This window comes from Ruegeria sp. O4 (assembly GCF_056535125.1).
Map to the genome: position 1 here is coordinate 173,015 of NZ_JBQERO010000004.1, position 44,204 is coordinate 217,218.

The 44,204-nt window shown below is 57.9% G+C and carries 51 protein-coding genes and 1 pseudogene (1 of these 52 cut by a window edge); 30 read left to right on the plus strand and 22 right to left on the minus strand.

Annotation, left to right across the window (positions count from 1 at the left end; all coding sequences use genetic code 11):
- Positions 1-837 carry the 5' portion of a nicotinate phosphoribosyltransferase gene (pncB, locus tag ACR0J7_RS07990; protein WP_480484546.1) on the minus strand. Its footprint begins 456 nt before the window's first position, so only the first 837 of its 1,293 coding nucleotides appear in the window; it begins with the start codon at positions 835-837; its stop codon lies off the left edge, out of view.
- Between the two features lie 164 nt (positions 838-1,001).
- Between pncB and ACR0J7_RS07995 the strand changes: the two genes are divergently transcribed.
- Positions 1,002-1,535, plus strand: coding sequence for a hypothetical protein (locus ACR0J7_RS07995; RefSeq protein WP_480559275.1), 534 nt, complete (start codon positions 1,002-1,004; stop codon positions 1,533-1,535).
- On the opposite strand, the gene pncA is transcribed toward ACR0J7_RS07995, so the two are convergent.
- Positions 1,532-2,125 carry a bifunctional nicotinamidase/pyrazinamidase gene (gene pncA, locus ACR0J7_RS08000; protein WP_480559277.1) on the minus strand — a complete coding sequence of 198 codons (594 nt, stop codon included), beginning with the start codon at positions 2,123-2,125 and terminating at the stop codon, positions 1,532-1,534. The genes ACR0J7_RS07995 and pncA overlap by 4 nt on opposite strands.
- 97 nt (positions 2,126-2,222) lie before the next feature.
- Between pncA and trhO the strand changes: the two genes are divergently transcribed.
- Together trhO and ACR0J7_RS08010 are read left to right on the plus strand one after the other, a co-directional pair.
- Entirely contained in the window at positions 2,223-3,128 is a 906-nt protein-coding gene (gene trhO, locus ACR0J7_RS08005) for an oxygen-dependent tRNA uridine(34) hydroxylase TrhO (RefSeq protein WP_480913808.1), read from the plus strand.
- Positions 3,129-3,193: 65 nt separating this feature from the next.
- Entirely contained in the window at positions 3,194-3,706 is a 513-nt protein-coding gene (locus ACR0J7_RS08010; protein ID WP_480487029.1) for a potassium channel family protein, read from the plus strand.
- Between the two features lie 3 nt (positions 3,707-3,709).
- Here the strand turns inward: ACR0J7_RS08010 and ACR0J7_RS08015 are convergent, their stop codons facing one another.
- Positions 3,710-4,039 carry a hypothetical protein gene (locus ACR0J7_RS08015; RefSeq protein WP_480487031.1) on the minus strand — a complete coding sequence of 110 codons (330 nt, stop codon included), beginning with the start codon at positions 4,037-4,039 and terminating at the stop codon, positions 3,710-3,712.
- A gap of 187 nt (positions 4,040-4,226) precedes the next feature.
- Here ACR0J7_RS08015 and betB point away from each other — a divergent pair, with 187 nt between their 5' ends.
- Positions 4,227-5,681, plus strand: coding sequence for a betaine-aldehyde dehydrogenase (betB, locus tag ACR0J7_RS08020; protein ID WP_480913810.1), 1,455 nt, complete (start codon positions 4,227-4,229; stop codon positions 5,679-5,681).
- 119 nt (positions 5,682-5,800) lie between these two features.
- Positions 5,801-7,168 (plus strand): MmgE/PrpD family protein, encoded by a 1,368-nt coding sequence (locus tag ACR0J7_RS08025; protein WP_480913812.1) that lies wholly within the window; start codon positions 5,801-5,803, stop codon positions 7,166-7,168.
- A gap of 58 nt (positions 7,169-7,226) precedes the next feature.
- Here ACR0J7_RS08025 and ACR0J7_RS08030 read toward each other — a convergent pair whose 3' ends face one another.
- Genes ACR0J7_RS08030 through ACR0J7_RS08050 form a run of 5 tightly spaced genes read right to left on the minus strand, consistent with a single transcriptional unit; the run spans position 7,227 to position 11,858 of the window.
- Positions 7,227-9,374, minus strand: coding sequence for a hypothetical protein (locus ACR0J7_RS08030; RefSeq protein WP_480538301.1), 2,148 nt, complete (start codon positions 9,372-9,374; stop codon positions 7,227-7,229).
- Positions 9,371-10,240: a flagellar motor stator protein MotA gene (gene motA / locus ACR0J7_RS08035; RefSeq protein WP_480484555.1), complete on the minus strand. Its 870-nt coding sequence runs from the start codon at positions 10,238-10,240 to the stop codon at positions 9,371-9,373. The genes ACR0J7_RS08030 and motA overlap by 4 nt, the downstream gene beginning before the upstream one ends.
- A gap of 47 nt (positions 10,241-10,287) precedes the next feature.
- Entirely contained in the window at positions 10,288-10,872 is a 585-nt protein-coding gene (locus ACR0J7_RS08040; protein ID WP_480484556.1) for a MotE family protein, read from the minus strand.
- Positions 10,869-11,351 carry a hypothetical protein gene (locus ACR0J7_RS08045; RefSeq protein ID WP_480538299.1) on the minus strand — a complete coding sequence of 161 codons (483 nt, stop codon included), beginning with the start codon at positions 11,349-11,351 and terminating at the stop codon, positions 10,869-10,871. The genes ACR0J7_RS08040 and ACR0J7_RS08045 overlap by 4 nt, the downstream gene beginning before the upstream one ends.
- A 9-nt stretch (positions 11,352-11,360) precedes the next feature.
- Positions 11,361-11,858: a flagellar basal body-associated FliL family protein gene (locus ACR0J7_RS08050; protein ID WP_480870884.1), complete on the minus strand. Its 498-nt coding sequence runs from the start codon at positions 11,856-11,858 to the stop codon at positions 11,361-11,363.
- A 118-nt stretch (positions 11,859-11,976) separates the two neighbouring features.
- Between ACR0J7_RS08050 and fliF the strand changes: the two genes are divergently transcribed.
- The 4 genes from fliF to fliP are packed head-to-tail and all read left to right on the plus strand — an operon-like array spanning position 11,977 to position 15,167.
- Positions 11,977-13,560, plus strand: coding sequence for a flagellar basal-body MS-ring/collar protein FliF (fliF, locus tag ACR0J7_RS08055; protein WP_480913815.1), 1,584 nt, complete (start codon positions 11,977-11,979; stop codon positions 13,558-13,560).
- Positions 13,560-14,156, plus strand: coding sequence for a FliH/SctL family protein (locus tag ACR0J7_RS08060; protein ID WP_480913817.1), 597 nt, complete (start codon positions 13,560-13,562; stop codon positions 14,154-14,156). The genes fliF and ACR0J7_RS08060 overlap by 1 nt, the downstream gene beginning before the upstream one ends.
- On the plus strand, positions 14,149-14,436 hold the full coding sequence (locus ACR0J7_RS08065; protein WP_209598452.1) for a FliM/FliN family flagellar motor switch protein: 288 nt from the start codon (positions 14,149-14,151) through the stop codon (positions 14,434-14,436). The genes ACR0J7_RS08060 and ACR0J7_RS08065 overlap by 8 nt, the downstream gene beginning before the upstream one ends.
- Positions 14,436-15,167, plus strand: a complete 732-nt coding sequence (fliP, locus tag ACR0J7_RS08070) for a flagellar type III secretion system pore protein FliP (RefSeq protein WP_480913819.1) — start codon at positions 14,436-14,438, stop codon at positions 15,165-15,167. The genes ACR0J7_RS08065 and fliP overlap by 1 nt, the downstream gene beginning before the upstream one ends.
- A 102-nt stretch (positions 15,168-15,269) precedes the next feature.
- Here the strand turns inward: fliP and ACR0J7_RS08075 are convergent, their stop codons facing one another.
- Both ACR0J7_RS08075 and ACR0J7_RS08080 read right to left on the minus strand, forming a co-directional pair.
- Positions 15,270-15,869 (minus strand): MlaC/ttg2D family ABC transporter substrate-binding protein, encoded by a 600-nt coding sequence (locus ACR0J7_RS08075; protein WP_480913821.1) that lies wholly within the window; start codon positions 15,867-15,869, stop codon positions 15,270-15,272.
- Complete coding sequence (locus tag ACR0J7_RS08080) at positions 15,859-16,629, minus strand: MlaA family lipoprotein (protein WP_209505277.1); 771 nt, start codon at positions 16,627-16,629, stop codon at positions 15,859-15,861. Before ACR0J7_RS08080 ends, ACR0J7_RS08075 begins: the two co-directional genes overlap by 11 nt.
- Before the next feature lie 350 nt (positions 16,630-16,979).
- On the opposite strand from ACR0J7_RS08080, the gene ACR0J7_RS08085 reads away from it, so the two are divergent.
- Genes ACR0J7_RS08085 through ACR0J7_RS08100 form a run of 4 tightly spaced genes read left to right on the plus strand, consistent with a single transcriptional unit; the run spans position 16,980 to position 19,722 of the window.
- Positions 16,980-17,435, plus strand: coding sequence for a RidA family protein (locus ACR0J7_RS08085; protein ID WP_480898573.1), 456 nt, complete (start codon positions 16,980-16,982; stop codon positions 17,433-17,435).
- Positions 17,432-18,199, plus strand: a complete 768-nt coding sequence (locus tag ACR0J7_RS08090) for a glycerophosphodiester phosphodiesterase family protein (RefSeq protein ID WP_480898571.1) — start codon at positions 17,432-17,434, stop codon at positions 18,197-18,199. Before ACR0J7_RS08085 ends, ACR0J7_RS08090 begins: the two co-directional genes overlap by 4 nt.
- Before the next feature lie 45 nt (positions 18,200-18,244).
- Positions 18,245-19,432, plus strand: coding sequence for a GNAT family N-acetyltransferase (locus ACR0J7_RS08095; protein ID WP_480909871.1), 1,188 nt, complete (start codon positions 18,245-18,247; stop codon positions 19,430-19,432).
- Complete coding sequence (locus tag ACR0J7_RS08100) at positions 19,429-19,722, plus strand: 4a-hydroxytetrahydrobiopterin dehydratase (RefSeq protein WP_209505128.1); 294 nt, start codon at positions 19,429-19,431, stop codon at positions 19,720-19,722. The genes ACR0J7_RS08095 and ACR0J7_RS08100 overlap by 4 nt, the downstream gene beginning before the upstream one ends.
- Here the strand turns inward: ACR0J7_RS08100 and ACR0J7_RS08105 are convergent.
- From ACR0J7_RS08105 to ACR0J7_RS08120, 4 genes are all read right to left on the minus strand, one after another.
- Positions 19,719-20,030 (minus strand): hypothetical protein, encoded by a 312-nt coding sequence (locus ACR0J7_RS08105; RefSeq protein WP_480538291.1) that lies wholly within the window; start codon positions 20,028-20,030, stop codon positions 19,719-19,721. The genes ACR0J7_RS08100 and ACR0J7_RS08105 overlap by 4 nt on opposite strands.
- A 15-nt stretch (positions 20,031-20,045) precedes the next feature.
- Positions 20,046-20,393: an EF-hand domain-containing protein gene (locus ACR0J7_RS08110; protein ID WP_267364627.1), complete on the minus strand. Its 348-nt coding sequence runs from the start codon at positions 20,391-20,393 to the stop codon at positions 20,046-20,048.
- Between the two features lie 10 nt (positions 20,394-20,403).
- A complete protein-coding gene (locus ACR0J7_RS08115; RefSeq protein ID WP_480773090.1) occupies positions 20,404-20,649 on the minus strand; it encodes a glycine zipper 2TM domain-containing protein in 246 nt (81 codons plus the stop codon).
- Between the two features lie 103 nt (positions 20,650-20,752).
- Positions 20,753-21,238: a peroxiredoxin gene (locus ACR0J7_RS08120; RefSeq protein WP_209598443.1), complete on the minus strand. Its 486-nt coding sequence runs from the start codon at positions 21,236-21,238 to the stop codon at positions 20,753-20,755.
- 99 nt (positions 21,239-21,337) lie between these two features.
- Here ACR0J7_RS08120 and ACR0J7_RS08125 point away from each other — a divergent pair, with 99 nt between their 5' ends.
- From ACR0J7_RS08125 to ACR0J7_RS08140, 4 genes are read left to right on the plus strand one after another with little or no spacing between them, the layout of a single operon-like run.
- A complete protein-coding gene (locus ACR0J7_RS08125; protein WP_480773091.1) occupies positions 21,338-22,549 on the plus strand; it encodes an NAD(P)/FAD-dependent oxidoreductase in 1,212 nt (403 codons plus the stop codon).
- Positions 22,546-23,106, plus strand: a complete 561-nt coding sequence (gene rsmD / locus ACR0J7_RS08130; RefSeq protein ID WP_480773092.1) for a 16S rRNA (guanine(966)-N(2))-methyltransferase RsmD — start codon at positions 22,546-22,548, stop codon at positions 23,104-23,106. Before ACR0J7_RS08125 ends, rsmD begins: the two co-directional genes overlap by 4 nt.
- Positions 23,099-23,734, plus strand: a complete 636-nt coding sequence (locus ACR0J7_RS08135) for an HAD family hydrolase (RefSeq protein ID WP_480773115.1) — start codon at positions 23,099-23,101, stop codon at positions 23,732-23,734. Before rsmD ends, ACR0J7_RS08135 begins: the two co-directional genes overlap by 8 nt.
- Positions 23,735-23,759: 25 nt before the next feature.
- Positions 23,760-23,939, plus strand: a complete 180-nt coding sequence (locus ACR0J7_RS08140; RefSeq protein ID WP_267364635.1) for a hypothetical protein — start codon at positions 23,760-23,762, stop codon at positions 23,937-23,939.
- On the opposite strand, the gene map is transcribed toward ACR0J7_RS08140, so the two are convergent.
- Positions 23,927-24,739, minus strand: coding sequence for a type I methionyl aminopeptidase (map, locus tag ACR0J7_RS08145; protein WP_480773093.1), 813 nt, complete (start codon positions 24,737-24,739; stop codon positions 23,927-23,929). The two genes, ACR0J7_RS08140 and map, sit on opposite strands and share 13 nt — an antisense overlap.
- 274 nt (positions 24,740-25,013) lie before the next feature.
- Here map and ACR0J7_RS08150 point away from each other — a divergent pair, with 274 nt between their 5' ends.
- Positions 25,014-25,931, plus strand: a complete 918-nt coding sequence (locus ACR0J7_RS08150; RefSeq protein WP_480898557.1) for a homocysteine S-methyltransferase family protein — start codon at positions 25,014-25,016, stop codon at positions 25,929-25,931.
- Positions 25,932-25,986: 55 nt separating this feature from the next.
- On the opposite strand, the gene sfsA is transcribed toward ACR0J7_RS08150, so the two are convergent.
- Positions 25,987-26,718 carry a DNA/RNA nuclease SfsA gene (sfsA, locus tag ACR0J7_RS08155; protein WP_480898556.1) on the minus strand — a complete coding sequence of 244 codons (732 nt, stop codon included), beginning with the start codon at positions 26,716-26,718 and terminating at the stop codon, positions 25,987-25,989.
- 50 nt (positions 26,719-26,768) lie between these two features.
- Between sfsA and ACR0J7_RS08160 the strand changes: the two genes are divergently transcribed.
- From ACR0J7_RS08160 to ACR0J7_RS08175, 4 genes are read left to right on the plus strand one after another with little or no spacing between them, the layout of a single operon-like run.
- Positions 26,769-27,491 (plus strand): competence/damage-inducible protein A, encoded by a 723-nt coding sequence (locus ACR0J7_RS08160; RefSeq protein WP_480487056.1) that lies wholly within the window; start codon positions 26,769-26,771, stop codon positions 27,489-27,491.
- On the plus strand, positions 27,488-28,198 hold the full coding sequence (locus tag ACR0J7_RS08165) for a GNAT family N-acetyltransferase (protein ID WP_480898553.1): 711 nt from the start codon (positions 27,488-27,490) through the stop codon (positions 28,196-28,198). Before ACR0J7_RS08160 ends, ACR0J7_RS08165 begins: the two co-directional genes overlap by 4 nt.
- Positions 28,199-28,213: 15 nt before the next feature.
- Complete coding sequence (locus ACR0J7_RS08170; protein ID WP_480913824.1) at positions 28,214-28,786, plus strand: peroxidase-related enzyme; 573 nt, start codon at positions 28,214-28,216, stop codon at positions 28,784-28,786.
- Positions 28,783-29,685, plus strand: a complete 903-nt coding sequence (locus tag ACR0J7_RS08175) for an OmpA family protein (RefSeq protein ID WP_480547228.1) — start codon at positions 28,783-28,785, stop codon at positions 29,683-29,685. Before ACR0J7_RS08170 ends, ACR0J7_RS08175 begins: the two co-directional genes overlap by 4 nt.
- Here ACR0J7_RS08175 and ACR0J7_RS08180 read toward each other — a convergent pair.
- Positions 29,678-30,640, minus strand: coding sequence for a sodium-dependent bicarbonate transport family permease (locus ACR0J7_RS08180; RefSeq protein WP_480506523.1), 963 nt, complete (start codon positions 30,638-30,640; stop codon positions 29,678-29,680). The genes ACR0J7_RS08175 and ACR0J7_RS08180 overlap by 8 nt on opposite strands.
- Before the next feature lie 98 nt (positions 30,641-30,738).
- Here ACR0J7_RS08180 and ACR0J7_RS08185 point away from each other — a divergent pair, with 98 nt between their 5' ends.
- On the plus strand, positions 30,739-31,656 hold the full coding sequence (locus tag ACR0J7_RS08185; RefSeq protein WP_480913827.1) for a LysR family transcriptional regulator: 918 nt from the start codon (positions 30,739-30,741) through the stop codon (positions 31,654-31,656).
- Positions 31,657-31,708: 52 nt separating this feature from the next.
- On the opposite strand, the gene ACR0J7_RS08190 is transcribed toward ACR0J7_RS08185, so the two are convergent.
- Positions 31,709-32,614: a LysR family transcriptional regulator gene (locus tag ACR0J7_RS08190; RefSeq protein ID WP_209505110.1), complete on the minus strand. Its 906-nt coding sequence runs from the start codon at positions 32,612-32,614 to the stop codon at positions 31,709-31,711.
- A 423-nt stretch (positions 32,615-33,037) separates the two neighbouring features.
- On the opposite strand from ACR0J7_RS08190, the gene ACR0J7_RS08195 reads away from it, so the two are divergent.
- Positions 33,038-33,646 carry a LysE family translocator gene (locus tag ACR0J7_RS08195; RefSeq protein WP_480913829.1) on the plus strand — a complete coding sequence of 203 codons (609 nt, stop codon included), beginning with the start codon at positions 33,038-33,040 and terminating at the stop codon, positions 33,644-33,646.
- A 20-nt stretch (positions 33,647-33,666) separates the two neighbouring features.
- Here ACR0J7_RS08195 and ACR0J7_RS08200 read toward each other — a convergent pair whose 3' ends face one another.
- Complete coding sequence (locus ACR0J7_RS08200; RefSeq protein ID WP_480913831.1) at positions 33,667-35,694, minus strand: FAD-dependent oxidoreductase; 2,028 nt, start codon at positions 35,692-35,694, stop codon at positions 33,667-33,669.
- Between the two features lie 137 nt (positions 35,695-35,831).
- Between ACR0J7_RS08200 and ACR0J7_RS08205 the strand changes: the two genes are divergently transcribed.
- Complete coding sequence (locus ACR0J7_RS08205) at positions 35,832-36,317, plus strand: RNA pyrophosphohydrolase (protein ID WP_480913833.1); 486 nt, start codon at positions 35,832-35,834, stop codon at positions 36,315-36,317.
- Positions 36,318-37,305: 988 nt separating this feature from the next.
- Here ACR0J7_RS08205 and ACR0J7_RS08210 read toward each other — a convergent pair.
- Entirely contained in the window at positions 37,306-37,653 is a 348-nt protein-coding gene (locus tag ACR0J7_RS08210) for a cupredoxin domain-containing protein (protein WP_480487070.1), read from the minus strand.
- Positions 37,653-38,174 (minus strand): DUF4142 domain-containing protein, encoded by a 522-nt coding sequence (locus ACR0J7_RS08215; protein ID WP_480556396.1) that lies wholly within the window; start codon positions 38,172-38,174, stop codon positions 37,653-37,655. The genes ACR0J7_RS08210 and ACR0J7_RS08215 overlap by 1 nt, the downstream gene beginning before the upstream one ends.
- 136 nt (positions 38,175-38,310) lie before the next feature.
- Between ACR0J7_RS08215 and ACR0J7_RS08220 the strand changes: the two genes are divergently transcribed.
- The 3 genes from ACR0J7_RS08220 (at position 38,311) to ACR0J7_RS08230 (ending at position 41,456) form a co-directional block, all read left to right on the plus strand.
- Positions 38,311-39,264: an AraC family transcriptional regulator gene (locus ACR0J7_RS08220; protein WP_480495906.1), complete on the plus strand. Its 954-nt coding sequence runs from the start codon at positions 38,311-38,313 to the stop codon at positions 39,262-39,264.
- 105 nt (positions 39,265-39,369) lie between these two features.
- Positions 39,370-39,570, plus strand: a complete 201-nt coding sequence (locus ACR0J7_RS08225) for a hypothetical protein (protein WP_480773101.1) — start codon at positions 39,370-39,372, stop codon at positions 39,568-39,570.
- A 476-nt stretch (positions 39,571-40,046) separates the two neighbouring features.
- Complete coding sequence (locus ACR0J7_RS08230) at positions 40,047-41,456, plus strand: DUF6538 domain-containing protein (protein ID WP_480913835.1); 1,410 nt, start codon at positions 40,047-40,049, stop codon at positions 41,454-41,456.
- Between the two features lie 178 nt (positions 41,457-41,634).
- Here the strand turns inward: ACR0J7_RS08230 and ACR0J7_RS08235 are convergent, their stop codons facing one another.
- Positions 41,635-42,720, minus strand: a complete 1,086-nt coding sequence (locus tag ACR0J7_RS08235; protein ID WP_480913837.1) for a hypothetical protein — start codon at positions 42,718-42,720, stop codon at positions 41,635-41,637.
- 657 nt (positions 42,721-43,377) lie between these two features.
- Between ACR0J7_RS08235 and ACR0J7_RS08240 the strand changes: the two genes are divergently transcribed.
- Both ACR0J7_RS08240 and ACR0J7_RS08245 read left to right on the plus strand, forming a co-directional pair.
- Positions 43,378-43,752: an RNA 2'-phosphotransferase gene (locus ACR0J7_RS08240; RefSeq protein ID WP_480913839.1), complete on the plus strand. Its 375-nt coding sequence runs from the start codon at positions 43,378-43,380 to the stop codon at positions 43,750-43,752.
- 7 nt (positions 43,753-43,759) lie between these two features.
- Positions 43,760-43,921: pseudogene (locus tag ACR0J7_RS08245) on the plus strand (RNA 2'-phosphotransferase); the annotation flags it as partial.
- Positions 43,922-44,204: the final 283 nt, after the last annotated feature.

The window sequence follows — 44,204 nt, forward strand, 5'->3', positions numbered from 1 at the left end:
CAGAATGATGCGCAGATTGCCGTCATGTTCGTCATGCCAATCGCTGAGAACGTCATAAGGGGCCTGTGCCAGTTCGGCATCGGTGTCGGCCAGCGCGGAATAGACCATCGGCAGCTCATGCGCGTTGGTGCCGATGGCCTCAACCTCACGCCGCATCGCGATCAGGCAGTTTGAGGTTCCGGTAAACGCGGGGCCAAGCCCTTCGATCATCGCCTGCACGCACCAATCCTGCCACAGGAAGGAATGCCGTCGCCGCGTGCCGAAATCGGCAATCCCCAGACCGTTGATCGTGCTCAGCTTTTCGATCTTTTCCCACACGCGGGTCATCGCGCGGGCATATAGCACCTGTAGCGCAAACCGGCGCATGTCGTTCAGCACAGCACGCGAGCGCAGTTCCATCAGCACCGCCAGCGCCGGAATTTCCCACAACATGACTTCGTGCCATTTGCCTTCAAAGGTCAGTTCATACTGATCGCCTTTGCGTTCAAGGTGGTAGGGCGGCAGGCGCATATTCTCGAACCATTCCATGAAATCGGAACGGAACATCTGGCGTTTTCCATAGAACATGTTGCCCCGCAGCCAGGTGCTTTCCCCCCGGCTGAGACTAAGCGAACGGATATGATCCAGCTGTTCCCGCAGCTCGCCTTCATCGATCAAACGGGCCAAAGGCACGTGATTCGACCGGTTGATCAGGGAAAACACCACATTTGTTTGGGGCTTGTTTCGAAACACTGACTGGCACATCAGCAGTTTGTAGAAGTCTGTGTCGATTAAAGACCGGACAATCGGGTCAATCTTCCATTTATGATTGTAGACGCGGGTCGCGATGTCGACCATGGGGAACTCCTGCGATTTCCGTAGTTAGATCAATCGACAACGGGAATGGCAAGAGTCGCTGATTTGGTGACAATGCCAGCATGACGTCACAATACGGGCATATTGTGCATTGTTTTCGCCGGTTAGTGAGAGAAGGGGATGGAAAGACGAAACTGAGTTTGTGAATGGGTCTCGAGTACGATTTTGATATTGTTAATGTAGCACTGAACGAAATTGACCCGGAGAAGCTGGGGTCAGACTCTGATGTGGAACGCCAGGTGTGTGCGGTGTTTCGCGACATCAGAACAGCAGATGCGCTACGGGGAACATCGCCGAAAATCCGCAAGATTTTCCTGGATGCCGGGTTCAGCCTCGAGTCGCGGAACAGCGGCATCGTGCCCGGTGTGTTTCCGGCCGAAGATCAGGTGGACCGGGTCAGGATTCTGCGTTCTCTGTTTGAGAACATAAAATCGCGCGGCGTTCAGGGGGAGTATTGCGGCGAATTCAACCTGTGGGATTTTCTGCATTACATTCGGATGGCGCAGCCCATGGCCGGGATCGTGCGTACGCGTCAGGTGCGCAAACAGCCGCCACAGCAACAGCAACCCGTTTCGGACCGTCGGCGTTCTATTTCGGGGCGTATCGGGCTGGCGTTTGGGCTGGCCGTTGTTTTGTTTGTGACGATCAAACTGCTGGCAGCTGCCGGGGCGACACCTTAGGCCAGCGTAACACCGGCGTCGCGCATGGCCTGCTCGGCGGCAGCCAGTGATCCGTCCATGTCAATCGCGCGGCAGGCATCCATCCGGACTGTGACATCAATGCCCAACCGGGCAGCGTCTACAGCCGAATAGTGAACGCAGAAATCGGTCGCCAATCCAACCAGTGTCAAACGGGTGATGCCTCGGGTCTCAAGATAGCCTTTCAGGCCTGTTGGCGTCTGATGGTCATTTTCGAAGAACGCGGAATAACTGTCGATGCCACTGCGAAACCCCTTGCGCAGGATCAAATCGCCATCGGTGCGCAACTCGGGGTGAAACGCAGCACCGTTTGAGCCCTGAACGCAATGGTCCGGCCACAGCACCTGCGGGCCATAAGGCATGTCGATCAGCTCGAACGGGTTTTTGCCTTTGTGCGAGCTGGCAAAGGAAGAATGCCCCGCCGGATGCCAGTCCTGCGTCAGGATCACGGCGTCGAACTCCTCCATCATGGTATTGATAGACGCGACGATTTCGTCTCCTCCGGCCACCGCCAAGGCACCGCCGGGGCAGAAATCGTTCTGGACATCGATGACAAGCAGGGCATGGGTCATGGCGGCCTCCGTATAACTGCCTTATCGGTAGGGGGCCGGGGCCGGGGCGTCAATGCAATCCCTTGCGACTCCGGGTTTGCGGGGGTAGATCGCGCATATGTACACGATCGCTGCCCTCTATCACTTTACCCGATTCCCAGACCCCGTCACACTGCGCGAACCGTTGCTTGACCTGTGCCGCGCGCAGTCTGTCACCGGGACGTTGTTGCTGGCGCAGGAAGGTGTCAACGGCACCATCGCAGGTCCACGCGCCGGAATCGATGCGGTATTGGCACATATCCGAGCCTTGCCCGGTTGCTCGGATCTGGAGTGGAAAGAGGCGACCTCGGACCATCCGCCTTTCGGCAAGATGAAGGTGCGGCTGAAGAAAGAGATCGTGACCATGGGTCAGCCGGATGTCGATCCGCGCGCCCGTGTCGGCAACTATGTCGATCCGCAGGACTGGAATGATCTGATCCGTTCGGACGATGTCGTGGTGATCGATACCCGCAATGACTACGAAGTGGCGATCGGCACGTTTGAAGGCGCAATAGACCCTGAAACAGCCAGCTTCCGCGAATTTCCTGCCTGGTGGGAGGCGAACAAGGACCGCTTTCACAACAAACGCGTTGCCATGTTCTGCACCGGCGGCATCCGGTGCGAGAAGTCCACCAATTATTTGCTGGGGCAGGGGGTAGATGATGTCTATCACCTCAAAGGTGGCATCCTGCGTTATCTTGAAGAGATGCCATCCGAAGACAGCTCGTGGCAGGGTGAATGTTTTGTGTTCGACAACCGTGTCTCGGTAGGGCACGGCCTTGTTGAAGGACCGCACAAGCTGTGCCATGGCTGCCGTCGCCCGATCCTGCCCGAGGATATGAAACGCCCCGAATATGAACATGGCGTGTCCTGTCACCAATGCATCGACGAAACCTCCGAGGCCGACAAGATGCGCTTTCGTGAACGGCAAAAACAGATAGTGCTTGCGCGCAAGCGGGGCGAGCCGCATTTGCGTCAGGACTGAAAGCGGGTTGCAGGCCCTTGCTTTAGGTCGGATGATCACCCTCAGACTAGGCTGAGAGAGCGTTCATGCATCGCAAACCCACAACTTTGGAAGAATGGAAATCGACCCTGATTGCGGCATTGGGGCTGGTTCTGACAAGCTTTCTTGCCTGGTTCGGGTTGTCGCGCCTGAACGAAACCGCTGCGGGTGACATGATCGGAACAATCGCGTCGGTTGGCCTGCTGATCTGGCTGGTGTCGCAATCCTGGTACTACATGACACAGGTGAAATCGCCGCGACGGCTTTTGTTCCTGATGGGCGTGTCATTCATCCAGGTCGTCCCGTTCCTGTTCGCCGCCGTCTACGGGGCTTTTGGGTACAACGACAACTGTGTGGTCGGGGCGCAGGGTCCGGGGGATGTCCTGTATTTCTCATATGTCACCTTCACCACGGTCGGGTATGGCGACATGTCCCCGACCGGCCTGTGTCGCGGGCTTGCAGTGTCCGAGGCTGTGACCGGTTACATTCTGCTGGGTATGTTTGTTGCGGCTGCGGTTGCGCTTTATACCCGCAATCATGCGCCAGAAGACCCTAAGTAAGGGTTATCTGTTGTGATCAATCCAGCGGGACATCATTTTCTTGTCCCGAAAACACTCGGACGGGATCGGGCGGTGCTTGCTGCGTGAGATCCGTTCGGCGAATGCCACCTGCTTGCCCGTCGGGTAATCGTCGAATTGCGAGGTGCCGCGCGGTTTGTGGGCCGAAATCCAGTCGGACAACAACCGCCTGTCGCGCTGCGCCTCGACCGGGATCTCAAGCGCTGATTTCTCGGCAATGGCGCGCGCATATCGCATCTGCCGGTCTGTTACCGGAAGCAGATGGTAGTCGTTGTTTGGCCCGTTCAGTGCCACGTGGCGCATGTGCTGGGTCATCGGTTTGTCCTCTGACTATGTGGAACATATATAGAACATTAACCAAAAATTTCAAGGTTTGTGAGCGATGGCAGGCGTTATCTTGCCGCTTGGATGATTTTATTGACTGGCCAGTCAATAACCTTTAGGGCCGATTCCAGACGACCAAATGCCCCGTCCAGACGGGTGTTAAAGAAAAGGACACGGTATGAAGTTTCAGCCCAAGGCCAGCCATTTCATTGACGGCACCTATGTCGAGGATAACGAAGGCGCGGCCATTGACGTGATCTACCCCGCCACCGGCGAGCTGATTGCCCGCCTGCATTCGGCGACACCGGCGATTGTGGAAAAGGCTCTGAACAGTGCGAAAACGGCTCAGGCAGCCTGGGCCGCACTGACCGGAACGGAACGCGGTCGCATTCTGCGCCGCGCGGCCGACATCATGCGCGACCGCAACTACGACCTGTCGGTTCTGGAAACCCATGACACCGGCAAACCGCTTCAGGAAACCACGGTGGCAGATGCCACATCAGGTGCGGATGCGCTGGAATATTTCGGCGGGTTGGCCGCCTCTCTGACCGGCGAGCATATTCCGCTGGGCGGTGGCGATTTCGTCTACACCATCCGTCAGGCGCTGGGCGTTTGCGTCGGCATCGGGGCGTGGAACTATCCCACGCAGATTGCCTGCTGGAAAGGTGCCCCGGCGCTGGCCTGCGGCAACGCTATGGTTTTCAAGCCCTCGGAAACGACGCCCCTTTCGGCTTTGAAAGTGGCCGAGATTCTGGTTGAGGCCGGTGCGCCCAAGGGTGTCTACAACGTGATTCAGGGCTATGGCGAGGTAGGCGCCGCGCTGGTCACCGATCCGCGTGTGGCCAAGGTCTCGCTGACCGGATCGGTGCCGACAGGCCGCAAGGTTTATGCCGCGGCGGCTGACGGTATGAAGCACGTGACCATGGAACTGGGCGGCAAATCTCCGATGATCGTCTTTGACGATGCCGACATCGAAAACGCGGTGTCCGGCGCGATCCTTGGCAACTTCTATTCATCGGGCCAGGTCTGTTCCAACGGTACCCGCGTCTTTGTGCAAAAAGGGATCAAGGATGCCTTCCTGAAACGCCTGTCCGAACGTCTGGCCAACGCCAAAATCGGCGATCCGATGGACGAGGACGTCAGCTTTGGTCCGATGGTCAGCGAAAACCAGTTGAACATCGCGCTGAGCTACGTCGACAAAGCCAGGGCCGAGGGCGCAAGGCTGGTCTTTGGCGGCAACCGGATCGAAGGCGGCGGTTTCTACATGCAGCCAACCGTTTTTGCTGATGTGACCGATGACATGACCATCGCGCGCGAGGAAATCTTTGGCCCCGTCATGTCGGTGCTGGATTTCGACACGGAATCCGAGGTCATGGCCCGTGCCAATGACACCGAATTTGGTCTGGCCGCAGGCGTGTTCACCAATGACCTGACCCGCGCGCACCGTGTTGTGGCCGGGTTTGAGGCCGGAACCTGTTATATCAACACCTATAACCTTGCCCCGGTCGAAGCCCCGTTCGGCGGATCGAAAATGTCGGGTGTCGGACGCGAGAATTCGAAGCTGGCGATCAACCATTTTTCGGAAATGAAAACGGTCTACGTTTCCATGAATGACGTCGAAGCCCCTTACTAGGGTCTCTTCTTCGTTCGTTTTCCTCTGTTCCCGACATTTGGCGTCGGGAACAGAGTACAAGCCCGCCCTTACCTGTGGCTGACTTTCCTGTACCGGCCCCGCCCGACAGGAGAGCTCTCATGACGCATAACCCGCAGACAAATACATTTTCCAGGGTTGCCGATTTCACGCTGACCCGTGCGGCCTCGGACATGCCTGAAAGCGCACTAGAGGCTGCGGCGCTGATGATGCTCGACACGATGGGGATCCTGATCGCATCCGGCCCGATGCAGGCAGGCGTGATCGCGCGGGACACGGCGGCATTGCTTTATGCCAGCACGGATCCTGCATATGGCGCACGGATGCTATTCGATGGCCGTACCGTCAGCATGGCGGGTGCCGCCTATGCCGCCGCCACGCAGACCGACAATCTGGATGGTCACGATGGATACAACCCAACCAAGGGCCATATCGGGGTGGTTGTGTTGCCAACGCTGACCGCACTGGCCGAACATTGCCCGAACCTGACCGGACCCGAGGCTTTGGCGGCGGTCGTTACCGGGTACGAGGTGGCCGGGCGCGCGGGCCTATCGCTGCACGCCAGTGTCAGCGATTACCACACATCCGGTGCCTGGAACGCGCTGGGCGTGGTTGCGATGGCGGCGCGCCTGCGCGGATTATCTGTCGACCAGATGCGGCAGGCGATGGGAATTGCCGAATATCACGGGCCACGCAGCCAGATGATGCGCGAGATTGCCAACCCCACAATGCTGCATGACGGGTCGGGTTGGGGCACGATGGTGGGGCTGTCCGCCGCTGTTCTGGCCGAACGCGGCTTTACCGGCGCGCCCGCCATCACAATCGAGGCGGAAGAGGTCACACCCTACTGGGAAGATCTGGGAACCTTTTGGCAGGTCGAACATCAATACGTGAAACCCTATCCGATCTGTCGCTGGGCCCATGCCGCGATTGATGGCGTGCGCGCAGTCATGATCGCGCATGACCTGACCAGCGCGCGGATCGAAACTTTGCATATCAGCAGCTTTCATCAGGCGGCCTGCCTTTTTGCGGGACTGCCCGAAACAACCTCGCAAGCGCAGTATTCCCTGCCATTTGCCGTGGCAGTTCAGGCCGTTTACGGGCGCATCGGCGTTGAACATATCTCAGGGTCTGGCCTGTCTGATCCTGCGGTCGCCAATCTGATGTCCCGCATCACGGTCGCGGAAAGCGAACACCACAGCTCCCGGTTTCCCGAAGGGCGCTGGGCAGACGTCACGATCACGACAACGGATGGCCGTGTTCTGAAATCCGGGGATATTCATGCCCGCGGCGGCCCCGAGGCCCCCATGTCACGGGACGATGTCATCGCCAAGTATACGCAGTTTGCGGCCCCCGTGCTTGGACAAGATCGTGCCGACCGCATCCGTCAAGTGATACTTAGTTGGCCGGACAAAAGCGCGCGGTATGCAGACCTGACACCGCTGATTTTTGATCCACCAGAACCGTGAACCGCGCCCCGACCCGCCTGCAACGATCCGGGCAACTGGACCGGTTGGCTGTGAAACCTCACTCCACCCTGACCGTGTTCAGCATTTCGACGATCCTCTGCCGCGTTGCCAGACTGTCCTCCAGCAGGCTTCCCGCATCCGCCAACGGCTTGCCTGACACGCGAATCGGCGGGGCCAAAAGGGCCTCGGAGGTTTGGTTGAGGCTTGCGTACTTTCCGTCAGAGGGCCCAATCCTTTCCTCCGGTAACCCGGCCAGCCATAGGTATCGGTTTGCTTCTTCCTGTTGCCCGCGGTTCTGCATGAGTTCGGCCACCGCCGCATAGTCCTGCACCTTGTCCAACGCCTGCGCCTGCAGGACGAGCGCCTCGTCCGAGGTATCATTGGCCAGCTCAAGCATGGCCTGTTGCGGGCGGTCCGACAACAACGCCGCACGGGCGCGCAGACGGGCACGCTCTGACCGCCGGGCCCGATCCTCAGGCCTGTTTGCCAGCGCAACGGCCTGATCGGCAAAGCCAAGCACGGCCAGGCGTTCGGCCAGTGTAATCACGGTATCCGTGGATAGCGCCGCCGCCCGACCCGACTGCTGCACCAATGTGACCTGACGCAAAAAGGTAAGGTCGTCTGAGCGTTCTGCCAGCAGTTGCAGGTGACGGTTGAAAGCGCTGTTGCTGTCCGAACCGTCTGGCAAAGACTGGATCACATCGAATGCGCTGTCGAAATCCTGGCTCAGACCCAGGGCAATCGCATGGGTGCGGTTCATCATCGGGCCCAGTTCAGATCGCCGGAACTCGATCGCGTAAGACGCGGCCAGTTCAAGTTCCCTTGAAGACACAGTCTTGCGGTCGGACCACCGCTTTTCCACCAGCCGCGCCAAAGCCAAAGGCGCCTCGGACTTGGCCCCGGCCGAGGTCGCGACTTCGGTCAACAGCGCCTCTTCAAGGGCGCTGTCGCCTTCGGCTTCGGCGACGCCAGCACGGGCCAGCGTGGTGTTCGGGGACGGCTTCTGTTCAACCCGGTCGACCGAACGCATGATTCTTCGCGCGGCCTCCAGTTCCTGCGCGTCTGTCAGGATATCCGAAAGTCGCGCGCCAAGGTGGCGGCGAAGATGCTCTGGCAGCTTTGCAAAGCTGTGTTCGATGGCTTCAAGATGTGCATCAGGTGCCAGCTTTCCCTCAGATAGCACGGCCCAAAGTGCGACGTCGCTGTTGCACCGTTGCTGGCCCCTGAATGGATTTGAAACCTGTGCTGGCCGCTCATCCACCAGCCGTGCAATCCCTTCAACACGTCCAGCCTCATCAGGTGGGGGGGGCAATAACTGCAAAACCTTCAGCGCCTCGGCCCCAAAGCCGTTATAGGCATAGAGCTTTGCCAGCTTCAGCGCGCTTTCCGCGTCAAGACGGTCGAACTCTTTGTATAGGGCGGTGCGCAAGGCGGACACCTGCTCTGGAAACGGGCGCGTCCCGGACCATGTCGTGAACCCGAGTTCAGCCGTTGAGATACAAACCGGGTTGTTATCGATCTGCTGCAAACCAGAGTTCAGAATGTCCTGCAGATCATCCAGAACCGAGGTCACGCGGATGTTCGATGTCAATCCGGGTAACAGCGTCACGGACTCGGACGAGGCAGAACGGCGCGGTCCGACAGGTGCCAAATTCAGGTCCAGCAGCTCACGATCCGCCCCTTGCACCAGACGGGTCGACAACTGATCCCTGATCCCGTGCGTCTTCCCGGTCAGAAGCGGCAGGTCCAGCTGGGAAAGAAGCTTGTGTTCCGCGGGAGAAGCTTTCGGCGCTGCCGGTTTTTTTCGGGTCGGCGGAGGGATTTCCGCAAGCAAGGGCGGCAGAGCTATTGCTGGTGCAATGTCCAAAACGATCATCGAGTTTCGAAACAGGAACGCCGACGCCGTGCAGTCGCACCCGAATTCCAGCTCAAGCGCACTACCGGGTTGCGCCTGCGACAGCGCGGCCAGCCGATCTGATGTCAACCGCCCGAACACCGAACCCGCCCGAAATGTGACATCCTTCAGGTCAATTGCCAGCTTGGCGCCGTTCTTGCGTTGGCTCAGAACCCAGCCCGTATCCGGTGGAACGGTGAAAACCAGCCGGGTGTAGCCGTCATGTTCACCGGACCGCACAGTCACCTCTTCAGAGGTTGCGGCCGTTGCAAGTGTGATCAATGCTGCAACCAGTATCGCGGTTTGCCTCATGCCGCGGCCCGTTTGAGCTCTTTCAACGCATCCTCAAGCTCAGAGAAATCAGGGCGGTTATGCGTTGGTGTGTTCTGGCGTCCGACCTCAATGCACATAGCAGCATTGTGGTTGTGCAAGTTTGCAACCAAAACTTCCTTGATCAACTGATAGAAGTGGTTGTCTTCCTCGACAACGGATTTCAGCTTGGCCGCAAAGGGACCAACCAGACCGTAGGCCAGAAAGACACCCAGAAACGTACCCACAAGGGCGCCGCCGATCAGTTTTCCCAGAACTTCCGGTGGCTGATCAATGGACCCCATTGTCTTGATTACCCCCAGAACGGCGGCGACAATTCCAAGCGCGGGCAGGCCGTCGGCCACGGTTTGCAAGGCGTGGCTCGAATGCAGGGCATGGTGGAAATTCGCTTCCATCCGTTTCTCAAGAACCTCTTCGACCTGATGCGGATCGTCGTAATTCATCGCCGCGGACCGCATCGTGTCGCAAATCAGATCAACCGCTTCCTTGTCGGCCTGAATTCTGGGGTAGGACGAAAACAGGTCCGAGCTGCCGGGGTCTTCGATATGCTGTTCCACCTCTACCGGATTGGCGCGGGCAATGCGGATGAGGGAAAACAGCAGGCACAACAGGTCGCGGTAATCCTCGGGCTTCCATTTCGGGCCTTTAAAGACCTTCCCCATGTCCTTGATCGTGTGTTTCACGCCGCCGATGTCGTTGCTGATCAAAAAGGCACCAACCGCGGCACCACCGATCATCATCATCTCAAACGGAAGCGACTTTAGAATGATGGTCATCTTGCCGCCAGCGGCCAGATAGCCGCCGAAGACCATCACGAAAATGACGACAATTCCAACTATTCCAATCATCTGAGATCTCCGGCTATGTGTGTTGCAACTGCGGGGAACACGGGCGACTATTCCTGAGGGGCCGAGGCGTTTCGGCCCGCCATGACAACGCTGATCGTATAGGCCGCTTCGGGGCTGAGCCCCGCCAGAACCCCGGCTGCCGCATCCGGTGACATGCGTGACAGAAACCCGGCGGCAAAGGTCGGGTCCATGGTTTCGAACAGCGCAGCCGCGTCTTTCGGCTTCATGTTCTGATAGACATCGGTCAGGCGCGTCAGGTCGTTTTCCGCCGCCCTGTCCGCCAGCGCCAGAGTGGTGCGCAACGACTCCTCGGCCTCCTCAAGCGCGGCCATGCGCATCTCGATAGCCTGACCCGCGATTTCCAGAGCGTTTTCCCGCTCGCGCAGCATGTCTTCCTTTTGTTTGACACGCTCTTCCCGGCGCAAAAGCTCTGTCAGCAAAACCTGCATGTCACGGGTGTCGGACGGGACGGGTTCATCGTGTTCCGCCTCAGGTTTGGCTGGTTTGGCAAAGGCGGGTCCGGCTTCCAGTCCGATGCGGATAGCGGCCGAGCCGATCATCAGCAATGAGATCACGGCAAGCACCCCTCCGCGGGGCCGCGCGTTGGGAGTGTTGATCCGCGGGCGGCTCATGCCTGCGCCTCGCCTTGCTTGCGGTCATGCCGGAAGAACATCAGCCCCTCAGGTGCGCGTGCCTGTTCTTGGGGCGCAGCGGCTTCGCTGGCCTGCGGCTCGGGTTTGCCTTCGTGCTTCACGCTCTCCGGAACTTCGGTGATGGTACTTGTCTCTGAAACCTCTGCCTCGGGTTGGGGATCAGCGTCTTTTTCGGGCACGACGTCGTGCATTGACGCCATCATGAGTTCCAGCCGCTGTGCCACCGTTTCGGCGCGCCCCGTCAGCGCCTTAAGCTGGTCGCCTGACTGATCAGAGGCGTTGCGCGCATCATCCAGTGATTTCCGCAACTCTTCCGCCTGGGTCGACAGCACCGCCACCGCGCCGCCGACGCCTTTTTCAAGATCGGCAAAACGCTTGAGACGGCGCGACAGCACAAAACAATACAGACCCGCACCCATGGCGCCGGCGACCAGCAAAATATCCGCAATCAGCTCCAATTTCGCCTCCTAGTTCAGAACAAATTCCATCACCAGCACGTCGCGCACGCGACCTTCGCCAACGACAATCTCGATGCGGCGTAGCAGGTGGCCCCGGATGCGCATCAACGCCAGTGAATCCTCAAGATCCATTAATTCGACGGCCCGCAGATACCCGTTCAGGACATCCATGATTCGCGGTCGCATTTTTTCCACGTCAGTCATGTACGGGGCGTTAACCTCAAGCTGTGCGTGAAACTTCAGATGCCGCGCGCCGCCGGAATTCACCGAAACGATCACCGGCGGCAAATCGAGAAAGGCAACATCCGCCAATGCCTTGGCCGGTTCTTCCTTTTCCAAGTCATGGCTTTCCGCCTTCTCGGCCTTGTTCCCCAGCGGCAGCAGCCCGGACGAGGTCAGGAAATACCCACCGGCGGCACCGGCGATGGCCAGAATCACCCCGACGATCATTCCTTTTTTCCCCTTCTTTTCCGGGGCTTCCGCCTGTTCAGCCGTTGCGTCGGTCATGACGTCCTCATTCCTGTGATCTGTCCTGTCATAACCTCGCAGGGACTAACCGATTGTTAAGGGCAATCGTCCAAACAGAGGATGCGCCGGGCAGAATGTCGGCGAGTCGGAGGTGAGCGTGCAGCAGATCGGAACTGTCTGGGCAAGTTTGGACAGGCGTAAACAAATCGTCGTTGCCGGTGCGGTTGTACTGGTGTTTCTCGGGATCCTCGGAATGTCGCGCCTTGCGACAGCGCCTTCGATGACCCTGCTTTACGCGGGTCTGGAAAGCGGGGCCGCCGGGGATATCGTGCGTGCGCTGGATCAGCGTGGCGTGGCCTACGAGATTCGGGGCGGATCAATTTACGTTTCGGGCGCACAGCGGGACGAGCTGCGGATGACTTTGGCCAGCGAAGGTCTGCCTGCCAACGGCACCAAGGGCTACGAACTGCTTGATTCTCTGAACGGTTTCGGCACCACTTCCCAGATGTTTGATGCCGCCTACTGGCGCGCGAAAGAGGGTGAACTGGCGCGTACAATCGTGGGCAGCCCGCATGTCAGCCAGGCCCGCGTTCATATCGCCAATGGCTCTGCCAATCCGTTTCAGCGCAGCGTCGCACCGACGGCTTCGGTCTATCTGGTGCCCTCGGGGGGCGAGATCACCGGCGATCAGGCCAAGGCTATCCGGTTTCTTGTCGCCTCGGCCGTTAGTGGTCTGTCGCCTGAAAGCGTGACTGTGATCGATTCGAACGGGTCCGTGATTGGCGGGCAGGACACCGCCGTGGCCGCTGACACGGCAGATGACAAGGCGCGGCAGCTGCGGGAACGGGTTCTGCGTCTGGTCGAAGCGCGTGTCGGTACGGGGAATGCGGTTGTCGAGGTCAGCGTCGATACCGTAACCAGGACGGAATCCCTGCGTGAGCGGCGCTTTGACCCCAAAAGCAGAGTGGCGATCAGCACAGATGTCGAGGAACGCTCTGACAGCGTGCGCAACCAGTCAGCTGATGTCACGGTGGCCTCAAACCTGCCCGACGGCGATGGCGCGGGGGGGGAGGAATCGAATTCGACCGGGACCCAGACACGCGAGCGGGTGAATTACGAGGTTTCCGAAACCGAGCTGGAGGTGCACACTGCCCCGGGTGCGATCAAACGCCTGACGGTTGCCGTTCTGGTTAACGGAACGCGGGCGGTGGATGCCTCGGGCGCTGAATCCTTCACGCCGCTGCCACAGACGGAACTCGACGCACTTGAGGAGCTGGTGGCCTCGGCTGTGGGATTTGACGCCGCGCGTGGGGACGTCATCACGCTGAAATCACTGGATTTACCGACGGTCGCGCCGCAAGGCACTCTGGTTTCCTCTTCGTTTTGGCAAAACATCCATCTGGACGCCATGTCACTGATCCAGATGGCCGCACTGGCGCTGGTGTCGCTTGTGCTGGCGTTGTTCGTGATCCGTCCAATCCTGATGAACCCCGCAATGGTCCCGGCGCTGTTGCCGGCTGCGGAGGGAGGGGCACCGGCCCCGTCGGTCCTGACCGGTGAAATTGCAGCCGACGGAACGGCAGAGTTCACGCCGCTGCCCCAACAAGGGGCCGTTCCCGCGCTTGGGGTCAGTGCCACCGGGGATCCGGTTGATCGGTTGCGCGCAATGATTGGCGACAAGCAGGAAGAAACGGTCGAGATCCTTCGCAGCTGGCTCGAAGAAGGTGAGGAGCGCGTGTGATGTCCATCGCTCATCTGCTTGAGGATTTCACCACCCGAACCAGCGCCGGAGCCGTTCTGTACCTGGACGAGGAAACGCTGGAAGAACAACGCCTTGCCGCGTTCGAAAGCGGGTACGGTGCCGGTTGGGAGGATGCCGCGCAGGCGCAGGAACAGAACCGCGACCGTGTTTCGGCCGAACTGGCGGGATCGCTCGAGGATATGTCCTTCACCTGTCACGAGGCGCTTACCCGGATGACATTGTCTCTGGAACCGATGTTCGAAAGCCTGGTTCAGACCGTATTGCCTGACATGGTCGAACGCGGGCTGGCCGCCCGGATCGTCGAACAGCTTTGCGAGATGGCGCGCGTCGAAATCGAACAACCGATGCAAATTATGGTGCCGGAAGGGTGCGCGCAAGCCGTGCAATCCCTGCTGCCGCGGACCCTGCACTCCGCACCGCGTGTCATCGAAGACCCTGGCCTGGCACCTGGACAGGCGCGATTACAGGTCGGCACAAGCCGGCGCGAGATTGATTGCGCGGCCCTGCTGTCGACCATTGCACAGGCATTTGAAGCATACGTCTTTGAGGCAAGAAAGGCTTTGTCCAATGAATGACACCCAGTTCCCGAAAACCGAAAAACCCAATCCTTTCGAAACGGTTCCGATTGAAGTGACCGTTTCGGTTGGCCGCGCCCGCCCGTTGATCCGGGATTTGCTGAACATGGGTGAGAACGCGGTGCTGACCCTGGACAAGCGGATCGAGGACCCGGTCGACCTGTATGTCGGGGATCAGCTGGTGGCACGCGGGGTGCTTGAGGAGATGGATGGCGATCAGGCGGGGCAACTGGCCGTGCGCCTGACCGAGATTGCAGATCTGCAAAACGGAATCGGCTGATGCGCTATGTGATCTGGCTGGGTCTGGCTGTGGTGGTGACCTTGCCGTCAATGGCGGCGGCTCAGGATGTGACCCTGTCGCTGGGCGAAGGCGGTTCGATCTCGGCCCGCACCATCCAGTTGATCCTGTTGATCACGGTGCTCAGCGTTGCTCCGGGTCTGGCGATCATGATCACCTGTTTCCCGTTTCTGATCACCGTGCTGTCGATCCTGCGGCAGGGCGTTGGCCTGCAGCAATCACCGCCGAATATGCTTTTGGTCAGTCTTGCGCTGTTTCTGACCTATTTCATCATGGACCCGGTGTTCACCGAGGCCTGGGCCGCGGGCATACGCCCGATGATGGAAGAAACCATGGCGGTTGAGCCCGCGCTGGAACGCGCGTTAGAGCCGTTTCGCGTCTTCATGGCCAACCGGCTGGATTCCGATACGTTTTACGCAATGGCGGCCCTGCGCCCCGGCGGTGACGCGATCGAACTGTCTGCGCAGGCCCCCTTATCGGTGTTGATGCCCTCTTTCATGCTGTCCGAGATCGCGCGTGCCTTTCAGATCGGGTTCCTGATCTTCCTGCCCTTTCTGATCATCGATCTTGTGGTTGCGGCGGTATTGATGTCGATGGGCATGATGATGGTGCCACCTGCCATCGTGTCACTGCCGTTCAAGCTGGCGTTTTTCGTGATCGCTGACGGGTGGGCTTTGATCGCAGGCGCGCTGGTGCGCAGCTACATGCCCTAGATTTGCCCAAGGGGACCCTCACGAAAAAGGGCCAGACAAGCCTGGCCCTTCAGAATTGCACAGAAAACGCGTTTTCCGGCGCTCATTTGCGCCGGAACCGGCTTAACCCGTCTTTTTCAGGTCCGTGATCAGCTGATTCAGGTTGCCTTTGCGGGCATCGAGCATAGCGCCAATCTCGGTGCGTTCGGTCAGCAACAGATTCACGCCTTCGATGAACATGTTGTAGAACTTGTCGCGGCCGGATTTGTCGGAAACAAGGAACGTCACATCGAACGGGGCTGATCCGCGCAGCTTGACCATTGTGCGAACCTCGAACCCGGCCTTGATTTTGCGGGCATTGCGCACATCGACCTCACCGCCGATGAATTCGCGAAAGCGGCGGCCGTATTTGCGCGAGATATAGCCCTGAAAGGCAGCGGTGAACTGTTTCAGCTGGGTCGGGCTGGCTGCGCGCGCGTCCGCACCCAGCGCATAGCGCGCCATGATCGGCACGTCGGCATACTGCGCGAAGATCTTTTCGAAATCGCGCAGCATCGCTTTTTCGGATTTACCCGACTCGATCACCCGGTTGATGTCGGAAACCACGCTGGTCACAAGCGCCTTGGCGGCGGCCTCGGTCTGGGCAAAGGCAGGTGCGGGCAGCACTGCCAGCGCCAGCCCGGCTGCGATAAAATGACGACGGTTCAACGCGTTATTCAGCATAGGGGTCCTCATAGGGGTCAAGATAGGGGTCCCTCACCGGGTCCGTTCCGGTTTCGGCATAGGGGTCAGAGTACAAGTCCAGATAGGCGTCTTCGTCATCTCTTGCCAGTTCGAAGCGGCGGTTTTGCAGATAGATCAGGCGGGCCTGCGCATAGCTGTCAGCACTTTCGTAAAGAATGGAATCGACAGTATCCGAGAACCGGCCCCGATCGCCCATGCGCCGCACGATCTCGGCGTAGACGCCAAGGTTATCGGCGGGGCGGGTCGGGCTGAAATTGATCGGGTTCGAGAACAGGTTGACCACAACCCCGATCGCATCCCTTTGGGTCGACGGGCCATAGAATGGCAGCTCGATATAAGCGCCTTCGCCAACCCCCCAGACATGCAGGGTCTCACCGAAATCCGTGTCCACCGGTGGCAGGTTCAGCTCATCAGCGGGCGAAGACAGGCCAAAGCCACCCACGGTCATGTTGATCACAAAGCGCAGCAGGGCGTTGCCCATCTGTTTCGGGTTGCCCTGAAGCAGGTAGTCAACAGCCTGACCGGGCAGCGAGATGTTTTCGGCAAAAGTGCTGAAACTGGTGACCATCGGGTCAGGAACGATTTTGACATAGCCTTTCGAGGCCGGCCGGAACAGAAACCGGTCAACACCCAGATTGAACTTGTGAATTCCCCGGTTCGCATTTTCATACGGATCAAACACGTCACTGCGCGAGGCACCCTCGGGCGGCGTCGTTGCGCAAGCGGACACAAGGGCCATGAGCGACAGTAAAACAAGGTGTTTCAGGCGAAATCTGCTCGACACGATCTTTGTCTCTCCTAAATGGCCCGGCACATGCGCCTGCCGGACATTCAATCAATAATCCACCAAAATCCACGTGCCGGGGCGGCACAAGTTGCAGTCACATAGTCGTTTCAGGTCTTAAATGAAACACCTTGCGTGTAACCTGTTCATCACGGTGGGGTAAAGTGACCGTCGATCAACAGTGAATTTTCAGTAAAGATACGCTCAGATCGCAGGAAGGCCGAAATTTGCCGGTTTCCGTCTTTCCCAATTCGTGCTTCCCGGTTAGCGTCCCGCAGAGTTGAATTTAGGGAAGGACCCTCGCAATGAGCATCGCTGCCAAACTGGAAAGCCTCGGTGTAACGCTGGAAGAAGCACCCGCGCCTGCGGCCAACTATGTGCCTTTCGTGCGTGTCGGCAATATCCTGTATGTATCCGGCCAGATCTCGAAGACTGATAAGCTGATCACCGGTAAACTAGGCGACGACTTGGATGTCGAAGCCGGGGCTGCGGCGGCACGTGTCTGCGCGATCAACCTGCTGGCACAGGTCAAGGCGGCTTGCGGCGGCGATATCGAAAAGCTGGTCCGCGTGATCAAACTGACCGGATTCGTGAACTCGACCGCTGAATTCACGGCACAGCCGCAGGTGATCAACGGCGCGTCCGATTTTCTGGTCGAGGTGCTGGGCGATGCCGGTCGCCATTCGCGTTCCGCCGTCAGCGCGGCGTCGCTTCCGCTGGGTGTTGCGGTCGAGATCGAAGGCATTTTCGAAATCGAATGACGCCGCCCCTACCAGATGTGTTTTTGCAGGCCCCGATTGCGCATCGGGCGCTGCATGACATTACCAAGAACCGCCCGGAAAATAGCCGGGCGGCCATTCGTGCCGCGATTGAAGCTGGCTACGGGATCGAGATCGATCTTCAACTGACATCGGACGACCAGGCAATGGTCTTTCACGATTATGACATGACCCGTCTGACCGGGCAGTCGGGGCCCATTCAGCAGGTCACGGCACTGGCTGCCTCTGGCACGCCGCTGTTGTATGGGGAAGAAGGCATTCCGACACTGGATGATGTGCTGGACATTGTCGCGGGCCGGGTGCCGTTGCTGATCGAATTAAAGGATCAGGACGGGGCGATGGGCACGAATGTGGGCGCGCTTGAACGCGACACGGTACGCGCGTTGCAGGGCTACAAAGGCCCGGTGGCCGTGATGTCCTTCAATCCCAACTCGGTCGCTGAACTGGCGCGGCTCGCCCCGCATCTGCCGCGCGGGATCACGACCTGCGCTTATGAACCCAGTGTCGAGCTTTTGCCGCAAAGCGTCTGCGATCACCTGCGCGATATCCCGGATTTCGACCGTGTCGGCGCCAGTTTCATCAGCCACGAAGCCGCGGACCTGTCGCGCCCCCGCGTGGCGGAACTCAAGGCGCGGGGCGTGCCGATCCTGTGTTGGACAATCCGGTCGCCCGAACAAGAGGCAGAAGCCCGCAAGGTTGCCGACAATGTGACCTTCGAAGGCTATTTGGCCGCGCATTCGACTTGAACCCCCTCCGTGCGGTCACAGATAAAGGACAGGCGCGGAGGACATATGGATCAGGCACAGATCGAGATTCAGGTACTGGGCGCTCTGTCGCAGATTCCAGCGGCAGAGTGGGATGCCTGCGCCTGCCCCGAAGCTGCCGATGGCGGGCGGCCGCTTGATCCCTTTACCACGCATCGCTTTTTGCTTGCGCTGGAGGACAGCGGCTCGGTCGGGCGGGGCACCGGCTGGCAGCCGCAATACCTAACCGCCTATCTTGACGGGATGCTGATCGCGGCGGCCCCGATGTATGCCAAATCGCACAGCCAGGGTGAATATATCTTCGATCACAGCTGGGCCCATGCCTATGAAAGCGCGGGCGGGCGGTATTACCCCAAGCTGCAAATCGCGGTGCCGTTCACCCCGGCAACCGGGCGGCGGTTTCTGGTGCGTCCGGGCTATGAACGGATCGGCATGTCGGCGCTGGTTCAGGGGGCGGTGCAGCTTGCAGCTGACAACCGGGTCTCGTCCCTTCACGCGACCTTCTGTACCGAAGACGAAGCCCTTGCTGGCGAACAGATGGGCCTGATGCTGCGCCGATCGCAGCAGTTTCACTGGCTGAACGATAACTATGCGGATTTCGACGACTTCCTGAGCGCGCTGTCGTCGCGCAAGCGCAAAACTATCCGGAAAGAACGCGCGCAGGCCTGTGGTTTTGGCGGTGAGATCCGCACTCTGACCGGTGACCAGCTGCGCCCCGAACACTGGGACGCGTTCTGGCGGTTCTACCAGGACACCGGATCGCGCAAATGGGGCTCACCCTATCTGACGCGGCAGTTCTTTGATATTGCACAGGACACGATGGCAGAAGACATGGCCCTTGTGCTGGCCGAACGGAATGGATTTCCCATTGCGGGTGCGCTGAACTTCATCGGCCGAGAAACCCTTTTTGGGCGCTATTGGGGCTGCATCGAACATCATCCCTGCCTGCATTTCGAACTGTGCTATTATAGGGCAATCGACTTTGCCATTGCCCAAGGTCTGGCCCGGGTCGAGGCAGGCGCACAGGGCGAACACAAGTTGGCGCGAGGGTACCTGCCAACACGCACGCATAGCTTGCATTGGGTGGGCGATCCGGGTTTAGCTGATGCGGTCAAGAAATATCTGGACGCCGAAGGCCACGCAGTGGAAGAAGAGATCGAGATTCTGACGGATTACGGCCCGTTCAGGAAATCGAACCCGGAGGAACAGCAATGACCGAACTCTTGTCGACCGAAACCCGTGGCCCGCTGCTGGATCCGCTGTTCAAAAACGGTTGGACCATGGTTGAAGGCCGCGATGCGATCACCAAGACTTTCATTTTCGACAATTTTGTCCATGCCTTCGGCTGGATGACACAGGTGGCAATCTGGGCCGAGAAGTGGAACCATCACCCCGAATGGTTCAATGTCTACCGCACGGTCGAGGTTGTCTTGTCGACCCATGATGTGGGCGGCCTGTCCTCGCTGGATGCCAAACTGGCCCGCAAGATGGACAGTCTGTGCTAGCGGTCGTTGCGGCCTGACCCTTCACCGCCAGCCAGCGATGCGGCAGTGCCCATCTGCCGGAACTCGGCAGGCGTGACAGTGCCGTCGCTGACGTCAATCGCCCTTGGAATACCCGTGGTCTTGTTTCCGATCTGGCGCACACTGCGCGCGGCCGGGTTGATATCCAGACACTTGGTTTCATAGCAGGTCAGGCCAGACAGGTTGATCTGAATGCGGGCCTGTCCGTCCGGGCCTGTCACCAACGGGGCCTGCGGCACGTCACAGGCCGCAACCAGCGCCAGCGCTGTCAAACCGAGCCATTTGTTCATCTCATGCTCCTGCCATTAATCAAGCTGACCATTCCCGTCCTGATCGGCAGACAGGAAATCCTCACCCATCTGGGTGTCAAATTCAGGTCTTGAGATTACGTTGTCGCCGTTTCGGTCAGCGTTGCGGAACAGTTTGATGTCCATGAACGGTTTGGCCTCGGCCTGACCCAGAGTGCCGTTCCTGTCTTCGTCCATCGTTTGAAAGGCGTAATCCGAGAAAGCATCGAACTCGTCTTTGGACAGGAACCCGTCATTGTTGGCGTCGATGGCCCTCAACTCGTTTTCGTGCAGCTCAGCCACGCTTTCGGCGTGACCCGAACCGGCCAAAGCCACCATGAATATCACCAGGCTTAACTGTTTCATATCGACCTCCTCAGCACGCGAATCTCTGACCTTCGATGCCGCCGGCGGCAGCGCCCGCCGCGGTCAGGATCGTCTTGCCCGATCCGCCACCAAACTGGTTGCCGATGGCGCCCCCGATCAGCGCCCCGCCCAACGTTCCGCCCAGACAGGCGATTTCGTGCTGGCGTGCGGCTTGCTGTTGCGGGGTTGGGGCCGGTCCGCAGGCCGCCAAAAGGGCCGCGCCGGACAGTAATAGGAAGAACGCGTTAAGTTTCATGAAAAAACTCCCCGTATGAATACGCCAAGTATTCGCGCTCTGGGGCGGTGCTTCAAGTTAAATTGGCGGCGAAAGGCCCCGGTCGGACCGGGGCCGATCAAAATCAGATCACATCCAGCAGGCCTTCTCCGGCGGAAATTTCGCAGGCGCCGGGGTTTTCTTCCATATTCAGCACCGTGACTTTGCCATCCTCGACCAGCATTGCATATCGCTTGGATCGCGCAAAAAGCCCCACGGGCGGCGCGTCGAAATCCATGCCGATGGCCTTGGTGAACTCTGCCGCCGCGTCCGATACCATGGTCAGCCCTGCCTCGGTCGCGCCCGTGGATTGCCCCCACGCCTGCATCACAAACGGATCATTGACCGAAAGGCACAGGATCTCGTCCACGCCCTTGGCGTCAAACTGTTTCTTTGTACGGATGAAACTGGGCACATGGGCGGTCGTGCAGGTGCCGGTATAGGCCCCCGGCACGGCAAAGATCACCACTTTGCGGCCTTTGGTCTTGTCTGAAATCCGCACCTCTTCCGGCCCGTTCGCACCCATCTGGATCAGCGTTGCTTCGGGCAGGGTATCTCCTGTTGAAATCATTATTCAGCTCCTGTCGTTTGGATTTGCAGAATTGGGCTTAGCCGCAATATAGGTGGTCTGAACACGGTGACCACTTGAAAACTGCGGGGTAGGCAAAGCATGAGCCATATTGTCGTGATCGGCGCGGGGCAGGCAGGCGCGTCTTTGGTGGCCCGTCTGCGTAAGGACGGGTTTGAGGGTGAAATCACTCTGATCGGGGCCGAGCCGCATCTGCCTTATCAGCGCCCGCCCCTGTCCAAAGCCTATCTGCTGGGCGAGATGGAGCTTGAGCGTCTGTTCCTGCGGCCTGAAAGTTTTTATACGGAAAACAACATCACCCTGCGTCTGGGTCAGCGCGTCACCGGTATCGACCCCAAGGCCAAAACGGTCACGCTGGGGGATGAGGTTATCTCTTACGACGAACTGGCGCTGACCACCGGATCGGACCCGCGCCGCCTGCCTGCCGCGATTGGTGGCGATCTGGACGGTGTGCATGTGGTGCGCGATCTGGCCCATATCGACGAGATGGAGCCCAAAGTGACCGAAGGCGCCCGCGCGCTGATCGTGGGCGGCGGGTATATCGGGCTCGAAGCTGCCGCTGTCTGCGCCAAGCGCGGCGTCAAGGTCACTCTGATTGAAATGGCCGACCGTATCCTGCAACGGGTCGCAGCGCCCGAGACCAGCGATTATTTCCGCGCGTTGCACAGTGCATACGGCGCTGACATCCGCGAGGGTGTCGGGCTGGATCGTCTGATCGGCGAAAACGGCAAGGTCACCGGCGCGGTTCTGACCGACGGCACAAAGTTGGACGTTGATTTTGTAGTGGTTGGCGTCGGCATTGCACCCGCGACCCAGCTGGCCGAGATGGCCGGGCTGGAACTGGATAACGGCATCAGGACCGACGCCCATGGCCGCACGTCCGACCCGTCGATCTGGGCGGCTGGCGATTGCGCCTCTTTTCCGCATGGCGAAGGCCGCATCCGTCTGGAAAGCGTCCCCAACGCCATTGATCAGGCCGAGATCGTGGCCCAGAACATGCTGGGCGCGGCCAAGGATTATGTGGCAACCCCGTGGTTCTGGTCGGATCAATACGACGTCAAGCTTCAGATCGCGGGCCTGAACACCGGATATGACCGCGTGGTGACGCGGCAGGGCGAAGGGCAGACCGTATCCTTCTGGTATTACAACGGTGACAAGCTGATTGCGGTCGACGCGATGAACGATCCGCGCGCCTATATGGTTGGCAAGCGCCTGATCGAGATGGGAAAAACGGCAGACCCGGCCGTCGTGGCTGACCCGGATGCAGACCTTAAACCGCTGCTCAAGGCATGAGGATCATCGCCGGAGAGTTCCGCGGTCGCGCCCTGACCCCCATCGGCAAGGGCGATGCGGGCGCACATCTGCGCCCGACCACCGACCGGGTGCGCGAAAGCCTGTTCAACGTGCTGGTCCATCAGATCGATTTCGACGGCCTGCGCGTGTTGGACCTGTTTGCTGGCACCGGGGCGCTCGGGCTCGAAGCACTGTCACGCGGCGCGGCGCATGTCACCTTCGTCGATGACGGGCGCGTGGCGCAGGGTTTGATCCGCAAGAATATCGACCTGACCCGCAGTGCCGGGCGCACCGACCTGATCCGCCGGGATGCAACCCGGTTGGGCGAAAATCCGGGCGCACCCTACGATCTGATCTTTCTGGACCCGCCCTATGGCAAGGCCATGGGTCAGAAAGCCATTGCCGCGCTGTCCAATGGCTGGATCGCGGATGATGCGCTGCTGGTTTGGGAAGAAAACTCACGGATGCAGGCTCCGGCCGGGTTCACGTTGCACGAAAGCCGCAAATATGGCGACACGTATATTTCATTGATGCGGAACGGTGATCAAAGTGCATGATCTGGTCATTTTCGATTGCGATGGCGTTCTGGTCGACAGCGAGGTGATCTCGAACCAGGTGCTGGCGGACAATCTGGCGGGCTATGGCCTGCACCTGACCTTGCCCGAATGCATGTCCCTGTTTGTGGGCGGAACCATGGTCGGGGTGCGCGACAAGGCGCGTGGAATGGGCGCTGATCTGCCCGAAGACTGGATTGATCAGGTCTATGCCGAAACCTACGACCGCCTGCGCGCCGGTGTGCCTTTGGTGCCGGGTGTCGAGGACCTGCTTGCGGCGCTGGATCAGCGGGGCATCCCCTGTTGCGTGGCCTCAAACGGCAGCCCGGACAAGATGCAGATCACGCTGGGCCAGAATGGGCTTTGGGACCGGTTCAAAGATGTGATGTTCTCGGCCCATGTGCTTGGCACCGGCAAGCCTGATCCAAAGATGTTCCAACTGGCGGCCGAGAATTTTGGCGCACAGGCCCCGGTGGTCATCGAAGACAGCCACAATGGCGTTACAGCCGCAATCCGGGCCAATATGCGCTGTCTGGCCTACGCGCCGCATGGCGGTGGTGACAGGCTGGCCGATCTTGGGGCCGAGGTGATCACGGATATGTCACAGGCGCACCCGCTGTTGGGACTCTGACCCCCAACTGTGCTAGGGTGCAGCCATGGATCATGCTCTGACACCCTTTGTCTGGACAGTCTCCCGCGACGCCGAGGTCATGGCGAAACCTGACCCCAAGCCCCTGCGCGCGCCGGTGTTCATCCACGATGCGGTTACCCCTTGGGGGGCTGAGACGATGCTGCTGAAACTCCTGCGCGAACAGGCCGCCGATCAGGACGAATAGGTCGGGTGAAATTTGCCGCCCGGTGACAGGGTAAAGATATCGACCCCATCCGCCGTTACGCCCACCGAATGCTCGAACTGTGCCGACAGCGACTTGTCGCGGGTCACGGCGGTCCAGTCATCGGCCAGTGTCTTGGTTTCGGGGCGGCCCAGATTGACCATCGGCTCGATGGTAAAGAACATGCCTTCCTCAAGAACCGCGCCTGTGCCGGGGCGGCCATAATGCAGCACATTCGGCGGCGCGTGGAACACGCGGCCCAGACCGTGCCCGCAAAAGTCGCGAACAACACTCATCCGGTGCGCTTCGACATAGGCCTGAATGGCATGGCCGATATCGCCGAACGTGTTGCCCGGTTTGACCATCTCGATGCCCTTGAACAGCGCGTCATGGGTTACCTGGATCAGACGCTCGGCCTTGCGCGGCAGTTTGCCCGCCACATACATGCGCGAGGTGTCACCGAACCAGCCATCCACGATGACGGTCACATCGATGTTCAGGATATCGCCATCCTTCAGCTTCTTGTCACCGGGAATGCCGTGGCAGACCACATGGTTCACACTGATGCAGCTGGCGTGCTCGTACCCCTTGTAGCCGATCGTGGCCGAGGTCGCGCCCGCATCCTCGACCATCTGAGTGATCAGCCCGTCAAGCGCACCCGTGGTCTGACCGGGAAAGACATGCGCGGCGATATCATCCAATATCCGCGCCGCCAGAGCGCCCGCCGCGTGCATCCCGGCAAAATCACCCTGTTCATAGATGCGGATACCGTCCTTGGTCAGGCGGCCACGATGCTCTTTCATCGACGCAAAGCTCCAAATGTTACGCGCGGCACTTCTTTTACGCTGCTTGTGCAGAAAGTACCAGAGGGCGCAGTGTATCAGGCGGCACATGGGGCAGAACCACGAGAGTTCAAGAACTTGAACTGCAGTTAGGTTTCAAATCCGGTTTGACCCATCGACCATTGCGTTGACGCATAACGGTTTGGTGTTTGTTCAGTTTACACAGCAAATTTCACAGACAGCCTCTGCCCTGTTATTGTTGCGATGAACTCCAACAACTAAGGAGCGCACTGAAGTGCCACGACAGCTCCCGCACGAGACAGACAAGAAGTATTTGGTTTTTGCCGGAACTGGCACGGATCTGATCTTTAACCACGGCATAGATTTGCCGGGATTTGCCTCATTTCCATTGCTAGAGAACCCAGAAACCCGTTCTGTCCTTGCAGGTCAGATGCACGCGCTTGTTCAGTTGGCGGGCGAGATGGAGGTGGGTTGCATACTTGATGCACCGACTTGGATGGCCAATGCTGATCGGGCTGCTCCTCTGGGTTACGACGCTGAACAACTGGATGAAATAAACCGGGATGCTGTCGCGTTAATGGAAGACGTGCGTCAGAGCGCTGGTCGAGATGACGTTTTGGTTTCTGCTTGCGTCGGCCCACGCCACGATCCCTATGCGGACGTTCCGGCCATGTCGATCGATGATGCCCGTCAGTATCACAGTGCGCAGCTTGCCGTTTTGAAACAAACCAGTGTCGACTTGGTGACAGCTTATACGTTCAACAGACCTAGCGAAGCAGCGGGCTGCATTCTGGCTGCGCAGGATTTTGGACTACCGATAGTGATGTCATTGGTTGTTGAAACCGACGGGTGTCTGGCTGATGGAACAAAGCTTGTAGACGCGCTGGATCAAATCGATGTCGCCACGGATGCGGCTGCGCAGTTCTTCATGGTCAATTGTGCCCATCCGACCCACTTTTCCGATGCGCTAAATCGCCATCCAAGACTAAGAGGCGTTGTCGCAAACGCATCAAGTTGCTCTCATGCGGAACTGGATGAGGCCGAGGAATTAGACGAAGGTGACCCCCATGTGCTTGGGCAAGAGATTGCGGACGTCGTGCATAACAACCCGTCAATTTCAGTGATAGGAGGGTGCTGCGGTACAGATATGAGGCATTTGAAACTCATGGCACAAGCGGTTGCTGCGTCTTAGACGCGCGCCAAACAGTCTCAATCAGTGCTCCTTAGTCAATCGCGCGCATTTTGGGCTACGTCAGCAGGCCAGGGTCATGCTGGTTGATTACTGGAAAGGTACTGACGTCAACCCAAACCCCATCCGGCGAAATCCGCGTCCCGCAAATCATCCGCTCTACCCCCATCGCCTGTGCCGCCTCAAAGGCCGCTGCATAGACCGGGTCGATATCCGCGGCCAGCGCGAACCGGTTGCAATCGGTGCGTTGCACCAGGTACAGCATGATCGCCCGGTGCCCCTGCGCTGCCGTCTGTGCCAGCTCGCCCAGATGTTTGGTGCCGCGGGCGGTGACGCTGTCGGGGAACTCGGCCAGACCGGGCTGGCGGGACAGCGTCACGCTTTTGACCTCGATATAGGCATCTGGCAGGCCGGGGCCGCTCAGCAGGAAATCGATACGGCTGTTTTGCCCGTATTTCACCTCGGGCCGGACGGTGTCATAAGCGGCCAGCTCGGGGATCTCGCGCGCCTCAAGCGCTGCCCGCAGGGCGCGGTTCGGGACGGAAGTATCGACCCCGGTGAAATGCCCGTTTTCGTGATCCACCAGCCGCCAGCCGAATTTCAGCTTTTTCTTCGGGTCGTCATTGGGCTCAAGCCAGATCAACTGGCCCGGTTCGGCCAGCCCCATCATGGATCCCGGATTGGCGCAATGGGCAGTCACTTCGTGCCCGTCTTCCAAACGGCAATCGGCCAGAAAGCGTTTGTAGCGACGGATCAGGCGGGCGGGGACAAGAGGGGTTCCAAAACGCATGTCTCACGGCCTATACCTGCCCCTGAAGACGATCAAGAGGAGTCCGCGCCATGGCCAATCCAACCGCAGCAATGCTGGTGATCGGGGATGAAATCCTGTCGGGCCGCACCCGCGATGCAAACATGCATTATCTGGCGCAGGAGCTGGCAAAACACGGCATCGATCTGAAAGAGGTCCGCATCGTCAGCGATGACGCCCCCGCCATCGAAGCGGCGGTCAAAGCGCTGTCTGACAGCCACGACACCGTCTTTACCAGCGGCGGCATCGGCCCGACCCATGACGATATTACCGCCGATTGCATTGCGCGCGCCTTTGACACCCCGATTGACATTCGCGACGACGCGTGCGCGCTGTTGCAGGCGCATTACGACAAATCCGGGCTGGAACTGAACGCTGCCCGCCTGCGCATGGCGCGTATCCCGGATGGCGCGACATTGATCGACAATCCGGTCTCGACGGCGCCGGGTTTCACCCTGAAGAACGTGCATGTGATGGCCGGGGTACCGCTGGTGTTTCAGGCCATGGTCGCCAGCGTCCTGCCCACACTGACCGGTGGCAGCCCCTTGTTGTCGCAAACCCTGCGCGTGGACCGGGGCGAAGGCGATATCGCCGCAAACCTGTCCGCGCTGGCCGAGGATTTCAGCGATCTGTCCATCGGTTGCTATCCGTTTCAGATCAACGGGGCCTTCGGGGCCAACGTGGTGGTGCGCGGCACCGATGGCAGTCGGATTGACGCGGCCATGACCCGTCTGGCGAAAGAGCTTGCGCTTTGAGCGGCGACTGGGCGGACATCGTCGACGGCACATGGCCTGCCGCGCGGTATCGCAGGCTGGGGCCGTTTCAGCTGCGCGAAGGGCAGGGCGGCGGCTCGCGTGTTTCTGCAGCCAATGCGCTGGCCCCGGCCAGTGATGCAGATATCGACGCGGCCGAGGCCGCGATGCAGGCCATGGGGCAGAAATCCATCTTCTGCCTGCGCCCGGGGGATGAGGCGCTGGATGCAAAGCTGGCGCAACGGGGATATGACATCCTTGATCCGGTCAACATCTATACGTGCCCCGTCTCTCACCTCACCGATCAGCCGATCCCTCCGGTCATGGTGTTTTCGGTCTGGGAGCCGCTTGAAATCATGCGCGAAATCTGGGCGGCTGGTGGGATCGGGCCCGAACGTCTGGCGGTGATGGAGCGCGCGAAGGGTCCCAAAACCGGTCTGCTGCTGCGCCACAACGACCAACCCAGCGGGGCAGCCTTCGTGGCGATGCATGGCGATGTCGCGATGCTGCATGCGCTTGAAATCCTGCCCGCGCACCGCCGTCAGGGGCTGGGTCAGTGGACCATGCGCGCCGCGGCGATTTGGGCAGGTGACAACGGTGCTCAAACCTTCACTGTGATCTGCACCAAGGCCAATGAAGGTGCCAACGGTCTCTATTGCGCCCTCGGGATGGAGATCGCCAGTGAATACCATTACCGTCACCTTGTCTGAACAAAAGGGGTCGCCATGACACAGAAAGACATGCCCACCGCGCTGAACCTGCCCATGGTCGATCCACTGCCGCCGGAAACGCAGAAGTATTTCGATATCTGTGTCGAAAAGCTGGGCATGGTGCCGAATGTGCTAAAGGCAAACGCCTTCGATATCGACAAGCTGAACACGTTCACGGCGATGTATAATGATCTGATGCTGGCCAACAGCGGCCTGTCCAAGCTGGAGCGCGAGATGATTGCCGTGGTCGTATCGTCGATCAACAAGTGCTTCTACTGTCTGGTGGCACACGGCGCGGCGGTCCGGCAGCTTTCGGGCAACCCGCAACTGGGCGAGATGCTGGTGATGAACTACCGTGTTGCCCCGATCGAGCCCCGGCAGCGCGCAATGCTGGACTTTGCCGCCAAAATGACAACCGCCAGCGCCGAGATCGAAGAGCCCGACCGCCAGCGTCTGCGCGACGCAGGCTTTTCCGACCGCGATATCTGGGACATTGCCAATATCGCCGGGTTCTTCAACATGTCCAACCGGGTGGCCAGTGCCACGGCAATGGTGCCCAACCCCGAGTATCACGCGCAGTTTCGATGATCCGATCAGCCGCCCTCATTGCCACGCTGCTGGCGGGGCCGGTTCTGGCGCAGGACCTGACCCTGCCAGCCAGCGCCCGCCAGATCAGCGACCGTACCTCGCCGCTGGACAGCTATGACCTGCCAACGGGGCCTTATGCGAATGGCGCGGTGCCTGCTGACACCCTCGAAGGCCGGGTTGAACGCTACACGTGGCGGCTTCAGGCGGGCTCAAGCACAACCCTTCAGCTTCTGACGCCGCTGCGCGACCAGATCGAGGCGCAGGGCTACAAGATTCTGTTCGAATGTGATGCCCGCGCCTGTGGCGGCTTCGATTTCCGCTTTGGCACCGAGGTCGTTCCGACCCCGGACATGTATGTCGCCATTCAGGATTACCGTTTCCTGTCGGCCACCAAGGGGGCTGTTGCCCTCAGCCTGCTGGTCAGCCGCAACCCTCCGGACGGGTATGTCCAGATGATCCGCGTCACACCCCAGAATGCACCGGACCCTGTTCCGGTCGTGATCGAACAGGCAGTCGAAGGGTCGGGCGGGCTGCTTGAGGCGCTGGCAACATCGGGTCACGTGATACTGGACGATCTGCATTTCCCAACCGGTGAGGTTGCGTTGGACGAGGGGACATACGCCTCTCTGACCCTGCTGGCCGGGTATCTGGCCGAAAACCCCAAGATGCGCCTGGCGCTGGTGGGGCATACCGATGACACCGGCGCGTTGCAGGCCAATATCGCGGTCAGCAAAAGCCGGGCCGAGTCGGTCCGCACCCGTCTGATTGATGCGCATGGCGTGGCCGCTGACCGGATCGAGGCGCAGGGCGTCGGCTATCTGTCCCCGCTTACCTCGAACGCAACCCCCGAAGGGCGCGAGCTGAACCGCCGGGTCGAGGCGGTCTTGCTCGTCAACTGACCCACCACAGGTAGAGCGGCAGTCCGACCGTGATGTTGAACGGAAACGACACACCCAGCGACAGGGTCAGATAAATCCCGGCCTCGGCCTTCGGTAGTGCAATTTTCATAGCGGCCGGAACTGCGATATAAGACGCCGAGGCCGACAGCACCATGAACAGGAACAGGCTGCCTTGCGGCAATCCGATCACCGCACCAACGGCCCAGGCCATCAGCGCGCCGATCAGGGGCATCAATACGCCAAATGCGAACAGGCCAACTGAAAGTTTGTCGCGATTGCTGATCAGGCTGCGCCCCGCCGAAAGCCCCATATCCAGCAGGAACAAGCACAGGATGCCAGTGAAGGGCGTAACGATGAAAGGCGCGATCATCTGCATACCTTCACCCCCGGTAATGGCCCCGATCAGGAACGCCCCGGTCAACAGCACAATCGATCCATTGGCCAGTAGATCACGCCACAGCTTGTCATCCTTGACGCCATTGCCGCCGGTCTTGTGCGCCAGCCACAGCGCCGACAGAATGGCCGGCACCTCCATCGCTGCCGCAACCGCCACCATGAACCCGTCATGGGTCAATCCCACCAGATCCAGCAGGCTGGTGGCGGTGACAAAGGTGACAATCGAAATCGAGCCGTAATGCCCTGCGACCGCCGCTGCATTTAACGCATCCAGCCGTGTCATAACCCTCAGCAGGGCAAAGGCCACGAAGGGGATGGTAAAGGACAGGGCCACGCCGCCCAGCAGGGTCAGGAACAGTTGCAGGTGGATGCCATGCGCGGCAAGGCTGGCACCGCCTTTGAACCCGATGGCCAGCAGCAGGTAAAGCGACATGAACTTGGCCGCGCCCGCCGGGATAGACAAATCGCTGCGCACAAAAGCGGCCAGAAGCCCTAGGGCAAAAAACAATATGGTGGGCACCAGCAGGTTGCTGGACAGCGTCTCGATCACTCCGGGCATACTTGTCTCCTGATCCCTCGTTTCAGGGCTAGGTGCCTTGCAAAATTGATTTCGCCAAATACTATCTTTATAAGTTTAATATAGTTTCAGGCTATGAAATGCGTCCAACCCTGCGCCAATTGGAATACATCGTCACGGTCAGCCGCCTCGGGCGGTTCAGTTTGGCCGCCGAGGTGCTGAATGTCAGTCAACCCAGCCTGTCGGCGCAAATTGCAACCGTAGAACAAGAGCTTGGCGTTCGGATCTTTGACCGCAACCGTGGTGGAATTCAGGTGACCACAAAGGGGGAAGAGTTCATCTCGCGCGCGCAAAAGATCCTTGCCGAGGTCAAGGACCTGCGCCACGCCATGACCAACGATATGCCTGTCGGAGGAAGGTTGCGACTGGGCGTTTTGCCTTCGATCGGGCCGTACCTGCTGCCGCAAGCCATCAAAGAGGTGCACCGCCTGCGCCCCGGATTACGCATTGTCGTGCGCGAGGAAAACACCCGCGATCTGGAACAGGGCCTGAAATCCGGTCGGTTTGACCTGATCCTGTCAACGCCCGAGGATCACCCCAATAGCGTTCAGCACCGCTTGTTCAACGAACCCCTCTGGGTTGCGGTGGCCGTTGACGACGTTCTGGCGCAGGACCCACAGGGCGTCAGAGCGGCCGACTTGCAGAACCGGCTGTTCCTGACCCTTGACCAAAGCCACCGCCTGTCGCGCATCGTCTATGCGCTGGCAGCCGAATGCGGTGGCGTGGTTTCGGATGAATATGAAGGCACAACGCTTGATTCCATTGTCTTGATGGCGGCCTCGGGGGTTGGGGTTGCGGTACTGCCGGATCTGTTTGCCCGCAGACAGGGCATTTACCGCGACGAAGTACGGCTGCGCCCGCTGTCCATTCCCAATGCCAATCGCGATATCGCATTGCTGGCGCGCAATGCCGAAACGCCGCCGCCGGGCCAGAACGTATTGATGGAAAGCCTACGCTCTTCCGCGCGATCCATCGGCCTGACGGTGATCGGTTCATAAAAATAGGCCCGCACTTTGACATGCGGGCCAAAGGTTGGTCTTCAGGGAGAAACTACCAATCCATCGGGCTTTTGTCTTCGAATGCGTCGACCAGAAAATCGATGAAGGCCCGTACTTTGGGTTGTGTGAAGCGGCCGGGCGGATAAACGGCGTAAATGCCCTGTACCTCGTCCGGCAGGGACGGCATGGCATCGACAACCCGCCCCGATTTCAACGCTTCGGCATAAAGATAGCTGGGCAGATACGCGATCCCCAGCCCCGAGATGGCCGCGTTCAGCAGCGACTGGCCGTCATTCACGCTCAGCCAACCCGCGGTGCGCACCTGACGCTTCTCGCCAGACGGTGCGGTCAGTTTCCAGACATTGCCTGACGACTGGCTGGAATAGTGCAGCAACTTGTGTTCGTTCAGATCGTCGATCTTCTGCGGGCGCCCGAACCGTTCGATATAGCTGGGCGCGGCGACCATGCGTTTGACCGTTTCGGTCAGCTTGCGGGCGCGCAACGTGCTGTCTTCCAGCTCACCGATGCGCACGGCCACATCAAATCCTTCGGAAATCAGTTCGACATAGCGGTTGTTCAGAACCATGTTCACGGTGATGTCGGGGTAGACGGCGAGGAAATCGGACAGGACCGGCGACAGGTGATTTACGCCGAAATCCGTGGCAACGCTGATGCGCAGCAGACCGGACGGTGCCGATTGCATCGATGTGACTAGCGAATCCGCTTCACCCGCATCATTCAGAACGCGACGCGCGCGGTCATAATAGGCCAGGCCGATTTCCGTCGGCGACACCCGGCGCGTGGTGCGGTTCAGCAGCCGGGCTCCCAGACGCGCTTCGAGGCTCGAGACGTGTTTGGACACGGCCGATTTGGAGATGCCCATCTTCTTGGCCGCATCGGTGAAGCCACCCTGGTCCACCACATTGGCGAAGGCTTCCATTTCGGTCAGTCGGTCCATTCTCGTTCCCCAGATCTTGATTTCCAACCCGACTATCGCTCTGAATCTGGGCGGAATCGGGGCATACATGGGATAATATCAGGGATTTGAATCGGATCGTTTGCGTATCAGAAACGCAGAAACAGTGGTTTCCAAACCGGCCCCGAACCCTGCGATACTGCATTTTCCGCGCAATCCTTCGTTTCTGTTCATCTTAGAATGGCATTTTTGTGACCACAGAAGGGGTCAGGAAATCCGTTTTCTCCGTCTCCGTCCTTGTCGGTCTTTTGGCCGGGGGCGCGGAACCCCGAAAACCCTTTGCAAAGCCAAGTTTCACCACCCCGTCCGACGGCAACACCGGGCCGTAACCCCTGTTCCCTGACCGATCGGTATTTACATCTTTGCGGATGTTCGCGACCCTGCGCGCATTTGCAGGGGGTTTGAATGTCACTGGAATTCTTCATCACTTCCATGATCGTCGTGCTGCTGCCGGGCACCGGTGTCATCTACACACTGGCCGTTGGCCTGGGCCGCGGTTTCCGGGCCAGCGTTGCCGCCGCGGTCGGATGCACAGTGGGAATCGTTCCCGCTGCCGTGGCCAGTATCGTCGGGCTTGCCGCATTGCTGCACACCAGTGCCGTGGCGTTTCAGCTCGTGAAGTACCTTGGTGTCATTTACCTTTTCTACATGGCGTGGGGCATCCTCAGGAGTGGCGGCGCCTTGGATGTCACCGCCGACAAGACCGCGAAAAGCAGTTTCAAGATTGCCGTCACCGGAACGCTCATCAACGTGCTGAACCCCAAGCTGTCGCTGTTCTTTCTGGCATTCTTGCCGCAGTTCTTGCCAGCCGACACGGCGAACGCAGGGGGTGCGCTGATCCAGCTGGCCCTGGCCTTTATGGCCATGACCTTTGTTGTCTTCGTCGGATACGGGGGCTGCGCAGCACTGGCCCGCGACTATGTGATCCGCCGTCCAACGGTGATGAAGTGGATCAGGCGGAGTTTTGCAACGGCCTTTGGCGCACTGGGTGCAAAACTCGCGCTGTCCGACTAGGAAACGCTAAACCGGGGCGATCAGAACTTCGCCGCCAGCCGCGTGCCCTGATTGATCGCGCGCTTGGCATCCAGCTCGGCGGCGACATCCGCACCCCCGATCACATGGGGGGTGATGCCCTGCTCGATCAGCGCGTCCGCCAGTGACCGTTCGGACACCTGACCGGCACATAACACAATGGTATCGGCCGCGATTACCGTCGGGTCCGCGCGCTCTTCGCCAAAGCTGACATGCAGGCCGTCATCGTCGATGCGTTCATAATTCACGCCACCCACGAAATTGACGTCCTTCATCTTCAGCGTTGCCCGGTGAATCCAGCCAGTGGTTTTGCCCAAACCCTTGCCATGCGCCTGTTTCTTGCGTTGCAACAGGGTGACCTGACGTGCGGGGGCGCTGGGTTGCGGCCCCTCGGGCGCCAATCCCGCACGGTGTTCAGCCGGGTCCGTCACGCCCCATTCCTTCATCCACAGCGGCAGGTCGGTCGTGGCGCTGTGACCCTCTTCCAGCAGGAACTCGGACACATCAAAGCCGATGCCACCGGCCCCGATCACGGCAGCAGACTTGCCAACCTCGGCCTTGCCGCGCAGCACGTCGATGTAACTCAGCACGTTGTCCCGATCCTGCCCCGGTATCTGCGGATCACGCGGGCTGACACCGGTGGCGATGACCACCTCGTCAAAGCCGGTCAGGTCATCTGCGCCTACCTCGCGGTTCAGTTCCACTTTCACGCCCAGATCATCCATCATGGTGCGGTACCAGTCGACCAGTCCCCAGAATTCTTCTTTCCCCGGCACCTGCTTGGCCATGTTCAGCTGCCCGCCGACCTCATCAGCGCGGTCGAACAGGGTAACATCGTGGCCGCGCTGGGCCGCGATCATTGCGGTCGACAGACCGGCAGGACCTGCCCCCACAATGGCGATGGATTTCCGCGTTTTGGCCGGTTCAATCACCAGCTCCGTCTCATGACAGGCGCGCGGGTTCACGAGGCACGAGGTCAGCTTGCCGCTGAACGTGTGATCCAGACAGGCCTGATTGCAGGCAATGCAAGGCGCGATCTTCGCGGCCTCACCCGCAATCGCCTTGGCCACGAAATCCGCATCCGCCAGCATCGGGCGGGCCAGCGAGACCATGTCGGCGCAGCCGGTCGAAAGAACCTCTTCGGCCACCTCGGGGGTGTTGATCCGGTTCGATGTGATCACCGGTATCCCCACCTTGCCCATCAGCTTCTTGGTCACCCAGGCAAAGGCCGCGCGCGGCACGCTGGTGGCAATGGTCGGGATTCGCGCCTCGTGCCAGCCAATGCCGGTGTTGATGATCGTGGCCCCGGCTTTTTCGATCTCCTGCGCCAGTTGCACCACCTCGTCATGGGTCGATCCGTTGGGTACCAGATCGATCATCGACAGCCGGTAGATGATAATGAAATCGGTGCCCACCGCCTCGCGCGTGCGGCGCACCACCTCGATCGGCAGACGCATCCGGTTCTCATAAGACCCGCCCCAGCGATCGGTGCGCTTGTTGGTATGGGTCACAAGGAACTGGTTCAGGAAGTACCCTTCCGACCCCATGATCTCGACCCCGTCATAACCTGCCTCTTGCGCCAGTACGGCGGCGTTGACGATATCGCTGATCTGCTTCTCGATGCCCTCTTCATCCAGCTCAGTGGGCGGGAACGGAGAGATCGGTGATTTCACCGGGCTGGGTGCCACGCATTTCGGCCCATAGGCATAACGACCTGCGTGCAGGATCTGCATCGCGATCTTGCCGCCTGCGTCATGTATGCGCTGCGTCACGATGGAATGGTGCGCCACGTCCTTTTCACTCACCATCATCGAGGCCCCCGGCAGGACCGAGCCTTCAAGGTTCGGACCTATCCCGCCTGTCACCATCAAGGCTACGCCGCCCCGCGCCCGATCCGCATAGAACTCGGCCACCCGGTTCCAGTCGCCGGTTTCCTCAAGCCCCGTATGCATCGAGCCCATCAGCACGCGGTTTTTCAACGTGGTAAAGCCCAGATCCAGCGGGGCCAGCATATTCGGGTACGCAGTCATGGCGGAACTCTCCCTCCTGAATTTGCCCGCTAGATTGACGTTCGCGTCAACTTTGTCACGCGAAACCCCACGTCACCCTCTTTGCTGTGGCGCCGGTGATTGCTAGAGATGGGCGGAACAACCCGATGAGGCCGCGCATGACCCCCGAAGAAATCGCCAAACTGCCCTATCGCCCCTGCGTCGGGCTGATGCTGATGAATGCCGAGGGGAGGGTTTTTGTGGGTATGCGAAACGACGGCCCACAAGACGCCTGGCAAATGCCGCAGGGCGGTGTGGACAAGGGCGAAGATCCCCGCGACGCAGCCCTGCGAGAGCTGTGGGAGGAAACCGGGGTCACGGCTGATCTGGTCGAAATCATCGCCGAAACCGAGGGTTGGCTGCCCTATGACCTGCCCCATGACATCGTGCCCCACATCTGGAAAGGCCGCTATCGCGGGCAGGAACAGAAATGGTTCCTGCTGCGCTTCACCGGCGCCGACGATCAGATCAACATTGAAACTGATCACCCGGAATTTACCCGCTGGAAATGGCAAGAGCCCGACCGGCTGATCGCGGAAATCGTGCCCTTCAAGCGCGATGTGTATGAGCGTGTGGTCGAGGCATTTATGGCCCATCTGACGTAACTGCGGCGAATGAACCGTAATGGCCCTTTTGCGAACACCATCACTCCTCGGAATGCGGGCGGCATAGGGATTCGCTTGGCAAATGCCATAGACGGCTTGGGCTTCAAAGCCGTGCCACAATTCACATCACTGAACAGGGCGTAAGGTACCAAGGGTGCCGGAACGGAAATCGGAAATATAACGCCTTTGTGATCGACATTTCTCTTCAATATAACAACAAGTTGAATAGCGGCCGCTCTCCGTCGCCAAAATTGAGGCATAAACGCAGATATAAACCAAATTTACTCCAATTCCGGCCACAATCTTGGGGCCAAAGTCGGCAACGCATTCCAAGCTGGTGGAGTAAACAACCGTGAACTTTTAGTCGTTTTTCCCAAAATCGCATCCAGAAACATCGATTCAAATCTGTGATTTGAGAGACCGCACCCACCAGCTGATCGTGGGGAAATAGACCCGTAATCCTCTTAAGAAGGCCAAAGCAGAAAGCATCCTGAAGGCCCGAATTCAACACAATAACCCTGCGGTGACCAACCAGTGCATCTGAAGGCGCCGCGCATAATGGCGTGCGATTTCTTCGGGTGCGACGCGTTATTTCAATCCAAAAGGAAAACGTGACAAAACAGCAGGATCATAGGAATGGAATTGGTCCGCCACCGAATATCACGACAACTTCGCGCGTATACTCTGCCTCTGACACTCCCTCGTTCTTGCAGGTGTGCTTTTCGTATTCTTCGGCCGCGGGTTGAACAGGCACGCCGGGTGTAAAGCCATTGGAATACTCATTTGCCTGGCACGCGTCTGCGGGTGTCTGATTGCTGAGTGATGAGTGTGGTCTGATGTTGCTGTAATCGTATTACCAAACGCGCCGGGTGGAAATCTCACCGAATAATTGGGGCGTTTGGACGTAGGTTTTTTACGGGTGAATGAGGTGACTCTGATGAAGAAATCAAAACACGGCGACGCTCAATTCCCCGCGTTTAGCCGCTGATTAATCTTTCACTATGATAGTCCCCTTCATATGCGGGTGAAACACGCAGAAATAGGTATAAACCCCGGGTTTGTCGAATACCACGGCTGCCTTTTCGTTCCGCTCTAGCGGTCCGGTGTCCCAGTCTTGCATCTTTTGTTCCGTTGCGGTGTGAGGCGCGATGTCCAGATTGGTCCAGATCACCTCATCACCGACCGAAACTTCGAGTTTCTCAGGCGCGAACTTGAATTTGCGAATGGAAACCTGATGGCTGGTTGCCCCGGCGGACGCAACCTGTGCGCCAGCCAGAAGAGTAAGCGGTGCCGCACCCAGTACGGCACCAAACTTTCTGCGTGACAGTACAGCCATCAGCCGCAATCCAGCCCAGACACCATCTGTTCGGCGTGGCCTTCATGCTGTTTGAATGTGGCAAGAGCATCCTGCAGCAGGTTGGTGAGCGGCTCAACGGTGGTGTTGGGGATGAACTCGTCCTCAACCGTTTTGTTCACGATCTGATGATAGGCGAGCTCATTCTGAGCGTAGGCGCAATCAAAGGCTTTGCCGCGCAGCCCGCTCAGCTCATCGCGTTTCTCGACCGAACCTTTAACCAGGGCCTGGCTAAGGGCGTTGTCCTGGGGCGTTACATTCAGTTGTTGGATCAACGCCCCAGCAGCTTGGTTCACGGCCGCATGATCACGGATCATTGTGTTTGCAAAATCCCGAACGTCGTTATTGTCGGACACAGCAAGAGCAAGATGCGCATAGCGGATGTCGATTTCACCGGCAGTGTACGCTGTATGCGCGATCTCAAGATCGTTCATCTTGTTCTCATCTGCAACAGCAGCATAGCCGACGACGACAAGAGCAGCAGAAAGGAAAGCGGTTTTCATCTGGAATCTCCAAAGTTGATTGAAGCCCTGATATGCGTACAGTTTGCCTTGTCTTTGAATTACCTGCCGTCCAGAAGACATGCCCTATCGTTCGAACATGTAGACAGATATCGAACTCTTGGTAATATCGGCAATCATGCTTGATCTGCTAAGTGATATTCTGACCCGCCTGTCGCTCAAGGGGACACTGTATTTCCGCACCAGCCTTAGCGAACAGCCCTGGGGGATCCAGGTGCCGGCGTTTCAGAACGTGGCCCGGTTCCACTATGTACATCGCGGTGAGTGCGTGGTGCGCGTCGCAGGAGAAGATCGGGCGCTACGCCTTACCAAAGGCGATCTTGTCCTGGTTCCACACGGGGCGGCGCATACGTTGAATTGTCGTGTTTCGGGCCCGGAAGACGCCTTGCCGCTGGATGACGTGCTGGAAAGGTCCGGCTATGATGGTAAGGGTGTTCTGGTGTATGGCGGCAACGACCCCAACATGGAGAACCAGCTGATTTGTGGTCATTTTTCACTAGCCGAAGGATCAAGGCATCTGTTGCTTGACCGATTGCCGCCAAGCATTGTCATCCGGGATTATGGCGCCGAGGCCAGCGATTGGCTGGAAGCGACGTTGCGCGTGATAGGGTCCGAGGCAGGGTTCGGCCGTTTTGGAGGTGATTTGATAGCGCTGAAGATGTCAGAGGCGATTTTTGCGCAGGCTATCCGGTGCCATATCGAAGATACCGCCAGAACAGGGGGAAAACTCGCTGGTTTCGCCGATGTTCATCTTACCCGCGCATTGACGGCGTTCCATAACGACCCGACAGCGCAGTGGAGTGTCGATTCTTTGGCCAACAGGGCGGCATTGTCTCGGACAAGTTTCGCAATGCGGTTTTCCGAGAAGCTTGGGATCACACCGATGCAATATGTGACTGCATGGCGTATGCAGATTGCCCGCAGCGCGTTGGTAGAGAAAGGTGTCAGTGTTGCCGAGGCCGCGGATCTGAGTGGGTATTCCTCGGAAGCAGCGTTCAGTCGCGCATTCAAGAAAGAGATCGGGCAACCGCCTGCCAGATTTCGAACCTCTGCGTTACCCACTCAGGTCTGAACGATCAGCAATGTTGCCGGGTATGCATTCATTCCAACGACAGTGCTCAAAAGTACCTGTTGCTGAGGAGCACACTTTTCCGTCGCAAAACAACGGAGAAGAAAGTTGCCGCTATTTGCCACCAAAGAAATATCCGCCCTTATCGATAATCCCGCCGCCATCGCCATGATGGTGCCTCCTTTTGTTCTCGGACTGGGCATTTTCAACCTCTGTCTGACGTCAGGCAGACTATTCGAGCGCGACCATTTCCTGCCTGCTTTCTGGGTCTTTTCCCATCAACCTGAAATACTCTTTCGGCCCTTCTGACACTTTTCCAGAACCCATCTTGTTCGGTGGCTTTTCTCTGAGCCAGAACAGTCGCTTCCTTGGGGTCTTTCGTTTGGAGAGCAAAATTGAGTTTGTTTCGCTTGCTTAGCTTGGGGTAGTGCTTTCGAACGTCTTGGGGAACACGCCTACGAAATTACCAAACACCATTGGAGTTCTTTTGTTCAGTGTATCTAGCCATGATCAGAATCGCTTCTGCTTCAAAGATGATTAGAGGCATTGCGTCACCTCTTGTGTCACCTTTACAGGTCTGAAATTTCCGCTAAGTTCTTGGAATTTATATATTTTTGGGGAAGTAATGGTGCCCAGGAGAGGCTTCGTTCGATTCGTTAACTAGTCTTTAACAACCTCACAAGCCGCTGATGCTAATCACAAATTTACAGGGTCGAGAGCGCTCACCGTATAGGGCCGGTGCCTCGATGTGATACAAATTGTGATACAGATATTGAGGCTTAAGCATGAGGTATATTTGGAAGCGGGGCAACGTCTACTGGTTCAGAATGAGGTGCCCGAAGAAGTATTTTGATGTCCTTGGCAAAGAATATATTTGCCGTTCTTTGGAAACTGACAGCAAGAGCCACGCGGAGGCAAAAGCGGCATTACTCAAGATCGAAGTTCTTGAGGAGCTGCAAGCCAGAATGCTCGGCAAAGCGTCACCAAGGGATATTTCTACACACCGATCTTTGGTCGGCTTGGCAAGAACCAGCGGAGTAACACCAAAAACGTCGATTGAGTTAGCAGAGGGGGATATCACCGAGTTGGTTCGCCGTTTAGTCAATCTTCGACTGACAGATCCAAATGCTGAAACTGCCAAGTTCGCAGCACAAATGGGCGGCTTCGAGAATCCTGGCACGTTGGTCAGCGAAATCGCCAAAAATATGCCTGAGCTACGTGGGGATCAGATCGTTGATAAGAACCATCGCCAGATCCGGACATGGCACAATCGATATAAGCGAGCAGCGAAAGTGTTTGCCGACACAGTGGGTGACATGCCGATCAATCAAGTGACCACAGGTGATGCGGGCAAGTACATGCTTTACTGGGACAATAGGGTCCTAAAGCGTGAATGTACTACTGCTCATGCAAACAAGCATATTGGATATATTCGGACTATGGTCGACGCTTACTATCGCGATATCGAGTGCGTTCAGTACTCTAACCCCTTCAAAGGGCTCAAAATCTCCTCTAGCTCAACTTGGGAAAGAAATGAAGTCAAGGTGCGCAAGGCTGAGTTCTCACCAGAGTGGATCCAGAGAACAATTATCGACGGAGCGCGCCTCGCTGGAATGAATGAAGAGGAAAGAGACATCCTGGCAATCATCGCTGAAACCGGGTGCCGACAGACGGAGATTTACGATGCGCCTGGATCTGCCTTTAAGCTTGATGAAAAGATCCCGCACGTTCTCATCCAAGTGGAGAACGAAGGCGAAGAGCGCCGTGAAATCAAAAACCATACATCATATCGAAAGGTTCCACTTGTCGGCGCGGCTTTGGAAGCGGCCAAGAGACACCCGAACGGGTTCCCTAGATATCGCGGCAACGGGAACTTCAGCGGATCGGCCGGCAAATACTTCCGCGAAAATAATCTTCTTCCAAGCGAGAGGCATAAACTGAGCAGCTTGCGTCATAGCTATGAAAGCCGGTTGATGCATGCGGGGATCGATAATGAGACCCGAGGGTTTCTAATGGGCCATTCATTAAGGAGAATTAGAGGCCGGGAAGTTTATGGTGACGAGTTAGATTTGGAACTGAGAGTTCTATACGCCGAGATGGTAGCATTTCCAACAAAGGCGTGGTCTCCTAGACCTAAAGAAGAGTTGCAGAAGGAAATCGATAGTATTCTGATCTCAAAAGGCTTCTCGCGTTAGAAACGTATGTGTGACCTTAGCAAAAATTGATCCAGGTGGGGTTCTTAGATACGACCGAGCTATCACTTCATCGTGAACGCGCGCGCTACTTCTTCCGCAACTCCGCAAAGTTGGGGTGTTTCATGGTCGCTAAGCACTTGTTTCTGGGTTCCAGTAAGGTGGAGTACTATGAACTTACCTATCTCGTCAGAATACCAGCTTTCAATTCTTCACGGTACTTGGTCTTTTCCACCTCGAAGCTTTCATCAGTAAATTCCTTATGCGACAGTACCAAGCCAAGTGCGCAGCTAGTATCGCTGAGCATGAATTGAATCTGAGTCGTGAATTCCACTAGGCTTTCTTCAATCCCGCGAAATACTACCCGAGGTAAAGGTTCCGACTGTTTCCCGTCGACGCGCACGCGCCCATTATTCGTGAGCGCATTCATGTAGAAACTCACAAGTTCATTCACGAGCGTTTTGGAGTCTTCAGTTTCATTGTGGTCTTCAAAGGCGTCCTTAACGCCCCGGAGATAAATGCTAACCCGGCTACCCTCCTCCGGGCGCAGCGTCTCGTAGACCCAGGATACTTCCTTGAAAATTGTGCGGCTCAGGAAATCACTATCTTGCCTCATGATGCTTCCGACATACTGTCCAATAATGGCACTGGCTTCTTCCTCTGACGGCGGCGTAATGCGTGAACTGAACTCCTTGCACAGTTGCTCAAATTCACCCGTCAGCGAAAGCAGCTTGGAGCCGCTCCTCAATTGGTGAATTAGGCCGCGAACTTTCAGCGCGTTTTCCCAAAACTCATCAAAATACTTATCATGTCCCAACGCCGACATCACCGGCTTCAACGTATAGCGCGTTTCCAGCGTGTCTTCGAAGACTTCGTAGGCGTTCCGTTCAATTTTCGAAATCGATTCAGTAACCTCCTTCTTAAAGTATGGCGCTGTGCTCTCAATCATGTCTGCTGCTCGCCAAGCGTTGTGCAAAACGTCTAGATGGCCAGCAATCTGGTCCGACTGAAGACGTGAAATGCGTTCGATGAACGACACAAGGATGCCCGCAGCTGTGCTGGATGCTTCCTGCCGGATTTGAAACCTGTTCTTGCTCAGCGCTGTGCGTGCTTGCTCGCGCAAGAAAAGGCCAGTCGCGCCAATAATAGTGAGCATCGTGGCGATATCGAATCCCAAGCCAACACTACCATCGATGGTCGGCAGCCAGTCGAAAACTCTCGCAACCCAATTGGAGAAGCTAGCCCAGACGTCCTGAAAGAAATCCACCGATAATCTCCTATTTAATTGCCGGCATGTTTTCCCTTGGCGAAGTTGCGCGCTACACTATCATAGGTTGCGGGAGCAGATAGAAGTGGAGTTTCAGCCAAATGGAAACGCAGTCGATCTATTTCAAAAAACATTTTAGGTTTCAATAGTTACGTCACAAAAAATTCCATCCTGACCGCCCGTGGTTTTCACATTCAAAGCTTAATCAGTCCAAAACTGAATTTTGCGACTTCAGAACTCAACCATACCGCGTTCTCCGCGACACTGGCTGGGTTTGTTGCGTCCACGAAGAGGATTGCAGGAAGAGTTTCCGACTCGACGACAAGTCTTTACGCATGCAGGACAACTGACGGGTTAAGAATTCCGGGAAATCCTTGAAAACAAGCCGCTCGCTTTGGTCAAGTTGAAGGATGCCCAAATTTAGACGGTTTCTTTTGGAAGAGCATCCATGCAAGTGAGATCAATGAACTTGACCGCTGGAGCTAAAGCTTGGGCACGCATCCTAGAAGCTGCCTAAAATATTTCGTGCTAAGTCCTGATTTCACTTACAACTTGCTTAAAGGAAACCCGATTGGGAAAACCAACATTTAAAGGTTTTGGGATAGTTATCTATGCAGTCAGCAGAGCAAAAGGAACCAGTAGTTCAGGTGGGACGTAATGAGTAGAAAAAGCAAATTTCTCAGCATGCTCTTGCGTCATAAGCCTGAAACGATTGGCTTGACACTTGATCGAAATGGTTGGGCTGATGTGAATGACTTGCTACTGAGGCTCAAGAAAGCAAATCGTCCGCTCGCACGCGAAGAACTAGAAGAGATTGTGGTCGGAAACGACAAAAAACGATTTACTCTGAGCCCAAACAAGTCCCGTATCAGAGCTGCCCAAGGTCATTCCTTTGATATTGATCTGGGACTTACGCCATTGAAGCCCCCGCAGCTTCTCTTTCATGGGACGGCGCGATCAAATCTAGACAGTATTTTTTTCCAATGGGTTAGAAGCAAAAAGTCGAAATCAAGTTCACCTTTCTGCGGATGAAGAGACAGCTCTAAGAGTTGGTTCTCGTCATGGAAAACCGGTCGTCCTTTCGGTGGATGCTCAAGGCATGCAGAAGGAAGGTCATAAGTTTTTTCAAGCGGATAACGGCGTTTGGTTAACGGACTTTGTTCCCGTTGTTTTCTTGGGCTTTGGAAAAAGGCCACTTTAGTCGGATGCGGCCGAAATGAACCTGACCATTTCCTAATTGTAACTATTCGCTCGCTGTTTAGCAGCCGTTAACCATCACCAAATAGACAGATATCTAAAATTGCTGACTACCCCAAGAAGCTTCGTTTACTTTTTGGCAAGCCGTTATAGCCTGATCTGGGTCTGAAGGATCCCGATAGATCTATGCATCTGTTGGACGTGTCGCGGTTTGCTGCCGCTCCTTTGATAGCATTTATTGCAGCAAAGGAGACGAACTATGGGACTGAAACGGACGGACGAATTTC

Excerpts from the sequence above, each read along its gene's own strand:
- ACR0J7_RS08170 (WP_480913824.1), top strand. The coding sequence starts at position 28,214 with ATGACACAGAAAGACATGCCCACCGCGCTGAACCTGCCCATGGTCGAT.
- ACR0J7_RS08040 (WP_480484556.1), bottom strand. The coding sequence starts at position 10,872 with ATGAGCCGCCCGCGGATCAACACTCCCAACGCGCGGCCCCGCGGAGGG.
- ACR0J7_RS08095 (WP_480909871.1), top strand. The coding sequence starts at position 18,245 with ATGGATCAGGCACAGATCGAGATTCAGGTACTGGGCGCTCTGTCGCAG.
- sfsA (WP_480898556.1), bottom strand. The coding sequence starts at position 26,718 with ATGCGTTTTGGAACCCCTCTTGTCCCCGCCCGCCTGATCCGTCGCTAC.
- ACR0J7_RS08105 (WP_480538291.1), bottom strand. The coding sequence starts at position 20,030 with ATGAACAAATGGCTCGGTTTGACAGCGCTGGCGCTGGTTGCGGCCTGT.
- ACR0J7_RS08100 (WP_209505128.1), top strand. The coding sequence starts at position 19,429 with ATGACCGAACTCTTGTCGACCGAAACCCGTGGCCCGCTGCTGGATCCG.
- ACR0J7_RS08050 (WP_480870884.1), bottom strand. The coding sequence starts at position 11,858 with ATGACCGACGCAACGGCTGAACAGGCGGAAGCCCCGGAAAAGAAGGGG.
- ACR0J7_RS08195 (WP_480913829.1), top strand. The coding sequence starts at position 33,038 with ATGTCACTGGAATTCTTCATCACTTCCATGATCGTCGTGCTGCTGCCG.
- ACR0J7_RS08140 (WP_267364635.1), top strand. The coding sequence starts at position 23,760 with ATGGATCATGCTCTGACACCCTTTGTCTGGACAGTCTCCCGCGACGCC.
- ACR0J7_RS08180 (WP_480506523.1), bottom strand. The coding sequence starts at position 30,640 with ATGCCCGGAGTGATCGAGACGCTGTCCAGCAACCTGCTGGTGCCCACC.
- ACR0J7_RS08240 (WP_480913839.1), top strand. The coding sequence starts at position 43,378 with ATGAGTAGAAAAAGCAAATTTCTCAGCATGCTCTTGCGTCATAAGCCT.
- ACR0J7_RS08205 (WP_480913833.1), top strand. The coding sequence starts at position 35,832 with ATGACCCCCGAAGAAATCGCCAAACTGCCCTATCGCCCCTGCGTCGGG.
- ACR0J7_RS08160 (WP_480487056.1), top strand. The coding sequence starts at position 26,769 with ATGGCCAATCCAACCGCAGCAATGCTGGTGATCGGGGATGAAATCCTG.
- betB (WP_480913810.1), top strand. The coding sequence starts at position 4,227 with ATGAAGTTTCAGCCCAAGGCCAGCCATTTCATTGACGGCACCTATGTC.
- ACR0J7_RS08075 (WP_480913821.1), bottom strand. The coding sequence starts at position 15,869 with ATGCTGAATAACGCGTTGAACCGTCGTCATTTTATCGCAGCCGGGCTG.
- ACR0J7_RS08030 (WP_480538301.1), bottom strand. The coding sequence starts at position 9,374 with ATGAGGCAAACCGCGATACTGGTTGCAGCATTGATCACACTTGCAACG.
- ACR0J7_RS08175 (WP_480547228.1), top strand. The coding sequence starts at position 28,783 with ATGATCCGATCAGCCGCCCTCATTGCCACGCTGCTGGCGGGGCCGGTT.
- ACR0J7_RS08115 (WP_480773090.1), bottom strand. The coding sequence starts at position 20,649 with ATGAAACTTAACGCGTTCTTCCTATTACTGTCCGGCGCGGCCCTTTTG.
- ACR0J7_RS08220 (WP_480495906.1), top strand. The coding sequence starts at position 38,311 with ATGCTTGATCTGCTAAGTGATATTCTGACCCGCCTGTCGCTCAAGGGG.
- map (WP_480773093.1), bottom strand. The coding sequence starts at position 24,739 with ATGAAAGAGCATCGTGGCCGCCTGACCAAGGACGGTATCCGCATCTAT.
- ACR0J7_RS08085 (WP_480898573.1), top strand. The coding sequence starts at position 16,980 with ATGAGCATCGCTGCCAAACTGGAAAGCCTCGGTGTAACGCTGGAAGAA.
- ACR0J7_RS08125 (WP_480773091.1), top strand. The coding sequence starts at position 21,338 with ATGAGCCATATTGTCGTGATCGGCGCGGGGCAGGCAGGCGCGTCTTTG.
- pncA (WP_480559277.1), bottom strand. The coding sequence starts at position 2,125 with ATGACCCATGCCCTGCTTGTCATCGATGTCCAGAACGATTTCTGCCCC.
- ACR0J7_RS08215 (WP_480556396.1), bottom strand. The coding sequence starts at position 38,174 with ATGAAAACCGCTTTCCTTTCTGCTGCTCTTGTCGTCGTCGGCTATGCT.
- ACR0J7_RS08110 (WP_267364627.1), bottom strand. The coding sequence starts at position 20,393 with ATGAAACAGTTAAGCCTGGTGATATTCATGGTGGCTTTGGCCGGTTCG.
- fliP (WP_480913819.1), top strand. The coding sequence starts at position 14,436 with ATGCGCTATGTGATCTGGCTGGGTCTGGCTGTGGTGGTGACCTTGCCG.
- ACR0J7_RS08230 (WP_480913835.1), top strand. The coding sequence starts at position 40,047 with ATGAGGTATATTTGGAAGCGGGGCAACGTCTACTGGTTCAGAATGAGG.
- ACR0J7_RS08065 (WP_209598452.1), top strand. The coding sequence starts at position 14,149 with ATGAATGACACCCAGTTCCCGAAAACCGAAAAACCCAATCCTTTCGAA.
- ACR0J7_RS08190 (WP_209505110.1), bottom strand. The coding sequence starts at position 32,614 with ATGGACCGACTGACCGAAATGGAAGCCTTCGCCAATGTGGTGGACCAG.
- ACR0J7_RS08090 (WP_480898571.1), top strand. The coding sequence starts at position 17,432 with ATGACGCCGCCCCTACCAGATGTGTTTTTGCAGGCCCCGATTGCGCAT.
- ACR0J7_RS08060 (WP_480913817.1), top strand. The coding sequence starts at position 13,560 with ATGTCCATCGCTCATCTGCTTGAGGATTTCACCACCCGAACCAGCGCC.
- ACR0J7_RS08080 (WP_209505277.1), bottom strand. The coding sequence starts at position 16,629 with ATGGCCCTTGTGTCCGCTTGCGCAACGACGCCGCCCGAGGGTGCCTCG.
- motA (WP_480484555.1), bottom strand. The coding sequence starts at position 10,240 with ATGATTGGAATAGTTGGAATTGTCGTCATTTTCGTGATGGTCTTCGGC.
- ACR0J7_RS07995 (WP_480559275.1), top strand. The coding sequence starts at position 1,002 with ATGGGTCTCGAGTACGATTTTGATATTGTTAATGTAGCACTGAACGAA.
- ACR0J7_RS08185 (WP_480913827.1), top strand. The coding sequence starts at position 30,739 with ATGCGTCCAACCCTGCGCCAATTGGAATACATCGTCACGGTCAGCCGC.
- ACR0J7_RS08010 (WP_480487029.1), top strand. The coding sequence starts at position 3,194 with ATGCATCGCAAACCCACAACTTTGGAAGAATGGAAATCGACCCTGATT.
- ACR0J7_RS08210 (WP_480487070.1), bottom strand. The coding sequence starts at position 37,653 with ATGGCTGTACTGTCACGCAGAAAGTTTGGTGCCGTACTGGGTGCGGCA.
- ACR0J7_RS08120 (WP_209598443.1), bottom strand. The coding sequence starts at position 21,238 with ATGATTTCAACAGGAGATACCCTGCCCGAAGCAACGCTGATCCAGATG.
- ACR0J7_RS08200 (WP_480913831.1), bottom strand. The coding sequence starts at position 35,694 with ATGACTGCGTACCCGAATATGCTGGCCCCGCTGGATCTGGGCTTTACC.
- ACR0J7_RS08015 (WP_480487031.1), bottom strand. The coding sequence starts at position 4,039 with ATGACCCAGCACATGCGCCACGTGGCACTGAACGGGCCAAACAACGAC.
- ACR0J7_RS08025 (WP_480913812.1), top strand. The coding sequence starts at position 5,801 with ATGACGCATAACCCGCAGACAAATACATTTTCCAGGGTTGCCGATTTC.
- trhO (WP_480913808.1), top strand. The coding sequence starts at position 2,223 with ATGTACACGATCGCTGCCCTCTATCACTTTACCCGATTCCCAGACCCC.
- rsmD (WP_480773092.1), top strand. The coding sequence starts at position 22,546 with ATGAGGATCATCGCCGGAGAGTTCCGCGGTCGCGCCCTGACCCCCATC.